The sequence below is a fragment of the Nocardiopsis sp. NRRL B-16309 genome, assembly GCF_001279585.1.
Lineage (GTDB): Bacteria > Actinomycetota > Actinomycetes > Streptosporangiales > Streptosporangiaceae > Nocardiopsis.
On the sequence record NZ_LGEC01000074.1, the window covers coordinates 57,214 to 110,639 of the forward strand.

Here is a 53,426-nt window from a genome sequence, read left to right on the forward strand (position 1 = left end):
GGCCGCGGCGGCGATGGATCCGGCGTGGGCGATCTCCACCAGCACGCGCAACCTGTTGGCGTCCAGCATGCCGTCCCCCCTGCTCAACAAAATCTGACACAAACATCTGCTTAAGGATATTTAGCAAGCCCAACTTTAAGTTAATGCCCGGTAGCGGCAGAGTGGTCCCTATGAGCCCCAGAACCGCGCAGGCAGTCCCCACGGCCACCGACGTCCGAGCCGCCGCGGAGCGCATCGCGCCCTACGCCCGGCGCACCCCCGTGCTGCACACCGAGATCGACGGCCGCCCGGTCTCGCTGAAGCTGGAGTACCTGCAGCGCACGGGCGCGTTCAAGCTGCGCGGAGCACTCAACGCCCTGCTCGGCGGCCCGCCGACCGACCGGGTCATCACCGCCTCGGGCGGCAACCACGGGCTCGGGGTGGCGACGGCGGCCCGGCTGCTCGGTGTGCGCGCCACGGTCTACGTCCCGGAGACGATCCCCGAGGCCAAGGCCGCTCCCCTGGCGGCCACCGGCGCGGAGATCGTCCGGGTGGGCGAGGAGTACGCGCAGGCGGCGGCCGAGGCGCGCTCGCGCGCCCACGCCGAGGACGTGCGCTACCTGCACGCCTACGACGACGCGCTCGTGGTCGCCGGACAGGGCACCATCGGCCTGGAGATCGCCGCCGACGCGCCCGAGTGCGACACCGTCGCGGTCGCCGTCGGCGGAGGCGGACTGGTGGCCGGGGTGCGCCTCGGCTCGGGCGACCGGCGCGTGGTCGGGGTGGAGCCGCGCGGGTGCCAGAGCCTGCACGCCGCGCTGGCCGCGGGCCACCCCGTCCAGGGCCCCGTCGACTCCGTCGCCTCCTCCGCCCTGGGCGCGGCCACCCTGGGCGAGGTGCCCTTCGAGGTGCTGCGCGCGCACCCGGTGACGACCGCGCTGGTCGGGGACGACGAGATCCTGGCCGCCCAGGACCGGTTGTGGGAGGAGTTCCGCATCGCCACCGAACCGGCCGCCGCCGTACCCTTCGCCGCCTGGCTGGCGGGCCTGGTGCCCGGCGAGCGCCCCTGCCTGGTGGTGTGCGGCGCCAACGCAGAGTGGCGCCGCGCGGGCTGAGCCCCGCGCCGGGCACGCTGGCCCGTGGCCAGGAGGGCTGGACCCCCCACCGCGCGCTGAACCGTGGCCGGGCGGGCTGGATCCGCGCCGGACGGCCGAACCGCGCTCCGACCCGCGCCGCGGCAGGCAGCACCGGCTCCCACCTGGCCCGATACCCTCCACCGGGCCCGGTGGGTGACACACGGCACTCCGCCTACCCCGACGCCGTGGTTACCGGCCGGTCGCCCTTACATTGGTGTGCGTCATCCACCGACCGAGTGAGGGAGAACACGTGCTCTACGGTGCGTTGCGGCAGACCGCGGCGATGCTCGCCCGGACCCTGTGCCGCCCGACCATCGAGGGCCGTGAGAACGTCCCTGCCCGCGGCGCCGTCCTGCTGGCCAGCAACCACCTGTCGTTCGTCGACAGCGTGGTCATCCCGCTCTCGGTCACGCACCGGCGGGTGCGCTTCCTGGCCAAGAGCGACTACTTCGAGGGCACCGGCCTCAAGGGTCGGGCCACCAGGACCGTGTTCAGTTCCCTGGGGGCGATGCCGGTGCAGCGCGGCAACGCCCGCGACGCGCTGCTGTCGCTGGAGATGATGCTCGACCGGCTCCGCGAGGGCGAGGCGTGCGTGGTCTACCCCGAGGGCACCCGCTCCCGGGACGGACGCCTGTACCGGGGGCGCACCGGAGTGGCGCACCTGGCCATGGAGTCCAAGGCGCCGGTCGTCCCGGTGGCGGTCTCGGGCACGCAGCGGGTCCAGCCGATCGGCGCGTCGATGCCTCGGCCGCACCCGTTCACGGTGCGCTTCGGGGAGCCGTTGGACTTCTCCACCGGCTACGACCACCTGGCTCCGGGCAAGGCGCGCCGGGTGATCACCGACCGCGTCATGGACGCCATCCACGAGCTGTCCGGCCAGGAGCGCGCGCACGAGTACAACACCTACAGCACCGAGGAGTGAGACCCCGGCGCAGATGTCCGGATGGTCGACGGCCGCGCTCGTGCGCGACCGCCGCCACGCGGTGAGCGTGGAGCCGCACGGCCCCGCGTGACAGCGCCGTCGTCCGCGCCCGTGGTCGAACCGTTCCGCCAGTGCCATAGGTCCCGGAACCGATGGGCGCTCGCGTGCTCGGAAGGTGCGTCGTACCCGGGCGCCCGCCCGCGGTGGCGCCTAGCGTGAGGATCAGGACGCGATCGGCGACGAGGGGGACTCCGTGGGCGAGGGAGCGGCGCGGCCGGTGGTGGCCGCGGTGGACGGGAGCGAACAGAGCTTGCGGGCCCTGGACTGGGCCGCCGACGAGGCCCGGATCCGGGACCGCGGACTGCGCGTCGTCCACGCCTTCGAGTGGCCGATGCGCCGCGTCGCGGCCAGGGGAGCACCGGGGTTCGACCCCGACGACTTCGCACGACGCATTCTGGACGACGCACGGGAGCGGGCCGGTGCGCGCACACCCGAGGTGGCCATCGAACCGGTCTACGTCGACGGCGACACCGTACCGGTGCTGCTGACGCAGGCCAGGGACGCGGAGGTCCTGGTCATGGGGTCGCGGGGTCTGGGAACCCTGGGGTCGGCGGTGCTCGGTTCCACCGGGACGCGGCTCGCGGCGGAGGCCGCCTGCCCCGTCGTGGTGGTCCCGTCCAACGCGGACGGACCCCGGTCCGGCCGGATCGTGGTGGCCGTCGACGGCTCGCCCGCCTCGATGGCGGCACTGGACTGGGCGTTCACCGTCGCCGAGGACCACGAAGCGACCCTGGCCGTCACCATGGTCTGCGACGACCCGCCGAGCCTGTTCGCCGGACCGCTGGCGAAGGCGGCCTACCGCGGCCCGTCCGAGTCCGAGCGCGCGGCCGCCCAGGAGATCGCCCGTGAGTTGCTCGTCGAGGCCACCGGGCCGGGCCGCGAACACCACCCGGGGGTGCGGGTGACGGAGGTCGTGGTCGCCGGGCACGCGGCCCGGCGGTTGATCCGCGAGGCCGAGGACGCCGACCTGCTCGTGGTGGGATCGCGCGGGCACGGCGGGTTCGCGGGGATGCTGCTGGGCTCGGTGAGCCAGTCCGTCCTCACGCACTCCACCCGGCCCGTGGCGGTCGTCCGCGCACCGCGGGACTGACGCCCGCGGGCGACGCTTCCGACGGGCCGGTCCCGGGACACGGCAGGATGCCCGGGACACTCCCAACCCGCCCCCGGACCGCGATGGACCGGGTCCGGCATCACGCGAGCTTCTTCCGGAACACGACAGGCCGTTGCCAGGACACGCCCGGCCCGGCCTCCCGGACGCCTGTGCCCGCGACACCCCCGGCCCGGCCGCGGGTCACAACGGGCCCGGTCCCCAGGCACGACGGATCCGGTTCCGAGACGCACGCGCCCTGAGCGGGATCGGCGCCGCCCGGTCCCGGCGCGCCATGGCGGCCCCAGGACACACGCCTCGCGGGCGGGGCTGGACTACCCTGCCCCCATGCGCGTGCTCCTGCTGTCCGACACCCACATCCCCCGCCGTGCCCGCGACCTGCCCGAACGCGTGTGGGACGAGGTCGACCGGGCCGACGTCGTCGTGCACGCGGGCGACTGGTGCGACGCGGAGAGCCTGGACCGCCTGGCGGCCCGCGCCCGCCGCCTGGTCGCCGTGTACGGCAACAACGACGGGCCGGACCTACGCGCCCGGCTGCCCGAGATCGCCCGCGCCACGCTCGGCGGGGTGCGCTTCGCCGTCGTGCACGAGACCGGGGCGGCCCGCGGCCGGGAGAAGCGGTGCGAGCGGCGCTTCAGCGACAGCGACGTGCTGGTGTTCGGGCACTCCCACATCCCCTGGGACACGCGCGCCCCCTCGGGCCTGCGGCTGCTCAATCCCGGTTCGCCCACCGACCGGCGCCGCCAGCCGCACCACACGTACATGACGCTGGAGGCCGCCGACGGCGACGTCCGCGGCGTCCGGCTGCACGAGCTGCCCTGACCGGCCCGCGCCGACACCGGCGCCCTGGACCGGACGAGGCGCCCAAGGGTTCCCCGGGCCCCACGCTCCCCCGGCGATCTGGAACCGCCGAGGCGCCAGAGGTTCTCACGTGGTGCCCCACTCCCCCCGGCGCCCTGGAGCGGCCGAGGTACGCCGAAGGTTCACCGAACCCCACGCTCCCCCGGCGTCACGTTCGCACCGATCACGGGTCGGGGACTTGCCTTGCGCCCCCAGATCGTGAAGGTTTTCTTCTAAGCTCATGCTGACAGTCGCATTCGGTGTCGGCCCGGTCACGGGACCGCGGCGCGGCCGGTGCGACGGAGGCCGGAAGGAGCCATCTTGGCGTACGCACGCCGGAGCAGCCCCGCGAGCCGCGGAGCCGTCCGGATCCCCCGCACCACCGCCTGCCGCGGCGCACTGGCCGCCGCGATCGCGCTGTGCCTGCTGCACACACCGCACGCCGCCGCCTCGACGGTGGCGGCGGCCCCCGAGGAACCCGCGCCCCGGCCCTGCCGGGTCGACGACCAGGCCCCGCCCAAACGGCAGCTGCGCGCGGAGTGGATCGCCGGGGTGTACAACATCGACTGGCCGAGCGCACCGGGACTCACCCCCGACGAACAGCGCGCGGAGCTCACCGAGCTCTACGACCGGGCCCGGGACGACGGCCTCAACGCGGTGTTCGTGCAGATCCGGCCCACCGCCGACGCGTTCTGGCCCTCGCCCCACGAACCGTGGTCGGAGTGGCTCAGCGGCGAACAGGGCCGCGACCCCGGCTACGACCCGCTGGAGTTCGCCGTGGCCGAGGCGCACGAGCGCAACCTGGAGTTCCACGGCTGGTTCAACCCCTACCGCGTGGCCATGCACGACGACCCCTCGCGGCTGGCCGAGGACCACCCCGCCCGGCTCCACCCGGACTGGGTCTTCGACTACGGCGGCCGGCTCTACTACGACCCCGGCGTGCCGGAGGTCCGCGCCTTCGTCATCGAGGCGATGATGGACGCGGTCGAGAACTACGACCTGGACGGCGTGCACTTCGACGACTACTTCTACCCCTATCCCGTGGCCGGGCAGGAGATCCCCGACCAGGACACCTTCGCCGAGTACGGCGGCGACTTCGACGACATCGGCGACTGGCGGCGCGAGAACGTCGACCGCCTGGTCCAGGAGATGGACGAGGCCGTACACGACGCGAAGCCGCACGTGCGGTTCGGGGTCAGCCCGTTCGGGATCTGGCGCAACGCCGGCAGCGACCCGGCGGGCTCGGACACCCGCGGGTTCGAGTCCTACGACGGCATCTACGCCGACAGCCGCCGGTGGGTGGACCAGGGCTGGGTGGACTACATCAACCCGCAGGTCTACTGGGAGATCGGGCTGCCCGTGGCCGACTACGCCGTGCTCGTGCCCTGGTGGGAGGACGTCGTGGCCGACACCGACGTGCAGCTCTACATCGGCCAGGCCGCCTACAAGGCGGGCAACGACGGCGCCTGGTCCGACCCGGCCGAACTCGCCCGGCACCTGGAGTTCAACCGGGACCACCCCGGGGTGGACGGCGACGTGTACTTCAGCGCGACGTCGCTGCGCACCAACGCCAGGCGGGCCATGGACGAGGTGGTCGCCGAGCACTACGCCCACCCCGCCCTGATCCCGGTCAAGGCGGACCTGGGCGGCGCCGCGCCCGCGGCGCCCGTGGTGGTACGGGCCCGGCGCGGCGAGGACGGCACCCGCGTGACGATCCGTCCCCGGCCCGGCGAGGAGCCCGCCTACTACGCGGTGTACGCGGTCGACGGGCGGCCGGACCCGGGCTCGGTGCCGTGCCGGATCGAGGACCCGCGCCACCTGCTCGGCACCGTGCGCGCCGACGGGAACCGGCCCACGGAGTTCACCGCCCCGGCCCACGAGGGCGAGCGGACCTACTACGCGACCGCCCTGGACCGGCTGCACCACGAGAGCCCGCCAGGGAACCCGCGCCACACGCCCTGACCCGCCCGCCCGCGTACGGCCGCCGCCGGGCCCGTGAGCGGCGTGCGGGTCCGGGGTCCGCGCCTGCCGCGCGCGGGCACGGGTTCCGTAGGCCCGGAGCCCGGTGGCGCCCCACGACGGCCTCTGCCGGGCCCGTGCGACCGCTGTGCCACGGGCCGGTTCGGGCGCGTACAGCGCCTCGGGAGGTCTCAGCACCACCGGGGGTCTCAGCGCCCCCGCCGGTCACAGCACGCCCGGGGGCCCAGCAGGCCCCCGTGGTCTCAGCGCGTCCTCGTGGCCTCAGCACGCCCCCGCGGTCTCAGCAGCGGCTGCGCAGTTCCTCGACGCCCTCGCCCGTGAGGTCGTCGCAGTAGGCCGCGCGCCCGGTCATCGCCATGATCAGCGCCAGCGTCGGACCCTCGACCTCAGGACCCGAACCGCTCTCGAAGGGGCCGTCGGTCGCGGTCAGGCGCAGACCGCCGATACGGCCCTTGGCCACGACCACCAGGTCGCTCCCCCGGTGGTACTCGGCCACCCGGGTCAGCACCCCGATCGGCACGTCCCGCTCGATCCCCAGCGGTCGACGGATGTCCTGGGCGTGCACGACGGTCTCGGCGAGCCACGTCACCACCGGCCCCATCGGCGAGGTCGTGCTGGTGACGACCCGCTCGAAGCCCTCCAGCGTCTCCTGTGGCGTCTCGCCCAGGTGCTCGGCCAGCCGCATCGCCACCTGGCGGTCGAAGTCGAACCGGCAGCGGATCACCCCGGCCATCCAGCGCCACCGGTTGAGGCTCGCGCCCGCGGTCATGTGCGCGAGGACCTCGCGCACGCTCAGCCCCTCGCACAGCGAGGGCGTCCGCCACCGCTCGTCGTCGAGTCCGGCAAGGTCGGCGGCCAGTGCCGCCCGTTCGGCGTGCACCGTCTCCCAGAGTGGATCCATGGGGTGAGCCTACGGAGCGGCACGGACACTTCCGCGGATCAGCCCGCGTACTCCCGCCGGATCCGGTCGGCGAAGCGGGCGAAGTCGGCGCCGTGCAGGAAGGCCGAGCGCATGGTGCCGTGGTCGGCCACCCCCTGGCCCGCGATGTCGAAGGCCGTGCCGTGGTCCACCGACGTCCGCAGGATCGGCAGGCCCACGGTCACCGAGATCGTTCCGTCGAAGTCGTAGGTCTTGGCCGCGATGTGGCCCTGGTCGTGGTACTGGGAGAGCACGCCGTCGTAGTGGCCGGTGAGCAGGCGGTGGAAGACCGAGTCGGCCGGGACCGGGCCCACCACGTCGGCGCCGGTGGCGCGCACACGTTCGACCGCCGGGGCCAGGTGGCGGATCTCCTCGTCGCCGAAGGCGCCGTTCTCACCCCCGTGCGGGTTGACCGCCGCGACCGCGAGCGTGGGTTCGTCGTGGCCGAAGACCCGCAGCGCCGTCAGTGCCTCGGTGATGGCCCCGACCTGCTGGTCGGCGTCGATCCGGTCCAGGGCCCCGCGCAGCGACACGTGCCGGGTCGCGAAGAAGATCTTCTTGCCGCGCACCACGAACATCGTGTTCTGTCGGGTGGCCCCGGTCAGGGCGCCCAGCATCTCGGTGTGTCCCAGGTGGGGGCTGCCCGCGGCCCAGATCGCCTCCTTGTTGACGGGTCCGGTGACGATCCCGGCGACCCGGCCGGCCATGGCGGCCTCCGTGGCGGTCTCGATCGCGCGGACCGCCGCGGCGCCCGCCCGCGCGTCCACCACGCCCCAGGGCAGCTCGGCCGCACCGGGCATGCGGATGTCCAGGCAGTCGACGACGCCCTCCTCCTCGGGCGGCAGGTCCCAGGAGTCCACCGCGCGCACGCGTGTGTCCAGGCCCAGAACGGCCACCGCGCGGCGCAGCACCCCGGGATCGGCCACCACGACACCGCGGGCCGGGGCGGTCGCGGCGACCTCCGCCAGCGTGCGCACGGTGATCTCCGGTCCGATGCCGACGGGGTCGCCGACGGTGATGGCCAGGATCGGGCGTTCGGTCATCGTTTCTCCCTTGTCGCGGGACGCGCCTGGTGACCGCGCGTCCGCCGTCGTGGACCGCCTCGCGCGACCGCGAGCCAGGTGGGCGAGCGTACCGCCGTCACCGGCCGGTCCACGTGATGTTCGGAGCACCGTCCGGGCACGGTGGCGCGGTTCACCCCGGGGACGTGTGCTGTGCACCGACCGCGGTTAGGGTGGGGCCGCCGGACAAGACAGTGGTCAGACAACGGGAGCCGCCCATGCGTCGTCAGTTCGTCAACGACCCCGAGGACGTGGTGCCCGAGGCCCTGGAGGGCTTCGCGGCGGCATGGCCCCGCCACGTCCGCTGGAACCGCGAGCCGAGCTACGTGCTCCGCGCCGAACCCGCCTCCGACAAGGTGGCGGTGCTCTCCGGCGGCGGTTCCGGGCACGAGCCGCTGCACGTGGGCTTCGTGGGCCGCGGCATGCTCGACGCCGCGGTGCCGGGCGCCGTCTTCGCCTCCCCCACCGCGATGCAGATCCGCGCCGCCTCGCTGGCCGCCGACACCGGCCGCGGCGTCCTGCACGTGGTCAAGAACTACACCGGCGACGTGCTCAACTTCCGCATCGCCGGGGAACTGCTCTCCGACGAGGGCGTGCGCAGCGACATCGTCCTGGTCGACGACGACCTGGCCACCGACACCGACGACCCCGACGGGCCCGGACGGCGCGGGACGGCGGCGGTCGTGGCCGTGGAGAAGGTCTGCGGCGCCGCCGCCGAGCGCGGCGCGGACCTGTCGGAGCTGGTCGAGCTCGGGCGCCGGGTGGTCTCGGGCAGCCGCACGCTGAGCGTCGCCCTGGCGGCCGGAGCGCACCCCGGGCAGTCCCGGCCCTCCTTCGAGCTGCCCGACGACCGGATCGAGTTCGGCGTCGGGATCCACGGCGAGCGGGCCCGTGAGCGGCGCGCCTTCGGGCCGCGGCGCGCGCTCGTCCCCGACATGGCCGCCCCGCTCCTGCGGGACCTGGACCTGGGCCGCGGCGACCGGCTGGCCGTGATCGTCAACGGCTTGGGCGCCACGCACGACCTGGAGCTGTACGGCCTGTTCGGCGAGGTCAAGGCGCTGCTGGAGGACGTCGGGATCAGCGTCGCCCGGTCCCTGGTGGGCTCCTACGTCACCTCCCTGGACATGGCCGGGTGCTCGGTGACGCTCGTGCGCGCCGACGACGAGTTCCTGGACCTGTGGGACGCCCCCGTGTCCACCCCCGCACTCACCTGGTGAACCACCACGACCACGGGAGAGCCGCCATGGCCGACCAGATCAGCCCCGCCCACGCCGACCTGTGGGTCCGCGGCTTCGCCGCCGCGATCAACGACGCCGACGACCACCTGACCGACCTCGACCGCCGCAGCGGCGACGGCGACTTCGGCACGAACATGGTCACGGGCCTGCGCCGCGCCCTGGCCGCCCTGCCCGAGCACCCCGACTCCCCCGGCGCGCCCTTCCAGGCGCTCAGCGACACCTTCCTCTCGCACAGCGGCGGGACGAGCGGGCCGCTGTTCGGCATGTGGTTCCGCGACTTCGCCAAGGCTGGCCACGGCACACCGGCCCTGACCCTGGCCGGGGTGGCCGAGGCCGCGGACCGCGGATGGGCCACGGTGACGCGGCTGGGCTCGGCGAAGGTCGGCGACCGCACGATGGTCGACGCGATCGCCCCGGCCGCGGAGTCCCTGGGGCGGTCAACGGCCGAGGGGCTCAGCCTGGAGGAGGGGCTGAGGGCGGCCGCAGAGGCGGCCGAGGCCGGCGCCCAGGGCACCAGCGAACTCCTGGGACGCAAGGGGCGCACCAGCTACGTGGGCGACGCCGCCCTGGGGGCACCCGACCCCGGTGCGGTCGCGATCGGGCTGTTCTTCCGGGCCGCGCACGCCAGTGTGACCGACGGGGCCGACGGCACCCGGTAGCGAGGTCCTCCGCCGGGGACAGCACGCGGCGGCGTAGCGGCGGCGGTCACTGGCGGCCGCCGGTGCTCGGCGGCCGGGGGACGAACACGGCCGCGGCCAGCGGCACGGCGGCCATGACCAGCCATGCCGCCGGCCCGCCCCGGTCCACGAGCGCCCCGGCGGGCATGCTCCCCAGGAGCACCGCCAGGCCCGACGCGGACGAGAGCGCGCCCGTGAACAGGCCCAGCCGGGCGCCGTCGACGAGGTCGGGGACCCACGCCCTGACCGTGGGCACAATGAGCACCTGGCCGAGGGTGAGGGCGGTGACGAACACCGCGGAGGGCAGCAGCCCGCCGACCGCGGTGGCGGGCATCAGCGCGGCGGCGGCCGCGAAGCCCAGGGCCAGGAGCAGCAGGCCGGAGCGCAGGACGGCCCGTCGCGACAGGCGGTCGCCGATCCAGCGCAGCACAGGCATCTGCACGAGGACGTAGAGCAGCGAGCCCCACGCCAGCAGCCAGCCCAGCGCGGTCTGGGAGCCGGTCGCGCGCTCCACCTCCTCGGGCAGGGCCAGGTAGAGCTGGTTGTAGGCCAGCAGGTATCCGCTGTAGGCCAGGCACAGCAGCAGGAAGGGGCGGTGGGAGAGCAGCGCGCGGACGCCCTCCCCCATGCGGGGACGCCCCCGCGCGGTCGTCCCGCCGGGCGTGCCGTGCGCACGGTCGTCGGTCGCGCCACGCGAAGCGTCGCCGTACGAACCATCGCCGTACGAACCGTCGCCGTGCGAACCATCGCCGTACGAACGGTCGCCGTCCCCAGTGTGCACACCGCCGTCGGTCTCGCCGAGCGGGCCATCGCCGTGCGAACCGTGGCCGGCCCCGGTGTTCGCGCCGGCGCCGTTCGCGCCGTGCGAACCTTCATCAGGCGCGCCGCGCGGCATCCACCGCAGGTGGGCGGCCAGCACGACGGTGAAGACCGCGGCGCCCGCCAGGCACGCGGCCGGGAACCCGCCGAGCAGCAGGAGCGCGCCCAGGGGCGGGCCGACCAGCGTGCCCGCCTGTCCGGCGACCGAGAACAGCGCGAGCACGCGCGTGCGCGGGGTGCCCGTGGCCTGTTCGTGCCGCACGGCCTGGCGCGCGATCTCCGTCTCCACCGCAGGAGAGAACAGGGCGGCGGCGAACCCGATCAGCAGCACCGCGGCGATGATCGGCCCCGTGCCCTGGGCCGCGGCCAGCCACACGAACCCGGCCACGCGCAGCACGCAGCCGATCAGGACGACCGGGCGCGGCCCGAACCGGTCGGTGAGCACGCCGCCGACGACGAACAGTCCCTGCTGGCTGAAGGTGCGCAGGCCCAGCACCAGGCCGACCAGCCACCCGGCGAGCCCGATCGTGCCCGACAGGTGGGCGGCCAGGTAGGGCAGGACCACGAAGAAGCCGACGTTGAAGGCCGCCTGCGATCCCACCAGGAGCCAGGTGAGGCGGCCGAGGCCGCGCAGGTCGCGCCGCGTCCCGCGCTCGCGCACGGCGGGCGCGGTCACGACGCGCTCGCGACCGGCCCGAGGCCGGCGCCCGGCGCCTGGACGGGTGCGGCCGCCACCAGCGCACGCGTGTAGGCGTGCTCCGGCGCGGTGCACACCCGGCGCGCGGGCCCCGACTCCACGATCCGCCCCTCGCGCAGGACGAGGGCGTCGTGGGCCACGTGCCGGACCAGGGCGAGGTCGTGGCAGATGAACAGGTAGCCCAGCCCGAGGTCGTCCTGGAGTTCGGTCAGCAGGTTGAGCACGCCGGCGCGTACCGAGGCGTCCAGGGCCGAGACGGGTTCGTCCAGGACCAGGACCTCGGGCTCGCAGGCCAGCGCGCGGGCGATGCCCACGCGCTGGCACTGGCCGCCGGAGAGCTCGTGCGGTAGCCGCGCCCCCAGGCCGGGATCCAGGCCCACGCGTTCGAGCAGGGCGTCGACCCGGGCGGGCCCGGTGGCGCGGTCCCAGCGCCGTTGGACGCGTAGCGGTTCGGCGACCGCGTCGCGCACGCGCAGGCGCGGGCTGAGGGAGCCGTAGGGGTCCTGGAAGACGGGTTGGAGGGCGGGGCGCAGCGCGCGCAGCTCCCGTTCGGGCAGGGTGGTCAGCTCCCGTCCCCGGAAGCGGACCGAGCCGGACTCGGGGCGGAGCAGGCCGGTGACGGCGGCGGCCGTACTGGACTTGCCGGACCCGGACTCCCCCACCAGGGCCAGGGTCTGTCCGGCGCGCAGGTCGAAGGAGACGCCGTCCACGGCCGGGGCGACGGGGACCGGGTTCCGGCCGGTTCCGGGGTAGCGCACGACCAGGTCGCGGACCCGCAGCAGCGGCTGGTCGTCGTCCATGGCGGTTCCCTCCGTGTGCGGTCGAGGGCGGTGCGGGTCGGCGCTCATGTCGCGACCCGGGAGAACAGGGTGTGCGCGGGGACCGGGACATCCTGCCACCGGTGGCAGGAGACCAGGTGGCCGAACGCGCCGGTGGCGACGGGATCGGGTGCGGCGACCCGGCAGTGCGCGTCGGCCAGCGGGCAGCGCGGGGCGAACGCGCAGCCCTCGGGCAGGTCGGAGGGGGAGGGCGGCGATCCGCCGATGGCCGGCAGGCGGCGGTCGGGGGCCTCCTCGGGTGGCACGGCGGCGACGAGTCCGGCGGTGTAGGGCGCCCTGGGCTCGGCCAGGACGCGGCCCGCGGGGCCGGACTCGACATGGCGTCCGGCGTAGGCGACCACGATCCGGTCGGCGTGTCCGCGCACGACCGCGAGGTCGTGGGTGATCAGGACCAGTGCCGCGCCGGTGTCGCGGCGCAGGTCCGCCAGCAGGTCCAGGACGAGCCGCGCGTTGCGGGGGTCCAGGGCGGTGGTGGGTTCGTCGGCAAAGACGACCTCGGGCTCGTTGACCATGGCCATGGCGATGACCGCGCGCTGGCGCATACCGCCGGAGAACTCGTGCGGGTAGGCGCGGGCGCGCCGGGCGGCGTCGGGGATGCCGACCCGGTCCAGGGCGGCCACCGCGAGCTCGTGCGCCCGGGCCCGGCTCAGGCGCTGGTTCGAGCGCAGGGCCCGGACGAGTTGTCCGCCCACCGTGTGCATGGGGCTCAGGACCGAGAGCGCGTCCTGGGGGATGAGCGCGACGCGGCGCCCGCGTACGGCGCGCAGCTCGCGGGTCCGGGCTCCGACGAGTTCCCGCTCGCCCAGGCGGACGCTGCCGGTCACGGTGGCGCCGTAGGGCGCGGTGCCCAGGACGGCGCGGGCGACCATCGACTTGCCGGCGCCGGACTCGCCGATGAGGGCGAGCGCCTCGCCGGGGCGCACGTCGAAGGACAGTCCGCGCACGACGTGCAGGGCGGCCCCGCGGTGGACCGGCAGGGTGACGCGCAGGTCGCGGACCGAGAGCAGGGGGCGGTCGGTCACGGTGTCCGTCCTCGGGTCAGCGCCCGTGCGGGCAGGGTCGACAGGGAGACCGCGAACGCGGCCAGGAGCAGGAGCATGGCGGTCGGGGCCAGCGCGGCCAGGGGAGCGCGTTCGACGTAGACCAGGGACTCCGACAGGCTCAGACCCCACTCGGCCGAGGGCGGCTGGGCGCCCAGGCCGAGGAAGCCCAGGGAGGCCAGGGCCAGGGCGGTGCCCGGCAGGCGCAGGACGGCGTGGCGGGCGACGGGCCCCGTGACCGAGGGCAGCACGTGGTGCCACAGGATCCAGCGGCGGCCGGCTCCGATGGCGCGCTGGCCGCTGAGGTAACCGGCGGCACGGGTCTGCTGGACCAGGGAGGCGGCGTGCGCGGCCAGCGGGGGCCAGGAGACCAGGGCGATGGCGACGGACGCGCCGAGGGTTCCCGGGCCCATGACGGCGACCACGAGGATCCCGGCGATCACCGGCGGCAGTGCGCTGGCGGCCTCGGAGGCTCCGGTGGCCAGGGCGGGCCAAAAACCCACCACGAGCGCGATCACGAGGCTGGCGACGCACACCAGGGCGGCGACTCCGACGGTGGAGAGGGCGCCGTGGCCCAGGCGGGCCAGGATGTCGCGGCCCACGGCGTCGGTGCCCAGCGGGTGCGCCCAGGAGGGCGGTTGGAGGCGGTCGGCCACGGTCACGGTCAGGGCGTCGCGGGTCAGGCCCCACGCGGTGACGGTGAGCAGCACGGCCGCGCACACCGCGGGCACGGCCCGGCGCAGGGGTCCGGCGGGCGCGGTGGGCGGCGGGGCCAGCGACAGGGCGGCGTCGCGCAGCCCGGGTCCGAGCAGGCGGCGGTGCGCGGCCTGGGCCAGCATCCCGCCCAGGGCGGCCAGCAGGACCAGGGTCAGGACCGAGCTCTGGAGCAGGGGCAGGTCCTGGGACTCGGCGGCGCCCAGGGCGGTGCGGCCGATACCGGGCACGGTGAAGATGGTCTCCACCGCGACCGCTCCCCCTGTCAGGCCGACGGCGACCAGTCCGAGCTGGGGCACGAGGGCGGGGGTGGCGCGGCGCAGCGCGGCGGCGGCGATCCGGCCCGGTGTGCACCCGGAGGCGGTCCACAGTCCGACCCAGCGCTCGGCGAAGACGGCGGGCAGGGCGTCGTCGACCAGTCGGCCGAGGAGGCCGCCCGTGGGCACGCCCAGGGCGATGGCGGGCAGGACGAGATTGTCGGGTCCGTTCCAGCCGTAGGGCGGCAGCCAGCCCAGCCACACCGAGAGCGCGAGCATGAGCAGGATGGCGGTGAGGAACTCGGGCAGGGCGGTGAGCGCCGCGGCGGCGGCGCCGGAGCCCGAGCCGCCCGGGCGCAGGGTGCCGCGCGCGCCGTGGACCAGGGTGGGCGCGCACAGGAGGGCGGCCAGGGGCAGGGCGACGCACAGCGCCGCGCCCATGACGAACAGGGACACGCCGGCGGCCGAGAGCACCGAGGGCAGGACGGGGGTGTTCGAGACCCACGAGGTGCCCAGGTCGCCGCGGAGCAGGCCGCCGAACCATGAGCCGAGCAGGACCAGCGGCCCGTCGGAGAGCCCGAGTTCGTCGCGGATGGCGTCGAGCGCCTCGGGGGTGGGTTCCTGTTCGGCCGAGCGGGCGCGCAGCAGGGACAGTGCGGGGTCGCGGCCCGAGAGCCAGGGCAGCAGGCCGACGACGACCGTGATGAGGGCGAGCGCGCCCAGGCGGGAGAGCAGGGGTGCGGCCCGGCGGGCCCTCGGAGGGCGCCGCCGGGGCGGTGCGGTGGGCCTCATCGGTCCAGGTGGGTCTGCGGCGTGATGAGCAGGCGCTCGCGCGGGTCCTTGGCGGAGCCCACGACGTCGGTCGCGTCGCCCTGGATCACGCGCTCGTGCAGCATCGGCAGGGCGGCGTCGGTGGCCAGGATCGCGGCCTCGGCGGCCAGGATCGCCTCGCGCCGCTCGTCCCCCACGGGGGTGCTCTCGGCCTCGGCGACGGCGGCGTCGACGTGCTCGTCGCACAGTTGCGCGATGTTGAAGGAGCCGTCGCAGGTGAAGTCGCTGGTCATGTAGGCGGCGGGGTCGCCGGAGTCCAGGACGGTGGCGCGGGAGAGGATGAAGGCGTCGAACTCCCCGGCCAGGGCGTCCTCCTCGATGTTGGTGTACTCGCGCACGACCTGCTCGACCTCGAACCCGGCGTCCTCCAGTTGCTGTTCGAGGACGGTCGCGACCTCGGGCAGCTCGGCGCGGTCGGTGAAGGTGGCCAGGGTGATCTCCGCGCCGTCGGGGTCCTCGGCCTCGGTCGGCTCCTCGCGCTCGGGGCGGTCGGCGGCCCAGGGGATGGCCGGGCCCAGCAGTCCCTCGGCGACGTCGGCGCGTCCCTCGTAGATGCCGTCCACCAGGGCCTGGGGGTCGATGGCCTCGCGGACCGCGGCGCGCAGCGCGGGGTCGGTGAAGGGGCCCTGGTCGGCGTTGAGGTAGAGCGTGTTGGTCCGCGGCATGGGGACCTCGGTGATGGTCTCCTCGTCCAGGAGGGCGGCCTGCGAGGTGGGCACGGCCTCGACGACGTCGGCCTCGCCGGTGCGCAGGGCGGCGGCCCGCGCGGTGCCGTCGGGCACGAAGCTGGCGTCGATGCCGGCGGCCTGGGCGGGCTCGCCCCAGTAGCCGTCGAACCGGTCCAGGTGGGCGGAGGTGGTGCCGTTGACCTCGACGAGCTCGAAGGGGCCGGTGCCGGTGCCGACCGGGTCGACGGTGTCGCCGTCGTAGGCGCTCTCGGCGAGGATCGACAGCTGGGGCGAGGAGAGCCGCTGCGGGACCAGGGGGTCCTCGTCGGCGGTGGTGACGGTGAGGGTGTCGCCCTCGGTGCTGATCTCCAGCTCCACCCCGTCGAGGATGCGCGGCTTGGGCGCGGCCTGTGCGGCGTAGGTCAGCGCGTGTGCGGCGACGTCGGGGGTCAGCTCGGTGCCGTCGTGGAAGGTGACGCCCTCGCGCACGGTGAAGGTCCAGGTGGTGGGGTCCTCCTGGGTCCAGTCGGTGGCCAGGCCGGGCTGGGGGTCGCCGGCCTCGTCGAGGACGACGAGGGTCTCGGCGGTGCTCCAGCGGGAGAGCTTGAAGGCGTCGTCGCTGAGCGGGGTGAGCCCGGACCTGGGCGGCTGCATGTGGGCCACGGAGATCCGGCCGTCATCGGCGGCCGCCTCCTCGGACGCGGGGAAGCAGGCGGTCATCAGTAGGACGGCGGCCGAGGCCAGAGCGGCGCCGGGCAGGGCCTTGCGGTGGTGCACGGGACATCTTCCAAGGGGTGCGGAGGAGGAGAGGGCGGCGCGGACCGGCCGCCGCCTCGAAGAAGCCTCAAATTAGCACATGAAAACCGTTTTCATTCACATTCCGGACCTGGGGTGACAGACCTCACCGCCCGCGTGGGACCGCCGGTCGCCGCCCCTCCCCCGCTAGCATCGTTCTCGCCCACAGTGACCGAGCGCTCACCCAGGAGCCGACATGAAGCTGCCCCTGAAACCGCACCACCTGCCCGTCCGACTCGCGACCGGAGCGTTCATCCTCAACTCGGGCTGGGACAAGCGCGACGCCGACCAGGACACCGCGCAGGGCCTGCACGGCATGGCCGTCGGGGCCTACCCCTTCCTCGACAAGATCGAGCCGGCCGACTTCGTCAAGCTGGTCTCGGCCGGGGAGATGGCCCTGGGCGCCGCCCTGCTGCTGCCGATCGTGCCCAGCCGCCTGGCGGGAGCGGGGCTGACCGCGTTCGCCGCGGGCCTGCTGGGCGTGTACCTGCGCACCCCGGGCCTGCGCCACGAGGGCAGCGTCCGCCCCACCCCGGACGGCATCGGCATGGCCAAGGACGTGTTCATGCTCGGCGCGGGGCTCACCCTGCTGATGAACCGCCCGCACCGCGACTGACCGGCCCCGCACACCGCGCCCTGCTCCCGACCGGCCGCCGTTCACCAGGTCACGGGCAGGGCGGTCAGCCCTCCGGTGAGGACGTCCCGGCGGGTGGAGAGCTCGTCGGCGGCCACGGCCAGGCGCAGCTCGGGCAGGCGCCGCATGAGCCCCTCCAGCACCGCGCGCAGTTCGATCCGGGCCAGCGGCGCGCCGATGCAGTAGCGCATCCCGTGCCCGAAGCCCAGGTGCGCGCCCGCGCTGCGGGTGACGTCCAGACGCTCGGGGTCGGTGAAGGCGCCCGGGTCGTGGTTGGCCGATCCGAGGTCGCAGAGCACCAGGTCACCGGCGGCGATGGCGGCCCCGGCGATCTCGAAGTCCACGCGGGCGTAGCGCGGGACCCCGTCGCCGCCCTTGCGGGGTGCGCGCAGGACCTCCTCCACCGCCCCGGGCACCAGGCCGGGGTCGGCGACCAGCGCCCGGTACTGCTCGCGGTCGGCGAGCAGCCCCAGGACGCCCAGGCCGATCTGCACGACGGTGGTCTCGTGCCCGGCGAAGAGCAGTGCCATCGCGAGTCCGGCGGCCTCGGTGTCCTCGACGTCGGGATCGGCGGCCAGGTGCGAGATGACGTCGTCGGCGGGCTCACGGCGTTTGGCGGCGACCAGGGTGAGCCCGTAGTCGAACAGCTCCCCCAGGCCCTGTTCGGAGCGGGCGCGGTCGGTGACGTCCCCGGCGACCAGGCTCCATGCGCGGAAGCGCTCGCGGTCGGCGTAGGGCACGCCGAGGAGTTCGCAGATGACCTGGATGGGCAGCGGTACGGCGAGCGCCTCGTGCAGGTCGGCGGGGCGCGGACCGTGTTCCATGGTCCCGATGAGCTCGGCGGTGAGCCGCTCCACGCGCGGAGCCAGGAGCCGCATCCGCTTCGGGGTGAAGTGGGGCCGCAGCAGGGAGCGCATGCGGGTGTGGTCGGCCTTCTCCGTGTCGAAGTCGCCCATCGGCCCGCCGAAGAGCGCGGACTCCCCCGAGCGGGCGGCGCGGTCCGGATCGCGGTGGGCGCGGCCGAGGCGGTCGTCGTCGAGCAGGGCGCGGACCTCGCCGTGGCCGGTGACGAGCCAGGCGTCGTGGCCGACGCGGGTGCGGACGCGGTGGACGGGGCCCTGGGCGCACAGGCGCTCCAGCTCGGGCGGCGCGGCCAGCGGGCCCGGCCGGTCGAAGGGAAGTTGCGGGATCATGGGGACCTCCACTCGTTGACTCTCGTTTGTACACTCTCCTTTAAACAAAACAATATGTAGACTCCCAAGTCAACAAGAGGGAGGTGGCCGATGTCCGGTGAACCAGCGACCGGGACCGGACCCGTGCGCCGACTGCCCCGGGCGCAGCGGCGGGCGCAGATCCTGGACGCGGCCACGCGTGCCTTCGCCCGCACCGGCTACGCCGACACGAGTCTGGACGACGTGGCCCTGGAGGCAGGGATCAGCCGGGTCCTGCTCTACCGGCACTTCGAGTCCAAGAACGAGATGTACCGGGCGGCCCTGGACCACGCCCGCGCCCGCCTGGACGAGCGCGTGGGCACCCAGCACTTCACCGACCACAGCATCCCCGCCTTCCTCGACGCGGCCTCCGACGACCCCGACGGCTTCCGGCTGCTGTTCCAGCACGCCGCGCGCGAACCGGAGTTCCGCGACCTCACCGACCGCCTGACCCGGGCCTCCACCGAGCTGGCCCTGCGCCAACTGCGCGAGATCATCCCCGACCCGGCCTGGGCCCGCTGGGCCGCGCGCATGGTCTTCACCGTGGCCATCGAGGGCGCCATCGCGTGGCTGGACGCCGGCCGCCCCGACCCCGACCAGGCCGCCGCCCGCATCGAAGCGGCGGTCCACGGCGTCATCGAGGCCGCCCGCGCCTCCTAGGGCGTGCGGGGCCCGTTCCCGACGAGGCCCTTCGAAGGGGCCGTGTCCGCCCTCACAGGTGCCGGTGCTCACCCCGGACTGTGGCGTAAAACGCCTGTACAGGCGCCCCTTGTGCCCCTCGTCACCGCCATTCCCGGCGCCGCAGCGGTTAGGCTGTGACGGCAGGAATGACAGGAAGTCGCCGCCGCGCTGACCACAGCGGGATCGGGGACCTTCTCCCTCGTTCCCTCCCGCCGTCTCCGACGGCGGCACCGGCGGGGTCCGCCTCTGAGCGTTCCCGCCGCATTCCATGCTCTCCTGCTCTGCTGTCAGCCGCCCCGCGGACATCCGTCCCGTCGGCCGCCACGCACACACGGCGCATGGATGTCCCGATGCTGACCGGCGCGTCCCGGTCGGTGCCTCCATACGAGGAGCACCTTCTTCTCCATGTTCTCCACCCTGCGCTCCCGCGTGCCCACGCGAGGCAGACGCATCGACCCCTGGGTCCTCGGTGTCAGCGGCCTGCTCATGGCCGTGTTCGTCCTGGCCGCGCTGGCCGCCCCGAAGGCGGTGGGCGCCGCGGTCGACGTGGCCTTCACCTGGTCGGCGCGCTGGTTCGGCGCCTACTGGCAGGTCCTGATGCTGGCCACGTTCGTCGTGGTCACGGTCCTCGCCTTCTCCCGGTACGGCCGGGTCCGCATGGGTGGCGACGACGCTCCGGCGTTCGGCCGCTTCACCTGGATCGCGATGATCACCACGACGCTGCTGGCCGCGGGCGGGGTGTTCTGGGCCGCGGCGGAACCGATCGCGCACTACGCCTCCCCTCCGCCCCAGTACGCCGACCAGGTCAGCGGCGGCGCCGAGGGCGCGGCGCTGGCCATGGCGCAGAGCTTCGTGCACTGGGGCTTCATCGGCTGGGCCATCGGCGGTTCGCTGGCCACGCTGGTGATGATGCGCGGTGTCGAGAAGGGCATGCCCCTGCGTCCGCGCACGCTGCTGTGGCCGGTGATGGGCGAGCGGGTGCGCACGCACTGGATCGGCACGGTCGTCGACGTCAGCTGCGTACTCGCGGTCGTCGCCGGAACCGTGGGCCCGATCGGCTTCCTGGGCCTGCAGATCTCCTACATCGCCAGTGAGCTGTTCGGCCTGCCCGACACCTACGCCACACAGGCGGCGATCATCGTCGGCCTGACCATCGTGGCGGCCGTGTCGGTGCTGAGCGGCATCCACCGCGGCATCCAACTGCTGAGCCGCGCCAACGTGTGGGTGGCCCTGGCGCTCATCGCGGCGATCGTGGGCATGGCGTCGCTGCCCTTCGTCGCCGACCTCTACCTCCAGGCCTCGGTCGTGCAGGTGCAGGAGTTCCTGCCCATGGCGCTGTACCAGGAGGACAAGACGTGGGTCGGCTACTGGACCCTGTTCTTCTTCGGCTGGTTCCTGGGCTTCGGCCCGATGATGGCGATCTTCTTCGCCCGCATCTCGCGCGGGCGCACCGTGCGCGACATCTACGTGGGAGCGACCGTGATGCCCACGGTCGTGACCACGGTGTGGTTCACCGCGCTGGGCGGCACCGGCATCTGGCTGGAGCAGCAGGACCCGGGGACGATCACGGGCCCCTACGAGCAGGACGGCCTCCCGGCGGCGGCGCTCTCGATCATCCAGGCGCTGCCGATGACGGGGCTGCTGGGAGCGCTCATGATCCTCGTGGCCCTGATCTTCCTGGCGTCCACGCTCGACTCGATGTCCTACGCGATCTCGGTGTCGAGCATGCACGAGGGCGAGCCCTCGGGGCTGGTCCGCGCGTTCTGGTGCGTGGGCATGGGCCTGGCGGCCGTGGCGCTGCTACTGGTGGGCGACGGCGGCATCCAGGCCCTGCAGTCGTTCATCGTCGTCACCGCGGTCCCGGTCGGCCTCATCATGCTGCCGACCCTGTGGACCACGCCGCGCCTGCTGCGGGAGATGGCCGTCGAGCAGGGCATCGTCGTCCCGCCGACGCCTGCGGCCCCCGCGGCCCCGGCCGCTCTGGTGGCCGACGAGTCCGCGACGGACGGGTCCGAGGAACCGCGGGTGAGCGCGTCGAAGGCGTGACCACCGAGTGATCTGAGGGCCCGTCCGCTTCCGCGGCGGGCCCTCTCGCTTGTCAGCGGAGTGCGAAGACGCCCTCAGCGGTGGTGAACACCATGGTCCGGTCGGGCAGGGCCACCGCGTCGATGAGCTGCCCCGGCACACGCCATGACTCCTCCGCCCCGGTGTCGAGCCGGTGCCACACGAGCTCGTCACGGCGTTCCCCCATCGGGACGTGGCCGGATTCCGCACGCCCGAGGACCACCACGGCTCTGCCGTCCCCATCGGTCAGGTCGTACACGGTGGATGACCACCGACCAAGGTCGGCAACCACTTCCAGGCCGGGCAACGTGTACACCTTCGCTGACGCGGCCACCAGGGGACAGCGCAGGACGATCCGAGATCCGGCCGAGCGCGGTGGCGCAGACCAGGTGCACTGAATCCAGCGCCGGAGCGTCGATCCGGTGCAGCACGGCGGCCAGGAGTCCTCGCATTGCCGGACGGGAATCTGTTGCGTGCCGCTCCCCGGCTCGTCCGTGGCACCGGGATCGAACGTACAGCAACGAGCCATCACCTTTACGGCGTAGATCTTCGCTACGTCCACACGGATTTCCGGGATCACCGGCTCGTCACGGTCGAGGGTGTGGCCATGGCCTGGACCCGCCTGGCGAGCGCATCGTGGGCCTGGCGCCGGGCGGGTCCGCGATCACGGCCGATGGCGGAAGCTGATGCGCATCAGCCGGCTGTCGGCCCAGTCTTCGAGCCGAGTCGGCCGGATGGTCCCTGGATCGTGGGGCTGGTTGAGATCCGCGACGATCTCCGCCAGCACGGCCCGGCGTTCGGCTGGGGCGGTGACCGGCGTGGCCCGTGCAGGCAGATCCGCACGGATCCCGTTCTTCAGGTGGAAGGTGAAGGCGGGATCGGCGAGAAGGTTCGCATGCCAGTCGGTAGCGGCCCCGCCGGCGCCGCTGCACAGGTAGGTGCTGCCCGCGGCTCGGTAGAAGAAGATTTCAATGCGGCGTGGTCGGCCGGTGCGGCGCCCCAGTGTCGTGATGTCGATGATCCGTTCACTGGTGCCTGCGGCGGGTGTGATCTCGATGGCTCGTCGGATGTCCTCGGGCAGGTGTGACAAGGACGCGTCCCGCACGGAGCCGTCCCCTCCGGTCGTGTCCGGACTGCTCATGCGGTCTCGGCCTGAAGCGCGGGGCCGAGGAGGAGCCCACCGTCGATGACGTACTCCGACCCCGTGATGAACGACGCGTCCGATGACGTGAGGAACAGGAGAAGCCGGGTGACGTCGGTCGGCTCTCCAAGTCGGGGGATGGCGAACGGCTCGGGTGAGTAGAAGTCGGCGATCGCCGCGGTGGCGCCGGCTGCCGGTTCCTGGATGAAGGGGGTTGCGATCACGCCGGGGTGGATGGTGTTCACGCGGATGTGGTCCCGACCGAGCTCGAGCGCCGCCGTCTGCGTGAGACCTCGCACGGCCCACTTACTGGCCACGTACGGCGCGTAGTGCGCCGTGCCGCCCAGGCCCATGGTCGAGGCGATGTTGACGATGGCTCCCCCTGTTGCGCGGCGCAGAGCGGGGGCGGCGGCCCTCATGCCGAGGAAGGTCCCGGTGAGGTTGATGTCGAGGATGCGCGACCAGGTGGCCTGGTCGGTCTTCTCGATCAGCGCGGGCGGGTTCTGGACGCCCGCGTTGTTGACGAGCACTGTCAGGGCACCGAAGGCGCTCTCGGCGGCCAGCACAGCGGCGGACCACGAGCTCTCGTCGGTGACGTCGAGGTGGATGAAGCGAGCGCGGGCCCCGAGCTCGTCGGCGAGAGCGGCGCCGCGTTCGGCGTCGATGTCGCCGATCACCACGTTGGCTCCCTCCGCGTGAAAGGCGCGTACGTGGCTCGATCCCTGGCCACCGGTCCCACCGGTCACGAGCACGGTCTGGTCGTCGAAGCGGCGCATCGGATGTTCCTTCAGGACGTGGGTGACTGACCGGGATCATCGATCATGAGCGGCGGCCAGTGGTGAGCCAAGCGACTCACCACTGCCTGACACTAGGTCGTCGGCAGAGGTGAGTCAAGCCACTCACCTCGTATGCTCGGCCCATGAGCAGAGCCGTGACGACGTACCACCAGCGCATCGCCCAGGAGAAGCGCGCGCTGATCCTGGCGGCCGCGACCGCACTCTTCCTCGAGTTGGGCTACGACCGGACGTCGCTGGCGCGAATCGCGGAGCGCTCGGGCGTTTCGCGGGCCACCTTGTTCAAGCAGTTTCCGAGCAAGGCCGCCCTGTTCGACGCCATGGTCACCGAGTCCTGGTCGACCGCTGACGAAGAGGATCCTCCGCCGGCGGGCAACGTCGTCGACGGGCTCAGCACCATCGGCCGCCGCTATGCCGAGCTGTTGAGCCGTCCCCAGATGACCGACCTGTTCCGAATCGTCATCGCCGAGCTGCCGCGATTCCCCGAACTCGCCAACGCGCAGTTCTCGCAGGGGAAAATGCCCTACTTCGAGTCCGTACGCGGCTACCTGCTGGCCGAGCACGAGGCGGGAACGGTGCGGATCGAAGACGTGGACCTCGCGGCCACCCAGTTCCTGGGCATGATCTCCAACTACGTCTTCTGGCCGACACTCCTGGTGCCGGGCTGGGAGGTGAGCGCCGAACGCGTCGCCCAGGTGGTCGACGAGGCCGTCCGCACCATGGCCGCCCGGTACGCCGTGACCAGACCAGGGACGTCGACCGACGACTGAGTCCCGCCGGCCACGAATGAGCCCCACAGCCACAAGGAACTGCTGCCTGAGCGATCGAGGCTGTCGGTCCCGAGGACGTTCGCGAGGCACCACGGGACGGACACCGGAGGAGGGCCGTGCCGATGCGCCGGCGGCACTGCCCCATTGTCCCCCGGCGTGGATAGCATCACCTTGCCAGTGCACGACGTCCCCGACTGCGCCAGGCGTCCCGGCCCGGCAAGGAGGCCACATGAGCGAGGCGTTCTCGCCGATCCCGGAGCTGAACCTGCTCAAGGAGTTCTCGGACCGGATCGGCCCGGTCTACTACTCGAAGGGTTTCGAGCTGCGCGAGTACGACTCAGACGCCGGCCTCCACACCTGGTCGGAGCATCCGGAGTTCCCGAGCCGGTTCATCCCCTTCGCGCAGGCCAACGGCTCCGGCTCCGCCTACGCGCTGTGGCGGTGCGACGACCGGACCGACCTTGCCACCCTGCCCGTCGCCCTGGTCGGCGATGAAGGGGATCTCTATGTGATCGCGCGGAACCTGGTGGAGCTGTTCCAGCTTCTGGCCCTCGACAGCGACCCTTTCGCCGACTTCGGGTTTCTTGCCGCTGGAGACGATGAGGAACACAGCGACGGCCACCACGAGTTCCTCACCTGGTTGCACCAGAATTTCCGCCTTGAGCCACCGGAGGACCCGCACGCGCTCTGGGCCGGACGAAAGAAGGACGACGATCGGTTCAGGGCATGGGCGAGCCGGTTCGTCGAGCTGGACGATCGCTGACAGCCCATCGCGGTTCGTGGTCAAACCAACTGCCACTCCGCGGCCGTCCAGGGTGTGAAGAAGGACGGCAAGGTGACGGCGGGAGACCGTGCCCCGCGAGGCGGCAAAGTGTAGGCCAAGGCTGACCTGTACAACAGCGGCTCCACCTCGGGAGTTCCCTGGGTCCCTTCCGGGGTCTCAGCCGATCGGATGATCCGTTTGAGGCGGCCTCTCTTGTCCCGAGCCGTCACCTTGACGACGTAGATCTCAACTACGTCCACACGGATTTTCCGGAAAACCATCCGAACCCGCGTTCGAACTCGCTAGATTACGCCCTGAAAGCAAACGAACCCGGACGGTGTTAGCGCACCGGTCCGGGTTCTGACCACCTGTCCTGTCTACCCAGGAAGGCGGCTGGTGATGGAGTCTATCCTCCCCTGCCCACGGACATCCGGCGAAACGGCGAATCGGTCCGAGTGTTCCGGCCCGCGCAAGCGGCCGCTGGGCGCGATGGACGGTATCGGGTTCGTCCTCCCCCTGTGGATCGGCCAGGCACGCCGGTCCGGTCTGTTCCCCACGATCCGCGCGCACCTGCTGTTCAGCGTCCTGGCCGAGGCCGCCGACGTGGACGGGCGCTGGTGCTTCCTCTACCAGCGGACCGTGAGCGCGCGCTCGGGCGGCCTGCTCAGCGAGTCCACCGTCCTGCGCGCCCTCCAGGACCTCAAGACGGCCCGCCTCGTCCACGTTCTGAGCCGGGAGGAGACCCGGGCCTTCTTCGCCGCCGACCTGGCCTCCGGTGCCAGGCACGCCGACCGGCTGCCGCTCGTGATCGACCTGCTGATCCCGGCCGGGGCCTACCCCGCGCAGACCCTGGCCGAGATCAATCGCGCCCGCGCCCGCCTCGGCGAGGAGCTCCTGGACGAGGCCACGCGTCCCTACCCCGCGGTAGGGACGACCCGTCAGCCTGACACCCGCGAGGCGTCAGAGCGACGGACAGACCTTTCTCCGAAGCACCCTTCCCACCACCGCGCCGACGCTTCCGTCCGTAGGCGCGTCAGTACAGGTGGGGACGAACACGCCCGAACCACGGCGCATAACGACATTCCCGAAAGCTCCACCTACGCAGCAGCACCGGCTCCGGCGCTGCCACCGCGTCCCGCGACGCCCTCGCCCCCGCTTCCCACACCACTCCCCCGCCTGTCGGAACGGCTCGCCGCCGCCGTTCCGACCCACCGGCTCACGCGCCCCCACCACGATCGGCGCGCCCTGGCCGAGGCGGCCGGGCTCCTGCTGGACCAGGGCCTGTCCGAGCACGACGTCAGCACCCTCTTCACCGGCACCGACGCCCTGGACCGCCCCTTCCCCGCACTGATGCGCCGCCTGCGCACCCTCCGCGACGCCCGCGCCTTCCTGACCGGACGCCTCAGCCGGTCATCAGCAACCGAACCCGGCACGGATCGAGCACACCCAGGCACGGTTCCGGACCTCGCCGAAGCGGACCCGTTCTCCCGCCATCCCAGCTTCGACGTGGACGACCGTGGTGCCGCCGCCCGCACCTGCCCGCGCCACCCGGGCGTGCGCAACGCACCGGGCGCAGCTTGTCGAGTCTGCGGCGACCCCTGCCGTGCCGTCCCCGGAGAGCTCCTGCACCCGCCCGCCCAGGACTCCACCGACCCCGCGCTGTGGAAACGGGTCCTGGACTCCTACGCCCGCGCTGGGCGACCACGCAGGGAGGAACCCGCCGGGCCCGCACATCCGCCCGGCCGCCAGCGCATCATCACCCAACTCCGGCAACAGCTCACCGCCTCACCCGCGACGCCGCCTGACAGCCGGGCACGGCCCGCACGATCGGCACCGCAGCGGCAGCGGCAGTCGATGCGTCCGGCCACGCTCCGGTGAGCGGGCCCAACGCCCGGACGGGCTTCGGTACGGGGCATGCCCACCGGCGTATGCGCTGGCGCCCTCCGCCCGAACGCGCTTCGATGCGGAGCCCCGCGCGCCCGGCCTGCAGGCACCGGATGACCGCACCGACCGATAGGTCAACCGCCGCAGGAGCACCTCCGCCGGGCCCCTACGCCCCGCCCGCTCCAGCGGGCCGCACCGACCACCGTCAGCGCCCAGGTGAGCACCGCCAGCACCGAGGCCGACCAGCTCGACATGGACGCGCCCAAGCCCAAGCCCCAGACGGCCAGGACCGGCCCCCACACCAGCGACTGCGCCAGGTACCCGCTCATCGACCGCCGTCCGAGCGCGCCCAGCCATCGCACCGGCCACGCCATGGCCGCGGCGCGCCCGCCCAACCAGTGCGCCACCAGGCCGAACAGTGCCGCGTACCCGACACCGGTGAAGATCCCGGCGCACACGAAGCGGGCCCGCTCCCCTCCAAAGGGAAGCGGGCCCGCGTCGAAATCGACGGGTCAGCGGGGCAGGCGCTCGGCCAGCCAGGACTCCACCTCGGCCGACGAGCGCGGCAGGCCGGCCGACATCACCGTGCGGCCCTCCTCGGTGACCAGCACGTCGTCCTCGATACGCACGCCGATGCCGCGCAGCTCCTCGGGGACGGTGAGGTCGTCGGGCTGGAAGTACAGGCCCGGCTCGACCGTGAGCACCATGCCGGGCTCCAGGTCGCCGTACAGGTGCAGCTCCTGGCGCGAGACGGCGCAGTCGTGCACGTCCATCCCCAGCATGTGGCCGGTGCCGTGCAGGGTGTACCGGCGCTGCAGGCCCAGCTCCAGGACGCGGTCCACCGGGCCCTCCAGCAGGCCCCACTCGACCAGGCCCTCGGCCAGCACCCGCTGGGAGGCCTCGTGGAAGGCCGTGAACGGGCGCCCGGGGGCCACCGCGGCGATACCCGCCTCCTGGGCGGCGTGGACCAGGTCGTACACCTTGCGCTGCACGTCGGTGAAGGTGCCCGACACCGGCATCGTGCGCGTGACGTCGGCGGTGTACAGGGTCGTGGTCTCCACGCCCGCGTCCAGCAGCAGCAGATCGCCCTCGCGTACGGGGCCGTCGTTGCGGGTCCAGTGCAGGGTGGTGGCGTTGGGGCCGGAGGCGGCGATGGTGCCGTAGCCGACGTCGTTGCCCTCCACCCGGGCACGCAGGAAGAACGTGCCCTCGATGAACCGCTCGGAGGTGTCCTTGGCCTGCGGCAGGGCGGTGACGACGTCGTTGAAGCCGCGCACGGTCGCGTCGACCGCCAGCTGCAGCTGGGCGACCTCCCAGGCGTCCTTGACCAGCCGGTGGTCGGCCAGGGTCACGCCCAGGTCGGCGTCCAGCTGGGCGGACTTGGCGCGCGACTCCTCGTCGGCGTCCCCGCGCAGCTCGTCGACGATCGCGTCGAGTTCGGCGTCGTGGCCGCGCACGATGCGCACGGCGGTGTCGCCCGAGCGCAGCGCCTCGGGCAGGGTGCGCACGTCGGCGGTGGGCACGCCCAGCAGCTCGGCGGCCTCGGGCAGGCTGTTGCGGCGGCCGGTCCACAGCTCGCCGTAGCCGCCCAGCCAGAACTCGCCGTTGTCGCGGTTGGAGCGGGGCTTGAGGTAGAGCACGACGTCGTGGCCGCCGTCGGCGTCGGGCGTGAAGACCAGGCAGCCGCCGTCGGAGGTGTCGCCGGTGAGGTAGGCGTAGTTCGTCGCGGCGCGGAAGGGGTACTCGGTGTCGTTGGACCGGGTGAGCAGCTGGCCGGCGGGCACGACCAGGCGCTCGCCGGGGAAGGCGGCGCTGATCCGGGCGCGGCGCCGTGCGGTGTGCTCGGACTGCTCGATCGGCTCCAGGTCGCGCCGCTCGGTGTCGGCCCATCCGGTGCGCATCCACGCGGCGAGCTCGTCGGAGACCGACTGCGCCTGCCCGTTCTTACGTGGACTGAACACGGGCGCGTCCGTCTCTGTCTCCGGGCGCTGCTGCTCGCTCACCTGGGCACACTCCTCATCGGGTCGATCACGGATGACCGCTGGTCACGGCCTGTGCCACCATCGTACGGAAACAGCGGCCCCCGTGGCCTGGGCGCGGACATAGCGGTCCCCATAACCCCCGTCCCGACCGGCCCGGCCCGGTCGGCTCTCACCCTGTTCTCGTCCGAAACCAAGACCGCGTTGACCCGCAGCCGCCAGAGTGGTGGCCATGGTCGGCACACGGGCCGACGGAACAGCGAACACGGACGGGCGGAACTCATGGCGGACACGAGGTTCCAGGGCGCACCGGTCACCCGGCGGCACGCCCTCGCGGGCGGCGGAGCCCTGGTGGCGGGCACGGCCCTGGCGGGATGCTCCTCCTCCGACACCGGGAGCGGGGCGAGCGGCACCGACGCGGCACCGACCACGGGCGCCACCGACGAGGTGTGCGTCCTGTCCCCGGAGGTGACCGAGGGCCCCTACTACCTCGACGGACAGCTCATCCGCGAGGACATCACCGAGGGCAAGCAGGGCTTCCCGCTGGCGATGGCGATCACGGTCGTCGACTACTCCGACGGGTGCGCGCCGATGACCGAGGACGCGGTGGCGGTGGAGATCTGGCACTGCGACGCCTGGGGGTACTACTCCGGCTACACCGACGCGAGCCCCGGCGGCCGGGTCCCCGAGGAGGACGGCGAGGGCGACGACATGTCCTTCCTGCGCGGCATCCGGCTCGTGGACGGCGACGGCACCGCCCACTTCAGCACCATCGTCCCGGGCTGGTACAGCCCCCGGGTGACGCACGTCCACCTCAAGGTGCACGTCGGAGGCGAGGCCGACACCACCTACGAGGGCGGCACCACCGTGCACACCGGCCAGCTGCTGTTCGCCGACGACTTCTGCGCCGAGGTCGCCGAGCGCGAACCCTACTCCGAGCACGTCCTGGAGCTGACCCCCGTCGAGGAGGACCAGGTGTACCAGGAGGCGCAGCAGTCCGAGGGGAACGCCGCCGCCATGGTCGTCTCCCCCGTCGCGGTCACCGAGGGCACACCGGAGAACGGCTACACCCTGTCCGTGACCGTGGGCATCACCCCGGAGGAGACCACGACCGGCGGGGGCGCGCCCGGCGGTGGTGCGCCGGGTGAGGGCGGCACCCCGCCCGGGGGCGGTCCCGGCGGCGAGGGCGGAGAGGGGTCGGCCCCGCCCGACGGCGAGTGACGTGCCCGGCCGGTGAGGTGCCCGGCCAGGACGGCGCCCGTTCCCGGGGTCGGCCCCGGGGGCCGGAACCCGCGCACTCCCAGGGCCACCCCACAGGTCGTGCGGGTTCCCAGCGCCGCTCCCCGGCCAGAACGGCACGACCGGGACGGCCCTCGCGGATCGAGTGCCCGCCTCAGGCCCGCAGGTCGCGTGCGAACGGCAGGGACGAGCGGTGCGGCAGCTCGTCGAGCTCGGCCGGGTCGAGCGCGGTGTAGCCGATCCGCTCGTACAGGGCCACCGCCTCCGGCTGGGCCGGACCGGTGAACAGCAGTGCGCGCGTGTAGCCGAGGTCGCGCGCGGCCTCCTCCAGGGCGGCCATCACCCGGCGCGCGAGCCCGCGCCGCCGGTGGTCGGCGCTGGTCCACACCCGCTTGAACTCCGCGGTGTCGGCCATGGCCGTGCGTCCCCGCTTGTAGGGGCGCACGGCGCCACCGGCCACGATCCGCCCGTCGAGTTCGGCCAGCACCACCCGGCCGTGCGGGGCCGCGAACTCCGACACCGGGTACCTCGCCAGCTCGCGCGCGGCGCCCTCGGCGCCGTAGCGCTCCGTGTACTCCGCCAGGAGTCCGTCGAGCAGCCCCTGGACGCGGGGGTCGTCGTGGTGCACCCGCAGCACGCGGATCCCGTCCGCGCGTGCGGTCCCCGTCGCCTCGGCCCCTCCGGCGCTGGTGTGTGCCACTGTCTCTCCTCCGTGCGCTCCCCGGTCTCGCCCGGAATCCTATGTCCGAACGTCCGAACGTCCGGATGCGGGCGGCCGCGGCGCGGGAGAGGTCGGTCCCACGCCGGGGCGGACTCACGCGTCGACGGGGTCGCGCGGGGGCGGAACGTGCGGCGGGGCACTCGGCGGACGGAACAGGGTCCGGGCGCGCAGGGCGCGGAACCCGTTGGCCACCTCGTAACCGGCCGCCAGCAGGCGCTCCCTGGCCTCGTCCGCGCTGCGGACGGTCGCCTCGTCGAAGAGCAGGTTGTAGTAGCGCTCCGGGACCCGGTTCAGGGCCGACCGCAGGGCGCGCAGCGACGCGGTGGCGGCCGCGTCGCCGCCCGGCGGCTCGGGCAGCACGCCGTAGGCCCGGCGCGCCCAGCCGGGCAGGGTGGCGTAGGAGAGCGCGCCGATGGGGAACCACAGCGGCTTGAACGGGGCCAGCCAGGCGAGGCGGTCGGGCACCCGGGGCCACAGCAGGAAGCGCACGGCCTGGCGCGCCTCGGGAGTGACGCGCAGCCTCGGCCGCGTCCGGGTGAGATAGCGGCGCAGGTCGGGCACGCTGCGCGGCACGTCGGCCGGGTCCAGGCCGACGTAGCCGGCGGTACGCGCCTGCTCGTCGACGTAGCGGTCCCGTTCGCGGGAGGTGAGCGGCACCCCCGCCCGGTAGGTGGTCTCCAGGTAGGAGGAGACCTCCGCGCAGTGCACCCACACCAGCAGTTCCCGCTCGTCGACGCGGTGGCGACGTCCGGTGGCCAGATCGGTGAAGGCCAGCGCTCGGTGCACGCGCCGCACGCGCTCGCCCAGGGCGTCGGCCTCGACGGGGCTGCCGTAGGTCGTCACGGCCACGAAGTGGGCGGTGCGCAGCAGGCGGCCCGTGGGATCGGAGCGAAAGTCCGACAGCTGCCACACGCCCTGCATCGCGACGGGATGCAGGGCCTGGAGCATGAGGGCCCGCACTCCGGCGACCCACATCGACCGGTCCAGGTGGATCTTCCAGGTGACGCTCTCCGGGGCGGCGACGGTCGGCTGCATCCGGTCTCCATCCTGGGCTGCGCGGGGGCGCGCGTACGAGGGGACTCCGGTTCCCACGATACGACCGTGCGCGCCGACGCCCGCTCGGGGTGCCCGTGGCGGAGCCCGGCCAAGTGATCACCCTTTCTTGGCCGAACGCTGGCCTGCGGCGGGAGCACCCTGGGAAGGAGACCGCCGGTCGAGGGGCGGCCTCCCCCTGGAAGGAGCCCACCATGACCACCCGTTCCGAGAGCGCAGGCCCGTTCGACCTGAACCGCTACACCCACGCCGTGGAGAACAGGGACGCCGACACCATGGTCTCGATGATGGCCGACGACGCCGACTTCGAGATGATCGACCGCCGCACCCCGCCGAGCCGCCCGTCCGTCCTGCACGGGCGCGACGCGATCGCACCGGTCATGCGCGACATCTCCGCTCGCGAGATGACCCACGAGGTCGTCAACGTCATCTCGGACGGTCAGCACGTGGCCTACACCGAGCGCTGTACCTACCCCGACGACACCAGGGTCATGAGCATGACGATGCTCGACCTGAGCGACGGGCGCATCAAGCACCAGTCCACCATCCAGGCCTGGGACGAGGACTCGGGCCGGTCCATGCAGGTCGGTGACTTCGGCATGCCCGACGACACCGACGACTACGAGAAGGCGCACGCCGACCTGGTGGAGATCGGTGGGCGCATGGTCGCCCGGATGACCCTGCAGCCCGGCTGGCGGTGGTCCGAGCACGCCCGCCCGATCCAGGGCACGGACCTGTGCATGAAGACCCACCGCGCCTTCATCGTCTCCGGGACCATCTGCGGCCACATGTCCGACGGTTCCGAGTTGGAGGCCACGGCCGGCCAGACCGCGTTCGTCCCGCCCGGGCACGACGCGTGGGTGGTCGGCGACGAGCCCTGCGTCCTGTTGGACTGGGGTGTCGGCGAGTAGCGCCGCCCCACAGCCGCGACCGATCCGCAGACCCCCGACGCGTGGGCGTTCGGGGGTCCTGTCAGGGCCTCCACCCCTGTGCGGCCGTGCACCGAACACCGCGGTGAACACCCTGACCACCCATGGACGCTGCGCCAGGTGAGCGGGCACAGGATGCGCCCCGTCCCACGGGCGGGCCGACCACCGTCCCACAGGCGGGCCGACCACGGCACGCCGTCAACGTGCTCCTGCCGCCGCGCCCGCACCGGGATCCCCTGGCGTGCGCCGCCCCGCCACAGCCCGGCGGAGAGGCGCACGCGCCTCCCTACTTCACAGCGATGCCTCGACGTCGTGCAGCGCGTCCAGCACCGGCCGGAGCACGGTGAGGTTCTCGCGCGGCAGTCGGATGGACGTCTCCATGGGTACGTCCGCCGCCTCGCCGGGCAGGTCGGCGGCGGACTGCTCCGTGTCCGCGGCCGGGACGGTGACCCAGCGGACCGCCGCACCGTCACGTACGGTGACGACCGCGACCAGGGAGTCCGGCGGCAGGTCCCCGGCGGAGTGCTCGGGCGGCTCGTCGTCGAGCAGTCCCACCCGCTCGGCGGCGGCGAACACCCGGGCGGCCGTGTCCTGGTCGACCCGTCCGGTGGCCTCGGATTCGGGTTCGTCGCTGAAGTCGTCGAGCAGATGGCGGTGGACCGCACCGGAACCGGTGACCGCGACCCGGTACACGTAGCGTTCGCCGGGAGCGCCACCGCTCACCTCGAAGGAGACCTCGTTCCGGTCGGGGTCGGCGACCCCTGCCCGAGCGCCGATCCCCCGCAGGCGCCCCAGGGACTCGGCCCGCTCTGACGGTTCCAGCCGGTCGATCGAGCGCACCTCGCCCCCCTCGCCTTCCCCTGCCCCGGGGCCCTCCCCCGGTGCCGCGGCCGGCGTGTGGCCGCAGTGCAGGGCGGTGATCCTGTCGTAGAGCCGGGCGACCGTCTCGGAGTTGTCGTCCATCACCGTCCCGGTGTTGACCGGAGTGCGCGACGGGCACGCCGCGGTCACGTACTCGTCCGGGTGGCCGAGCATGTGCCCGAACTCGTGGGAGGCGACGTCGCCTGTGTCACTCGTGTCCCACGTGGTCACGTTGGACCGCTCAGGACCGGTCCGCACCCGGACCACGTGATGGGCGCCGCTGTTCACCCACTGCACGTCGAAAGTGATGCGCTTGCGCTGTCCGTTTCCGGTGCAGTCGAAGCGGTCCGACCACTTGCCGATGATTCCGTCGCGCCAGGCCGTCCGCAGGTTGTCCATCGTGCTCGCGGCGATTCCCGCGTCCGGAGCGAGCTGGATCCGCACGACGACGTGCGTGTCGGCCTGGTCATAGGCCGCGCGCCAGCCGAACCCGCACTCCCGCACGTCGAAAGCGACCTCCGAACCGATCCGGAAGGGACCGGACCAGGTCCAGGGAGGACCATCCATACGCCAGAAGAAATCGAGATTCCCCGCCTCATCGACCGCCAGGACCTCCAGATTTCCCGCACTACCGTAATTCGACTGGATCAGACTGGCCGCGGCGTAGCGCGCACCGCCAACGAAGCGACCAGGCGCACTCCAGGCCATACCCGCGTCGTTGTCCCGCCACAGATGCACCAAACCGCCATCCCGATGCGGCACGACGACCTCGAAGTTCCCCTTGTCCCCATGACTCCCCTGAACCAGCGACGGACCACCGCGCACCCCGCCGGCGACATGAAAAGGACCCGACCAGGTCCAGGGAGGACCATCCATACGCCAGAAGAAATCGAGATTCCCCGCCTCATCGACCGCCAGGACCTCCAGATTTCCCGCACTACCATAATTCGACTGGATCAGCGTCGAGGCCGTGTACCGACTCCGCCCACCGAAACACGTGGGCCCGTGCCAGGTCATGCCCGCGTCGTTGTCGCGCCACAGGTGGACCAGGCCGCCGCCATGCGAGGACGGGATCACCGCCTCGAAGTTGCCCCTGGTTCCGTGTCGTCCCTGTATGAGGAAATCGCTCATCGTCGCCGCACCCCCGCCTCTCGTCGCCGCATCGAACCGGTCAGCTCCACTGGATCTCGGACAGGCTCCCCAACGCCTCCCGCTCCCCCAACGCCTCGGACACCACCAGCGTCTCCGCCCCGCGCAGCACGGCCGGGAATCGCAGATGCGTGCGCTCCTCGATCTCGCCCAGCATCACCTGGAACACGTGGAACTCCTCGAGCTCCAAAGCCTCGATCTGGTCGAGGTTCTGGGTCAGCAGGAACGCCGTGCTCCTGAGTTCGCCCTGGTCGGCGAAGACGATGACCTTCCAGTACTCGCGCGGGATCCGCACGCCCCGGTACGGGCGGTCGTCGTCCTGGAAGACCGGCCCGCCGAAGACGCTCACCCGCAGGTCGTCGACGTCCACGTCGGCGAACACCGCGTCCTCCAGCCGTCCCCACAGCCCTCCCTTGGCGCTCTGGTTGAAGTCCTCGACCTGCGGCACGATGTTCGTGTAGGAGAACGAGTCCACGTTCGCCTTCTCGGCCTCGGCCGGACCGTCCCAGAGCAGGTCGGCACGGCGGGCGATGTGCCCCCGGTCCAGCCGGTTGGCCTTGTACACCTCGTTGCCGACCTGGACGCCGTCCGGGAGCCGCACGTCCTTGACGAAGGGGATACCTCTACGGCTGAGCCGCTTGAGCGAGCCGCCGTCGATGTTCCAGGCCACCCACCGGGCGAAGCGACGCGAGGTGCTCAACGCCAGCGAGAAGTGGGTGTAGGGGATGACCTCCGACCCGTCCAGCCGGACCGCGTCGCCCGCGATGACCGGAGTCAGCACCGGGGTGTCCACCCGCCGACTCAGGAAGCGGGGGTCGTAGCCCGCCAGGACCTGTGCCTCTTCGGGTGCGGGCGGTCGCAGGTCGATCTGCAGCTTCTCGAAGACCGAGCTCGACAGGCAGGCCAACGCGTGCTCGTCCGGGTTGCCCGTGCCCTCGCCGCCGAAGTGCAGGCCCGCCAGGACCGTGCCCGGCCGGCCGTCGGATGCCGTGAACATCCACACAGCGCCGGAGTCGCCGCCGCGACTGACTTCGCCGTCCTGGGGCGGGTGCTCCGGGTCCACGCCGATCTCGAAGCAGCCGATGATCTGCTCCCCCGCGCTCCCGCCGTAGTCGAGCTTGACGAGGGTGTCGATCCGCCGGACCACGCCGTGCGTGACGGCGGTGGTGCGGCCGCTCTTGACGACCTTGTCCCCGAGCTCGGGTTCGCCCAGCTCCTGGGGGGCGACGTCGAGCTCGGTGATCTGCGGCGAGAACCGGCGGTCCTCGATCGTGGCCACCGCGCAGTCGCCCGCCACTCCCAGGTGGGAGCGCTTCAGTGCGCCCAGGCGGTTGTGGCCGGTGCGGTTGTCATCGTGGGGGCCAGGCTGGACGACGTCCTCGCCCAGGTCGCCATCGGACCCGTGCAGGACGTGCCAGTTGCTCAGGATGTAGGGCGTGGCGTCGTGCCGGTCGAAGACGATACAGCCGATCGTGCCCGCCGAGACGCTGACGTGCCCGACGCTCACACCCGGCACGATGGGGTCGAGCCGGTTCTTGCGGACCGGGCTGCGCGCCTCGGCCACGATCCGGAACTGCGGTGCGTAGCTGCGTTCGATCACGTCTGTGGGCACCTCGACGCCGTCCACCACGACCGACTCGGGCAGCATCGTTGTTCCCAGAGCCTCCAGCGCTTCGGGTTGGACCTTGGTGTCGACGGTGAACTGGAGTGCGATCTCCCCCTCCTGCCGGCCGTCCTTCTCCTTGTAGCCGATGCCGACCGAGGAGACGTTGGGGTCCCTCAGAAAGTCCGCCCCGCGGGTGCGGACGAACGTCCGCAAGGAGGCGATGAGGTCGCTCTGCTCCGGTTCCCCGGGCCGGTTCGGGTTCTCGGTGGCCATGGAGATCTTCCCCTCGCGGAACCGGTGTCGCAGGATGGGCGGTCACGGAAAGCGGAAGGGGCGGGCTCGGACGCGCTTGTGACGGGCCGTCGGCCTGCCCGCTTTCTTCGTTCTGGACGCGCGGTGACCTGCGCCGAGACGTTCCCGTCGGTCCCACTGGATAACCACCCCCCACTGTGAAGATGTCGGCAATGATCGCCGCCATGGCGTCCCGCTCCCAGCGCGCACGAAATCGCCTGAGTCCGCCCTCCCATTCATCGTGTTCGTCAAGAACGCATATGATGCGGCAAACCGCTTGAGTGTTTCTGCGGTGGTCACTACGCTGGAATACGTGACGGGTGCGGCCCGCCCGCTTCTCATGATCTGAGGGTCAGCATCGGTTTTGCGCTTCCATGGTCCTGGGATCCACAGGCGGCCTGGGGGGACATATGGAAACCGTCCTTATCGTCGCCGCTCTGCTCAGTATTCTGATTCCGCTCGTCTCCTGGGCTGTTATTCCGGAGATCTTCCACGACACCGACGGGAAGAGTGTCCTCACCCTGGCCATCGCGTCGGTGTGGGCAGTGGCGTGTGTCCTCGTGTTACTGACGGCTTCCGCGACCGGTGTATGGGCCGGCCGTTTTCTCGTCGGCGGGCTACTCGTGGCGGCGTTTCTCCTCCTGTGGGCGGTGGCACGGATCTTCGGTCGGCGCTGGCTGCGGATCTGCGCTCTCTTCATGGCCGCCGTGGGTGGCGCGTGGGCGTTGTGGCCGTCCTGGCCCAGAGGTGAGCCCACATGGCTCGATGGAGCACCCGAGGGGGGTTGGGCCGCCGCCGCGCTGATCGCTCTCGCGGTGGGCTACCTGTGGCTGGAGCGCATCACGGTGAAAGAGCCGCAGGTCCATGTCGCCGAACCGGCCGCCGAGGACAACGAAGCGACCACGTCGGTACTCAACGAACTGCGACTGCGGCTTCCGGCGATCGAGGTGGTCGCGCCCGCGTGGAAGCCGGGAGGAGAGCCGGGCGAGGCCGTCGCGAGCATCGTCGAGAGCAGTGACATCACGGGCAACAAGCTGGTCTCGGCCCTGACCAGACTGTTCTCCCGGCTCGTGCGGATACCGTCCTACACGGTGCGTGTCCGGGCGCACGAGAACGCCGCGTCCGCCCCGGACGGGGGCGCACCGGCACCGGGCGGCGATCGTCTGGTGTCGGTCACCGTCGACGTGTACGAGAACATCACCGGGAAGAGCGAGCACCAGATCACGCTGCCGCCCCTTCGACTGGACTCGGCCGCCACGCGGGCAGCGGGTTTCGTCGCCTCCCGGATCTTCCTGAGCGATCCGTCGACCCGCGAGTGGGCCAGGGCGAGGTTCGACGGCGAGGATCTGTCCGCCTACCTCACCGTGAAGTCGCCCTTCACGTGCTGGGGGAGCTGGGGTAGCGGAGACCGCGACTACGCCCACGACTACGATCCCAACCGCGAGGAACGCCGCAGGTGTATCGAGCGCCTGGAGAGAGTCGCCGATTCCCGGCGCATCGCGGGTGTGGTCCGCTACGAACTGGCGTCCAGGTACGAGCTCGAGGGAGAACACGTCAAGGCGTTGCGCATGCACGTCCTCAACCGCGCCCAGTTCCGGCTGGATCCGTTCGAACGGAGCCGGTACCGGATGGTGGTCCTCCTCAAGATGATCGCGAACCACGATTTCGCGAACGTGTGGGCGAGGTCGACCGAGGCGGATCGCCACGACATCTTCCGCGCCCTCAGACGAGCCGGGATCTATCCGCGTGCGGAGACCTTCCCCGCGCTCATGTCGGACTCCGCTCTCACGCCCCTCACCGAAGAGGAGTTCGTCGCCGACCCCGAGCGGTCCGGAGACGCCGTGCGTCGGGTGCGGCTGGTCCTGCTGCACGTCGCGAGGACGGAGGCCCATGAGATCGGGAAACGCCACTCCTGGCCACGACTGGCGTACGAGGACCTGCTCAACAAGGGGAGGAGCCGGCATCGGACACTCAATGTCAGGAATGACCATGACGAAAAGCTCATGGCGAGATACCGGATCGGGAAACGAAGCATCGAGACGCTGAAGGAGAGCATAGACGCGAGCATCAGCATGGCGGTCGGCCGTGTTCCGGACGCGCGCCGATCCGCGTCCACGAAACTCTGGAAGAAACTGCCGCCGCGGGGAAACGAGCTGTACAACCAAGCGTGCCTGTGCGCCGTACGGGAAGTCGAGCCGTTCCACGACAGCGGTGTCACCATCGCCGGGGACAGGCGGGCCGCGGTCTCCAGGGCGGTGGACGTCATGCGCGAGGCCCTGCATCCCTCAGTGTGCGAACACTATCGCCCTTCCGAGCTCCTGATAGTCGACCCTGATCTGCGTTGCCTCCGTGGCAGTTCCGCGTTCGACGAGCTCGTCGAGGAACAGCTCCGCCGGGACTGGGGACCCGCCAAACCGGACACCTGCCCCGAGCCCGGCGACCGGCTCCTGGACGACTGGGTGCTCCAGCGCATACACCGCGCGTGGTCCGACGACGGTGGACGGCCGGGGTCCCCGCCGTGGAGTAGTCCGCGCTGATCGCCGCCGACCTCCGAGGCCCCGGCAGCACCCTCAACGGGCCCGGCTTCCCCGCAGGTAGGCGAGCACCGCCTGCACCCGGCGGTGCACGCCGTCGTCGGGCGGCAGGTCCAGCTTGGCCAGGATGTTGCCCACGTGCTTGCCCACGGCGGCGTCGCTGACCACCAGCTGCCGGGCGATCGCGCCGTTGGAGTGGCCCTCGGCCATCAGCCCCAGCACCTCGCGCTCGCGCGGGGTGAGCCGCTCCAGCGGGTCGGCGCTGCGGCGCAACAGCTGGCGGACCACCTCGGGATCCACGATCGTGGCGCCCTCCACCACCTGGCGCAGTGTGGAGGCGAACTCGCGCACGTCGCCGACCCGCTGCTTGAGCAGGTAGCCCACGCCGCGCCCGTCCCCCGTGTCGAGGAGGTCGGACGCGTAGCTGAGCTCCACGTACTGGCTCAGGGCCACCACCGCCAGGCCGGGACGGTCCCGCCGGAGCCGCACGGCGGCGCGCAGTCCCTCGTCGGTGAAGCCGGGAGGCATCCGGATGTCGGTGACCACCAGCCCGGGGTCGTGCTCGGCGACCGCCCCGACCAGCGCCTCGCCGTCACCGACCGAGGCGACGACGGGGAAGCCGAACCGTTCGAGCACCCCGATCAGACCCTCCCGGAGCAGCACACCGTCCTCCGCGAGCACGGTCGGCACGGGGGTCAGCCCTGCATCGGCGGGATCGGTCCACACGGCAGCTCCACTCGGATTCGGGTCGGCCCGCCCTCGGGGCTGGACAGCTCCATTGTGCCGCCCATGACGGCGACCCTGTCCTTCAGACCGGTGAGCCCGGACCCCTTGGCGGGGTCGGCGCCGCCCGCACCGTAGTCGGTGACCTCCACGTGCAGGGTCTCCCCCGACTCCGACCGGACCGTGTCGGCGTGCACGGTCACGGCGTTGGCCTCGGTGTGCTTGTAGACGTTGGTGAGCGCCTCGGCGACGACGAAGTAGGCCGTCCCCTCCACGTGGGCGGGCAACCGGCCCGCGATCTCCGTGTCCACCCGGGTGGGCACCGGGCAGTGGTCGGCGAGTTCGGCCAGCGCGGCGGGCAGGCCCCGGTCCGTGAGCACCCGGGGGTGGATCCCGCGCACGAGTTGGCGCAGCTCCTCGATGAGGTCGTTGGCCTTGGCCTGGGCGGCGGCCACCCGCCGGTCCGCCTCGCCGTCCTCCTCCAGTTCCAGCCGGGCCAGGCCCAGGTCCATCGACAGCGCGACCAGCCGTTGCTGCGCGCCGTCGTGCAGGTCGCGTTCGATGCGGCCGCGCTCGTACTCGAAGGCGCTGACCAGGCGGGCGCGCGACTCGGTGACCTCGCTGAGCTCGGCGCGCAGCTCCTCCTTGGGCGGGCCGACCAGCAGGGCTCTGGCGACCAGCGCGTGCCCCTGCGCGAGGATCCCGGCGGCGTAGAGCAGCACGACCAGGACCAGCGGGCTGAGCAGCGCCAGGGGAAGGGCCTGCTCCACCGTGGTGGCGGTGTAGAACCCGAAGGAGACGGCCGCCTCGGAGGTGTCCTCGACCAGCAGCGGCGCCAGCGCCATCACCGCTCCCAGGACGGCGGTCCCGGTCAGGACGTTCACCATGAGGAGGCCGATCGGCATGAGCAGGAAGAGGTAGGCGACCTCGCGCCAGGTGGCGCTCTCGGTGTAGCGGGTGCGGACCCACCCCCACAGGCCGGGCGGCGGCGTCCGGTGGCCGCTGGTGAACGGTCCCACGGAGACCAGGGAGAGGCGGCGGCGTTCCAGCGCGCCCAGGGGCAGGGCGATCAGCGGGGAGACGCCCGCGACCATGGCCAGCCCGACGAGGAAGCCCGCGGTGGCCGGGGCGCCGATCTCCACGGTGTCCCACGGGGCACTGGCCAGCTTGCCCAGGACCAGCGCCCAGGGCAGGTACACGGGTGCGGCCACCATGATGACGGCCAGGCTGATGGCGCCGGTGGCGACGCAGTGCGACAGGGCCCGCCAGGGCCAGGGGGTGAGGAGGAAGCGCGGTCGCGCCAGGGCCTGGGCGAGGGTCGCCGGCCGAACCGGGGCGGCGTCGGTGGTGGTCATGCTCCAACGCTAGGCAGGGCGGGCGGCGCGCGGAATCGGCCGTACCCGAGGATCCGGGGTGGGGAGGGCCCTACCCCGGCGGCTCCGCAACTCCTCCACACGCGTCCCCGGACGACGACGGGAGTCCTCAGGGGGCCCGCCGCCGACGCCGGGGCCCCGGGGCTCCGCCCGCCCCTCGCACGGGCCCCGGGCGCCCCCCTGGGACCAAGCTCCCGGGCGGCTCCTCCGCTCACCGGGTCCGCGCGCGGATGTTCCTGCTCACCGCTATAGGGTGGTGCGACGTGAGTGCGAAACCGCTGATCCCCGATGTCCTGGCAGCCCGCTACGCGTCCGCGGAGCTGACCCGCCTGTGGTCCCCCGAGTACAAGGTGGTCGCCGAGCGGCGGCTGTGGCTGGCCGTACTGCGTGCCCAGGCGCGTCTGGGCGTGGACGTGCCCGCCGGTGTGCTGGAGGACTACGAGAAGGTCCTGGACCAGGTCGACCTGGCCTCCATCGCCGAGCGCGAGAAGGTCACCCGCCACGACGTCAAGGCCCGTATCGAGGAGTTCAACGCCCTCGCCGGGCACGAGCACGTCCACAAGGGCATGACCTCGCGCGACCTGACGGAGAACGTCGAACAGCTCCAGGTGCGCGACAGCCTGCTGCTGGTGCGCGACCGCGTGACCGCTCTGCTGGCCCGTCTGGGCCGGCTCTCCGCCGAGTACGGCGAGACGGTCATGGCGGGGCGCTCGCACAACGTGGCCGCGCAGGCCACCACGCTCGGCAAGCGGTTCGCCTCGATCGCCGACGAGGTGCTGGTCGCCCACGGCCGGCTGGAGGAGCTCATCGCCCGGTACCCGCTGCGCGGGATCAAGGGCCCGGTGGGCACCGCCCAGGACATGCTGGACCTGCTGGGCGGCGACCGCGACGCGCTGGCGTCGCTGGAGGACGAGGTCGCCGCGCACCTCGGGTTCGAGCACCGCTTCACCAGCGTGGGGCAGGTGTACCCGCGCTCGCTGGACTTCGAGGTGCTCACCGCGCTCGTGCAGCTGGCGGCGGGGCCGTCGTCGCTGGCCAAGACCATCCGTCTGATGGCCGGGCACGAGCTGGTGACCGAGGGGTTCGCGGAGGGCCAGGTCGGTTCGTCGGCGATGCCGCACAAGATGAACACGCGCTCGTGCGAGCGGGTGAACGGGCTGACCGTGATCCTGCGCGGGTACGCCTCGATGACCGGTGAGCTGGCGGGCGACCAGTGGAACGAGGGCGACGTGTCGTGCTCGGTCGTGCGCCGGGTGGCTCTGCCCGACGCGTTCTTCGCCTTCGACGGCCTCGTGGAGACGATGCTGACGGTGCTGGACGAGTTCGGCGCCTTCCCGGCGGTGATCTCGGCCGAGCTGGACCGCTACCTGCCGTTCCTGGCCACCACGAAGATGCTGATGGCGGCCGTGCGGGCGGGTGTGGGCCGCGAGACGGCGCACGAGCTGATCAAGGAGCACGCGGTGGGCTCGGCCCTGGCGATGCGCCAGGAGGGCACGGGCAACCGGCTGCTCGACCGGCTGGCCGAGGACGAGCGCTTCCCGCTGGACCGGACCGCGCTGGACGCCCTGCTGGCCGACCGGATCACCTTCACGGGCGCGGCCGCCGACCAGGTCGGGACGGTGGTGTCGCGGATCGAGGCGATCACCGCCCTGCGCCCGGAGGCCGCCGCCTACACCCCGGGTTCGATCCTGTAGCCCCGGGTCCCCGTTCGGTGCCGCATCCGCGGGACGCGGGGCCCGGGAGCGCGTCGTACGCGTTCCCGGGCCCCTTCCTGCGGACGGACGCCCGTCCTCCGCCAGGGCCCGACGCGAAGACCCGCGCCCTCGTCACGCGCGGGGCGGTCAGGGCGCGCGCACCACGCCCACTCCCCTGTCCGCGGTGTCCACGTCCGGGGCGATACCGCCGGTGTCGGCGTTGGCGATCAGCCGCGCGGTCACGGTGTCGGCCGTGTGCGGCACGGGCTCGGCCAGAACCCGCTCCCACCACAGCGCCGCCACGCCCGCCACGTGCGGGCAGGCCATGCTGGTCCCGTTCAGACTGACCAGTCCGCCACCGGTCCGCGCGGACAGGGTCCCCACGCCCGGCGCGCTGATCTGCGGGAACGTGTTGGAAAACGGGGCGATGACCAGCCCTTCGTCCCCCCGGGCCAGCGCCCCGACCGACACCACTCCCTCGGCGGCGGCCGGAAGGGAGACCGCGATCTCGTAGTCGGGGCTGACGTCCCGGCGGCTCTCGTTGCCCGCGGCCGCCACGACGATCGTGTCCCGGCCGAAGGCGGCGCGCGCCCGGAGCAGGTCCATGAGGGCGTCGAACAGCCGCAGGTTGGCGCGGTAGGCCTCCAGGGCGGAGGAGGTGGCCAGGTCGACGGGCCAGCCCTGCGCCACCAGGCGTTCCACCAGGCCGGGGAAGTCGTAGCCCAGCGACATCGACACCACGTGCGCGCCCTCGTCGGCCGCCCACTGGACACCCCTGACCAGCATGTCGGAGTCGCCGGAGCCCTGGTCGTCGAGGACCTTGGCGATGAGCCCGCGCGTGACACCCGGCGCGACGCCGATCCTGGTGCCCTCCACGTCGCGGCCGAAGACGGTCCCCGCGGTGTGGGTGCCGTGCCCCTGCCGGTCACCGTCGCCGTCGCCGGTGAAGTCGCGCTGGACGAGGTCCATGCCGGTGAAGGCGGGGTGGTCGGCGTCCACGCCGGTGTCCAGCACGGCCACGCTCACCCCCGCACCGGTGAACCGGGAGTCCAGGGCGCCCACCGCGGCGACGCCCCAGGTGTGGCCGTCCTCGGCGGCGGGGCCGGTCTCCCCGGCGAAGGCGACGGGGGCGATGAGACGCGTGGGCATGACGGGAGCCACCGCGCGGACCCGGGGGTCGTGCACGGCCTCCTCCAGGTCGTGCTTGTCCATGTCCACGACCTCGATGTGCGGCTCGGCGGCCAGGTCGGCGACCGGGGAGCGGCGCCGGACACCGCCCGGCAGGCGGGCGAGGTCGAAGGGACCCGTGGTGCTAGGGGCACCCAGGTCGCGCAGGACGGAGCACTTCTGTCGCATGGCGACTCCTGATCATCGGACGGGACGAACCGGCACCGGCGCCGATCCGTTCCCCTGGAGTACACCTGCCCACGACCCGGCACCAGTAGCCCCAGCGCCACAGCTTGATAACCGTGCGTGTCTATGACGCAGCTCACGAGCACGAACAGTCGTAGCGAAAGTGAACACCGATTACGGTGGTGGGGACCGGAGCATCCACCCCGACCCCCGGAGCCACCATGGTCGACCCCTCCGCCTTCGGCACCGCCCTGTGGACGGTCGCCATCATCGCCGCGTTCACCGTCGCCCTCGGCCTGGCCGCGCTCTCCGACATGGCCATGCGCCGCCGCGAGGACCGCGCGGCACGCGGCGACCGGCCCGCCGCGGACCCCCACGGCCCCCGCCACCCGCACGGCACGTCCTAGGAACCCGCTCCAGGAGACCCTCCGGGACCGTCCGGGGCGCGGCCCCATGAGTCGCCCTGGGAATCCGATCGTGGGGCTGCCCTGGGAGTCCGATCCTGAGACCTCCCTGGGCATCCGCTCCAGCGCCCTCCACGGACCTCCCTGGGACCGTCCGGGGCGCGGCCCCGGATCCCCGTTCCATGGGCCGCCGCGGGGGCTCCGCCCCAGGAGCCGCCTGGGGAACCGCTCTAGGGACCCGCCACCAGGCGGGCGAACCGTTCCGGGTCGAGGTTGCCGCCCGAGACCACCGCGACCGTCGCCTCCGCTCGGCCGGGGACGGTCGGCACCCGGCCCGCGAGCAGGGCGGCGGTGGCCAGGGCCCCGCTGGGCTCGGCCACGAGCCGTGCGCCGTGGGCGAGCGCGGCCAAGGCGTGCGCGATCTCCTCCTCGGTCACGGTCACGATGTCGTCCAGGCGTGCCGACAGGTGCGCGAACGTGCGCGGCGACAGACACACCCGCACCCCGTCGGCCATGGTGCGGTAGGTCCGTTCGGGCGGCCAGGACACCAGCCGCCCGGATCGCAGGCTCTCCGCCGCGTCGGCGGCCAGTTCGGGCTCGACCCCCACCACGCGCACGCCACCGGAGTGGACGGCCGAGACCGCCGTGGCCACGCCGGAGGCCAGCCCTCCCCCGCCCACCGGCACGACGACCGTGGTGACCTCGGGCGACTGCTCCAGGATCTCCAGCCCGACCGTCCCCTGCCCGGCGATCACGCGGTCGTCGTCGAAGGGCGGCACCAGCGCCAGGCCCTCGTCCCGTTCCAGCGCCCCGGCCACGGCCTCGCGTTCGGCGGGCGGCGCCATGACCACGCGGGCGTCCCAGGCCCGCATCCGGTCCACCTTCACCTTGGGCGCGCCCTCGGGGACCACGACGGTGCACGGCACGCCCTGGGCGCGCGCGGCGTAGGCCAGGGCCTGGCCGTGGTTGCCGGAGGAGTGGGTGACCACTCCCCTGCGCCGCTGTTCGGGGTCGAGCAGCGCCACCGCGTTGGCGGCGCCGCGCAGTTTGAACGCGCCGGTGGGCTGCAGGCTCTCGGGCTTGAGCAGGAAGGGCGGGCCTCCGGCCGGTCCCGCGGTGAGGGGGGTGCGCACGACCGTCCCCTCGATCCGGGCGGCGGCGGAGCGGACGTCGTCGACAGTGACCAGTTCCATGGCGCGAGTATGCCCCCGGCCCGGGACCGCACACGGGACAATGGAACCGATGCGTACTGAACGGACTCCCGACGACCTGCCCGGCCGCGCCTTCTACCGGCTGCTGACGGCCGTGGTGGTGCCGCGCCCGATCGCGTGGGTCTCCACCACCTCCGCCGCGGGCGTGGACAACCTCGCACCGCACTCCTTCTTCACCATCGCCTGCACCGAGCCGCCGATCGTGCAGTTCACCTCGGTCGGGCGCAAGGACTCCCTGCGCAACGCCGAGGAGACCGGTGAGTTCGTGGTGAACCTGGCGTCCGAACCGCTCCAGGAGCAGATCAACGCGACCGGAACGCCCTTCCCGCCGGAGGTCGGCGAGTTCGACCGGGTCGGCGTCGGGCGCGAGCCCAGCGCGGTCGTCAAGCCGCCGCGTGTGGCCGCCTCCCCGGTGGCGCTGGAGTGCGTCCTGCACTCGACGCTGTGCCTGGGCGACTCCACGGTCGTGTTCGGCCGGGTCGTGCACGTGGCCCTGGACGAGGACGTGCTGGTGGACGGGCATCCCGAGGTGACCCGGCTGCGCCCGCTGGCGCGGCTGGGCCGCAACGAGTGGTCGACCCTGGGCGAGGTCCGGGCCGTCGACCGTCTTCCGTACACCCCGTAGCCGCCGGAGCCGAGGGGCCCTGCCCCGAGCGGCCGCGAGGACACGGGACGGCGATCGCGCGGAGCCGGTCGGCCGACCGGCTCCGCGCGTCAACGCGGACCCTCGCGGGTCAGTCCTCCTGGCAGGCCACCCTGGGCAGGGTGTTCACGCCGTCGTGGGAGGCCACGAACCCGAAGGTGGTGGACTCCCCGGCGTCCAGCGCCGCGTTGTGGGACACGCTTCTCGCCTCGTGGTGCGCGCCGTGGTTGACGACGTCGGTGTTCCAGGCGCTCTGGATCTCCTGGCCGTTGGCGAACACCCAGTCGACCATCCAGCCGTCGATGTCCTCCTCGCCGGCGGTCACCTCGACCTCCGCCTGGAAGCCGTTCGACCACTCGCCGACCACGGAGTACTCCGCCCGGCAGTAGTCCTCGGGCGGTGCCGTGGGGTCGGGGCTCGGGGTCGGGTCCGGGCTGGGCGTGGGGTCGGGGCTCGGTGTGGGGTCCGGGGTCGGGTCGGGGTCGCCCGGGTCGTCGCCGAAGACCACGTCCGAGCAGTTGTAGAACGCCTCGGGGCTGTCCGAGCGCTCCCAGACGACGTAGACCACGTGCCGTCCCTCGCGGTCGGGCAGGCTGACGTCCCAGTAGTACTCGGCTCCCGCGTCGCCCTCGCTGCGCAGCGGCGGGTTGGTCGTCTCGTCGATGAGCTCCAGGTCGTCCCAGGCCAGGGGCGAGGTCGGGTCCCAGCCGTCCTCGGTGACGTAGGTGAAGAACGTCCCCGGGTGCGGCGCCCAGGCGTTGTGGCGGAACTCCGTGGTGGTGCCCGGCTCCAGCTGCGTGCTCGGCCAGTCGGTCCGTGCCGCGTTGAAGGCCGCGAAGTCCTCCGTGGGACCGCACAGCTCGCCGTCGGCCACCCGCTCGCGGTGGGCATCGCCGACGTCGCCGATGAGGTTGCCGAACCAGTTCCAGAACGCGTAGTCGCCGCCCTCGGCCAGGGCGTCGGCGCAGGCGTCGTTGGTGGGCTGCAGGGCACCGCCGCTGCTGCCGCCGGTCGCGTCCTGGAAGCAGGCGTAGGTGCGGCTGGCCGGGTAGGTGTAGGCGCCGTGGGCCTCGGCGGGCTCGGGGGCGACGGCGACGCCGTAGCCGATCGCCAGGCCGCCCAGGGCCACGGTCGTGACCAGTGCGTGGCTCTTCCTCGTTCTCATCGTCGTTCACTGCTCCATTCGGTGGGGGGTGGGTGGTCGCGCGGGGCACACGCCCCCGCGCGACCGGTGTGTCAGGCGGTGCAGTCGAGTTCGGGGACCCCGACCGCCCCCTCGTGGGATCCGGTGAAGCCGAAGCTGGTCGACTGCCCGGCCGCGAGGGTGCCGTTGTAGTCGACGTTGTCCGCGCTCACCCGGTCGCCGTCACCGGTGACCGAGGCGTTCCAGGCCTGGGTGACGCGCTCGCCGTCGGCGAAGGTCCAGGTGACCGTCCACGCGGTGATCGGGGCGGTCGCGGTGACGGTGACCTGTGCCTGGAAGCCGCCGGACCACTCGTGCTGGACCGCGTACTCGGCCTCGCAGTCGCCGTCCCCGGGCGGGTCGGTCGGGTCGGGGCTGGGCGTGGGGTCGGGGCTCGGCGACGGGTCCGGGTCGGTGCCGCCGTAGACGGGGGCCTCCTCGGCCGTCTCCGCGATCCCGTTCGGGCCGTGGAAGATCCGCTCGCCCCAGGGGGTGAGCCGGTCGGCGTCGAAGTCCTCCACCATGTCCAGGTACTCGACGCCGCCGCTGTTGCCGCTCCAGGACCAGCCGATGTAGCCCAGGCCCAGGCGCTCGGTGTGCGCCATGATGGCGTCCTCGTCGGGGTTGCCGTCACTGTGGTCGATGCCGAACTCGCCGACGATCAGGGGCAGGCCCGCGTCGGTGAAGGCCTCCAGGTAGTCGACGATCGTCGACTCCTGCTCGTAGACGCCGTACATGTGGATCGAGAACATCGTGTTGGCGTCGGGGTCGGCGTCGAACACCTGCTGGGCGTCGGCGCGCATGGTGTGCGACCAGTCCTGGCCCCAGTTGGGCGCGTCCGCGACCAGGGTGTGGTCGAAGCCCTCGTCGCGCAGGCGCTGGATCGCCGCGGAGGTGTCGGCGGCCCAGTCCTGGACGGTCGCCGCGTCGTTGCCGTAGGGCTCGTTGCCGATGTTGACGAGGACGTGGTCCTCCTCGCCCTCGACGGCGTCGCGCACCCGCAGCCAGTAGTCGACGGCCTGGTCGAGTGTGGCGGCCTCGGCCTCCTCTCCGTACCCAGTGGTGTCGTGCACCTCCAGGACGCAGATCAGGCGGTGGTCCTTGCAGTCGGCCACCACCGCGGCCACGTCGTCCACGCCGTTCTCGTTCCAGCGGTCGCCGCTGCTGAGCACCACCCGCACGGTGTTGGCGCCCAGGGACTTGATGTCGCCCAGCGACTGGGTCTCCTGCGGGTACCAGGTGTGGGCGTGGCTGACTCCGCGCATGACGAAGTCGTTTCCGGCCGCGTCGACCAGTCGGCCCTCACTGATCCGGAAGCCGGTGTCGGCCTGCGCGGGCAGCGCGTACGCCACGACGCCGGCCATGAGGGCCAGGACGGCCCCGAGGGCGACCAGCAGGCGCCGGGGGACGGATGTTCTCATCGGGTGATTCCTCCATGTGTCGGAGACAACGTTGTCGAAGGTGGTCCGGGGTGGCGCCGGGGACAGTGGCGGGAAGCTGTCCCCGGCGCCGGTCGGGAAGCCCGACCGACGGGTCCGGGGCGCTCGGTCGGGGCGGTGGTCAGAGGTGGCCGGGCGGAAGCGGTCGGTCCCGCGTCCGGGTCGACAGCGGTCGGTCTCGGTCAGTGGGTCCAGGGGCGGCAGCGGCGGGGTGGAAAGCGGGGTGGATCCAGGGCGGTGGGTCGGTAGCTATGGGTCGGGGCGGTGAGGTGGTCGGGGCGGGCCGGGCGCCGGGGGGTGGGACGCCCGGCCCGCGGAGGGCGCGGAGCGCGTCCTCACCCGGTCCGGCAGGCCTGGCCCTCCAGCTCGAACGCCTCGGGTGCTCCGGCCTGGCCGGTGTGCGTGATCTGCATCCCGAAGGACACCGATCCGCCCGGCGCGATGGTGTCGTTCCAGGCGGCGGGCGTGGCGGTGACCTCGCTGCCGTTCTGGTCGACCTGGGCGCTCCAGGCGCCGGTGACGCGCTCACCGGCGGGCTGGGTCCACGTCAGCGACCAGTCCGGGACGGGGGAGTCCCCGTCGTTGCGGACCGTGACGTCGATCACCGCGCCCTGGCCCCAGTGGGAGGTGACGGTGTAGGAGACCAGGCAGTCCTGCTCGCCCGGTTCCCCCGGATCGCCTGTGCCGGGTCCGGTGTCGCCGCCCAGGGCCTCGCTCACCGCCCAGTAGGCGGGCTTGGGTTCGTAGGCGTCGTCGATCGGCAGCGCGGCGCCCTGTCCCTCGAAGACGTCGGGCACCCAGGAGTGGGCGTCGGTGACACCCCACACGGACACGCCGGAGCAGCCGGGCACCGACAGACAGGCGTCCATGACCCGGGCGTAGTCGTCGGCCTGCCGGTCGAGCTTGTCCTGGGTGACGGGCAGGTCCATCCGGATGTCCAGCTCGGTGATGACCACCTCCAGCCCCAGGTCCGTGAAGCGCTCGATGTTCTCGCGCACGTCGCCGGGAACTTGGCCGACGATCAGGTGGCCCTGGATGCCGATGCCGTCCAGCGGGACGCCCTGGTCGAGGAGGGACTCGGCCAGGGCGTACATGCCGTCGCTCTTGGCGTTGATCCCCTCGATGTTGTAGTCGTTGACGAACAGCCGGGCGTCCGGGTCGACCTCCTCGGCAGTGGTGAGGGCCTGGGCGATGTAGTCCTCGCCCAGCGTCCGGTGGAAGACCGAGTCGCGGAAGGTGCCGTCCTCGTTGAAGGGCTCGTTGACCACGTCCCAGGTGGCGATCTCCCCGGCGTAGCGGCCCATGGTGGTCTCGATGTGGTCGGTGGTGATGTCGGTGAGCTCCGCCGCGGAGAAGCCGCCGTCCTCCACCCAGGAGGGCAGCTGGCTGTGCCAGACCAGGGTGTGGCCGTGCACCTCCTGGTCGTTGGACTGGGCGAACTCCATCACGCGGTCGGCGGCGGCGAAGGAGTACTGCCCCCGCTGGGGCTGGACCGACTCCCACTTGAGGGAGTTCTCGTGGGTGATGGTGTTGAACTCGGTGGCGGCGGTGTCGCGGTAGACCTGTTGGTCGAGCAGGTGCGCGGAGACGGCGGTGCCCATCCGCAGGCCGAGTCGGTCGGCCGGCTCGCGTAACCCGCTCTGCTGTGCCGTGGTGTCGGCGGCCTCCGCGGCCGGTGCCGCGTGGGCGGCCGTGACCGTCCCGGCCGCGAGCGCGCAGCCGAGTGCGACGGCCGCCAGCGCCCTGGCGCGTGTGCGTGTCCTGCCTGGCATGGGGGGTCCTCGTGGTGGTCGTGGTCGGCGTGGTCGGTGGGGGTGGGGCCGGACGCCGGGTGGGGTCGGCGTCCGGCCCCTTGGAGGCGGTTCGCGGTGTCGCGGGTCAGCCGGTAGAGCAGGCCCCGCCGTCCAGCTCGAACGCCTCCGGTGTGGCGGCCTGGCCTCCGTGGGTCAGCTGGAAGCCGAAGGAGGTCTGGCCCCCGGCGGCGATGGTGCTGTTCCAGCCGACGGGTGTGGCCGTGACCGTCCCGCCCGACTGCTCGACCTCGGCGTTCCAGGCTCCGGTGATCTCCTCACCCGAGGGCCGGGACCAGGTCAGGGCCCAGTCCTCGGCGTCGGCGTCGCCGGTGTTGCGCACGGTGACGTCCACGGTCGCGCCCTGGTTCCACTCGGAGGTGACGTCGTAGACGACCTCGCAGGAACCGTCCGGCTCGGGGTCCGGGCTGGGTGTGGGGTCCGGGCTGGGGCTGGGCGTGGGGTCGGGGCTGGGACTCGGGCTCGGGTCGGGGTCCGGGTCGGAGCCGCCGAAGAGCTCGCCGTGCGTGGCCAGGGCCGTGGCCACGTCGACCTGGGCCCAGAACCGGTGGTAGGTGAACTCCGGGGCCGGGCCGCCGTCCAGGTACTCCTGGACACGGGGCCAGTCGGAGTCGTCCTCGACGAAGGAGCGGATGGAGGCGAACGTGGAGTCGGAGTCGACCACGTCGCCGTTGGGCATCTGCCCGGTCCAGCCCTCGGGCACGTAGAGTCCGCCGTCGGGCGCGTCGAAGGGGTCGTCGAACCGCTCGTAGTCGGCCCGCACCTCCGGCACGGCCACGCCCAGGTCGTCCTGGTGCTCCAGCAGCGCGTCCAGCAGGCCCTCGGCGGTCTCCAGCGACGCCTCGTCGCCGGTGGCGTCCGCGTAGTGCATGAGGGTCTTGGCCAGGCCGGCGGCGATACCGACGTCCTGGTTGTGCGAGACGACATCGACGCTCAGGTCCGGGTTGCCGGTGGGCGTGCCGTCCCAGTCGTCGGGCGCGCCGCTCCACTCCATCTCGGCCGGGACGGCGAACTCCCCGTCGGGGCCGACCGTGGTGTTCTCGATCGCCCAGGGCACCCACGCGTCGAGGATGTCGCCGGCGCGCTCGTCGCCGGTGATGCGGTGGTACTCGGCCACGCGCTCGATGTCCCAGACCTGGAAGCCGAACCACTGGTTGGACGGCGGGTCGTGCCACACGGGCTTCTCGTCGTAGAACATGCCGTAGAAGGTCGGGGTGCCCGCGGGCGGCTCGGAGTAGTCGCCCTCCCAGCTGTTGGTCGCGCCGCCGGCGATACCGCCGTCGGAGGACTGCAGCCACTGCAGGAACTCCAGCTGCCGGTCGAGGCTGATGCCCCAGTCCTCGGCGCCGGTCGCCGACTCCGGCCGCAGGGCGTCGACCTCCGAGAGCGCGTAGGCGGCCATCACGTTCTGGTAGCCCTGGTGGGCGGCCGAGCCGCCGATCCGCCAGGCCCAGGGGTACTCGGCGCTCTCCAGAGCGCCGCCCCAGGAGTAGTACCAGGCCATGAGGTAGTGCGCCGACTCCTTGCCCGATCCGGGAGAGCAGGAGGCGGGGTCGACGCAGTCGCCGATCTCCTTGAAGTACTTGTCGAACATCGCGTAGCGCAGGTAGTCGCCCATCATCGAGGCGTCGGAGACGCTGTCGGCGATGGCGGAGGCGTTGCCCTGCTCGGCGGCCCACTCGTGCGCGAGGTAGGCGACCTGGACGGCGCGGGCGTCGGCGTCGGGCGCGTTGGTGTAGCGCCACTGCTCGGAGTAGGACTGGTCCTCCACGAACAGGTCGAGGAACCCGTTCTCGCCGCCGTGCTCGAAGGTCTCGCAGGAGGGGTGGGGGACGGTCTCCCAGACCGACTCGTTGGAGCCGCGCTGGAAGGTGTTGATGTAGGCGGGGGCGTCGTCGCTGCCGTCGCCGCAGAAGCCGTAGCCGTAGATGTTGTCCACGTCCAGCAGCCAGTGCATCCCGTAGATCTCGTCGGTGCCGTAGGTGCTGCTCAGCTCGTCGGCGAGGGGGTCCTGGCCGGGCTGCACCTCGGGGGTGATCGGCATCGGGTAGTCGGCGGGCGAGAGCGACTCGGGGATGTAGGAGGCCGGGGCGGAGGGGTCGTAGGAGCCGTTGGTGGGCTGGTCGGCGGTGGCCGGGATGATGAAGGCCTCCATCGACGCCCACGCGTCGTTGAAGGGCTGCCAGTCGCCGGAGACGCGGCCGTAGGTGGCCTCCAGCCAGAGGTAGTAGCTGTAGGCCTCGGAGGTCGTGGCGTGCCCGGTGTCGGGCGCCTCCACGATGAGCTTCTCCACCGAGTGGTAGGGGACGAGGAGCCCGTCGAACTCGCGGAAGTAGCCGCTGGCGGGGTCCTTGATGGTGTCGTACTGCTCCAGGAAGGCCGACTCGTACTGCGTGAGCTCGGGATTCTCGCTCTGGACCCTCTCGGCGACCGGTGTGTACTCGTAGTCCGACGTGGGGGCCGGTTCGGCCTGGACCGACACGGCGGTGAGCAGGGCGGCCACGAGGGCGGTGCCCAGGGCTGCTGGGATGGGCCATCGCCGTCGGGGGCGGGGCCGGGGTACGTGTGTGGTCACTGCGCATCCTCCTCGGAGGGTGCTCGTCCCCCGGATGCCGCGGGGCGGGGCGCGGGCCCCGGCCGCGGTGCGGCCGGGGTGGAGGGCGCCTCGGCGTGGGCAGCGGGGCCGAGACCTTGGGGGGTGTGGGGGG

45 protein-coding genes (1 of these 45 running past the window's edge) are annotated in these 53,426 nt (G+C 72.6%); 19 read left to right on the top strand and 26 right to left on the bottom strand.

What is annotated here, in order from left to right:
• A protein-coding gene (locus ADL05_RS14915; RefSeq protein WP_053617565.1) for a LysR family transcriptional regulator crosses the window boundary here: on the bottom strand, positions 1-69 show its beginning. 876 nt of this gene lie to the left of the window's left edge; 69 of the gene's 945 nt are visible here — the first part of the coding sequence; the start codon lies at positions 67-69; its stop codon lies off the left edge, out of view.
• A 101-nt stretch (positions 70-170) separates the two neighbouring features.
• Here ADL05_RS14915 and ADL05_RS14920 point away from each other — a divergent pair, with 101 nt between their 5' ends.
• From ADL05_RS14920 to ADL05_RS14940, 5 genes are all read left to right on the top strand, one after another.
• Positions 171-1,094, top strand: coding sequence for a serine/threonine dehydratase (locus tag ADL05_RS14920; protein ID WP_053617566.1), 924 nt, complete (start codon positions 171-173; stop codon positions 1,092-1,094).
• A gap of 271 nt (positions 1,095-1,365) precedes the next feature.
• On the top strand, positions 1,366-2,037 hold the full coding sequence (locus ADL05_RS14925) for a 1-acyl-sn-glycerol-3-phosphate acyltransferase (protein WP_053617567.1): 672 nt from the start codon (positions 1,366-1,368) through the stop codon (positions 2,035-2,037).
• Between the two features lie 253 nt (positions 2,038-2,290).
• Positions 2,291-3,187, top strand: a complete 897-nt coding sequence (locus tag ADL05_RS14930; protein WP_231640758.1) for a universal stress protein — start codon at positions 2,291-2,293, stop codon at positions 3,185-3,187.
• 345 nt (positions 3,188-3,532) lie between these two features.
• Positions 3,533-4,027 carry a metallophosphoesterase gene (locus tag ADL05_RS14935; RefSeq protein WP_053617568.1) on the top strand — a complete coding sequence of 165 codons (495 nt, stop codon included), beginning with the start codon at positions 3,533-3,535 and terminating at the stop codon, positions 4,025-4,027.
• Positions 4,028-4,366: 339 nt separating this feature from the next.
• A complete protein-coding gene (locus tag ADL05_RS14940; RefSeq protein ID WP_053617569.1) occupies positions 4,367-6,007 on the top strand; it encodes a glycoside hydrolase family 10 protein in 1,641 nt (546 codons plus the stop codon).
• A gap of 298 nt (positions 6,008-6,305) precedes the next feature.
• Here the strand turns inward: ADL05_RS14940 and ADL05_RS14945 are convergent, their stop codons facing one another.
• Together ADL05_RS14945 and pdxA are read right to left on the bottom strand one after the other, a co-directional pair.
• Entirely contained in the window at positions 6,306-6,926 is a 621-nt protein-coding gene (locus ADL05_RS14945) for a maleylpyruvate isomerase family mycothiol-dependent enzyme (RefSeq protein ID WP_053617570.1), read from the bottom strand.
• 38 nt (positions 6,927-6,964) lie between these two features.
• Entirely contained in the window at positions 6,965-7,987 is a 1,023-nt protein-coding gene (gene pdxA / locus ADL05_RS14950; protein WP_053617571.1) for a 4-hydroxythreonine-4-phosphate dehydrogenase PdxA, read from the bottom strand.
• A gap of 236 nt (positions 7,988-8,223) precedes the next feature.
• On the opposite strand from pdxA, the gene ADL05_RS14955 reads away from it, so the two are divergent.
• Complete coding sequence (locus ADL05_RS14955; RefSeq protein ID WP_053617572.1) at positions 8,224-9,222, top strand: dihydroxyacetone kinase subunit DhaK; 999 nt, start codon at positions 8,224-8,226, stop codon at positions 9,220-9,222.
• A gap of 26 nt (positions 9,223-9,248) precedes the next feature.
• Entirely contained in the window at positions 9,249-9,902 is a 654-nt protein-coding gene (locus ADL05_RS14960) for a DAK2 domain-containing protein (protein ID WP_053617613.1), read from the top strand.
• A 46-nt stretch (positions 9,903-9,948) separates the two neighbouring features.
• Here ADL05_RS14960 and ADL05_RS31800 read toward each other — a convergent pair whose 3' ends face one another.
• The 5 genes from ADL05_RS31800 to ADL05_RS14985 are packed head-to-tail and all read right to left on the bottom strand — an operon-like array spanning position 9,949 to position 16,562.
• A complete protein-coding gene (locus ADL05_RS31800; RefSeq protein WP_231640759.1) occupies positions 9,949-11,415 on the bottom strand; it encodes an MFS transporter in 1,467 nt (488 codons plus the stop codon).
• Positions 11,412-12,236, bottom strand: a complete 825-nt coding sequence (locus tag ADL05_RS14970; RefSeq protein ID WP_053617573.1) for an ABC transporter ATP-binding protein — start codon at positions 12,234-12,236, stop codon at positions 11,412-11,414. Before ADL05_RS14970 ends, ADL05_RS31800 begins: the two co-directional genes overlap by 4 nt.
• Positions 12,237-12,280: 44 nt before the next feature.
• A complete protein-coding gene (locus ADL05_RS14975) occupies positions 12,281-13,297 on the bottom strand; it encodes an ABC transporter ATP-binding protein (RefSeq protein ID WP_053617574.1) in 1,017 nt (338 codons plus the stop codon).
• On the bottom strand, positions 13,294-15,078 hold the full coding sequence (locus ADL05_RS14980; protein ID WP_053617575.1) for an ABC transporter permease subunit: 1,785 nt from the start codon (positions 15,076-15,078) through the stop codon (positions 13,294-13,296). The genes ADL05_RS14975 and ADL05_RS14980 overlap by 4 nt, the downstream gene beginning before the upstream one ends.
• Positions 15,075-16,562 (bottom strand): ABC transporter substrate-binding protein, encoded by a 1,488-nt coding sequence (locus tag ADL05_RS14985; RefSeq protein ID WP_053617576.1) that lies wholly within the window; start codon positions 16,560-16,562, stop codon positions 15,075-15,077. Before ADL05_RS14985 ends, ADL05_RS14980 begins: the two co-directional genes overlap by 4 nt.
• A gap of 214 nt (positions 16,563-16,776) precedes the next feature.
• On the opposite strand from ADL05_RS14985, the gene ADL05_RS14990 reads away from it, so the two are divergent.
• Positions 16,777-17,196: a hypothetical protein gene (locus tag ADL05_RS14990; protein ID WP_053617577.1), complete on the top strand. Its 420-nt coding sequence runs from the start codon at positions 16,777-16,779 to the stop codon at positions 17,194-17,196.
• 41 nt (positions 17,197-17,237) lie between these two features.
• On the opposite strand, the gene ADL05_RS14995 is transcribed toward ADL05_RS14990, so the two are convergent.
• The gene (locus ADL05_RS14995; protein ID WP_053617615.1) at positions 17,238-18,407 is read right to left on the bottom strand and encodes a cytochrome P450; all 1,170 of its coding nucleotides are present in this window, start codon (positions 18,405-18,407) and stop codon (positions 17,238-17,240) included.
• Between the two features lie 90 nt (positions 18,408-18,497).
• On the opposite strand from ADL05_RS14995, the gene ADL05_RS15000 reads away from it, so the two are divergent.
• The gene (locus ADL05_RS15000; protein WP_053617578.1) at positions 18,498-19,085 is read left to right on the top strand and encodes a TetR/AcrR family transcriptional regulator; all 588 of its coding nucleotides are present in this window, start codon (positions 18,498-18,500) and stop codon (positions 19,083-19,085) included.
• Positions 19,086-19,511: 426 nt separating this feature from the next.
• Positions 19,512-21,152, top strand: coding sequence for a BCCT family transporter (locus ADL05_RS15005; RefSeq protein ID WP_053617579.1), 1,641 nt, complete (start codon positions 19,512-19,514; stop codon positions 21,150-21,152).
• 52 nt (positions 21,153-21,204) lie between these two features.
• On the opposite strand, the gene ADL05_RS15010 is transcribed toward ADL05_RS15005, so the two are convergent.
• The 3 genes from ADL05_RS15010 to ADL05_RS15020 all read right to left on the bottom strand — a co-directional run bounded on the left by ADL05_RS15010 (position 21,205) and on the right by ADL05_RS15020 (position 23,087).
• Positions 21,205-21,429, bottom strand: a complete 225-nt coding sequence (locus ADL05_RS15010) for a hypothetical protein (protein ID WP_053617580.1) — start codon at positions 21,427-21,429, stop codon at positions 21,205-21,207.
• A 405-nt stretch (positions 21,430-21,834) separates the two neighbouring features.
• Positions 21,835-22,311, bottom strand: a complete 477-nt coding sequence (locus ADL05_RS15015; RefSeq protein WP_053617581.1) for a nitroreductase/quinone reductase family protein — start codon at positions 22,309-22,311, stop codon at positions 21,835-21,837.
• Positions 22,308-23,087 carry a glucose 1-dehydrogenase gene (locus ADL05_RS15020; protein WP_053617582.1) on the bottom strand — a complete coding sequence of 260 codons (780 nt, stop codon included), beginning with the start codon at positions 23,085-23,087 and terminating at the stop codon, positions 22,308-22,310. Before ADL05_RS15020 ends, ADL05_RS15015 begins: the two co-directional genes overlap by 4 nt.
• 143 nt (positions 23,088-23,230) lie before the next feature.
• Here ADL05_RS15020 and ADL05_RS15025 point away from each other — a divergent pair, with 143 nt between their 5' ends.
• The 3 genes from ADL05_RS15025 to ADL05_RS15040 all read left to right on the top strand — a co-directional run bounded on the left by ADL05_RS15025 (position 23,231) and on the right by ADL05_RS15040 (position 26,516).
• Positions 23,231-23,875, top strand: a complete 645-nt coding sequence (locus ADL05_RS15025; RefSeq protein ID WP_053617583.1) for a TetR/AcrR family transcriptional regulator — start codon at positions 23,231-23,233, stop codon at positions 23,873-23,875.
• Between the two features lie 229 nt (positions 23,876-24,104).
• Complete coding sequence (locus ADL05_RS15030) at positions 24,105-24,638, top strand: hypothetical protein (protein WP_053617584.1); 534 nt, start codon at positions 24,105-24,107, stop codon at positions 24,636-24,638.
• Positions 24,639-25,127: 489 nt separating this feature from the next.
• Complete coding sequence (locus ADL05_RS15040; RefSeq protein WP_053617586.1) at positions 25,128-26,516, top strand: hypothetical protein; 1,389 nt, start codon at positions 25,128-25,130, stop codon at positions 26,514-26,516.
• Between the two features lie 140 nt (positions 26,517-26,656).
• Here ADL05_RS15040 and ADL05_RS15045 read toward each other — a convergent pair whose 3' ends face one another.
• Together ADL05_RS15045 and ADL05_RS15050 are read right to left on the bottom strand one after the other, a co-directional pair.
• Positions 26,657-26,980: a DUF418 domain-containing protein gene (locus ADL05_RS15045; RefSeq protein ID WP_053617587.1), complete on the bottom strand. Its 324-nt coding sequence runs from the start codon at positions 26,978-26,980 to the stop codon at positions 26,657-26,659.
• Between the two features lie 54 nt (positions 26,981-27,034).
• A complete protein-coding gene (locus ADL05_RS15050; RefSeq protein WP_053617588.1) occupies positions 27,035-28,525 on the bottom strand; it encodes an aminopeptidase P family protein in 1,491 nt (496 codons plus the stop codon).
• A gap of 258 nt (positions 28,526-28,783) precedes the next feature.
• Here ADL05_RS15050 and ADL05_RS15055 point away from each other — a divergent pair, with 258 nt between their 5' ends.
• Positions 28,784-29,722, top strand: a complete 939-nt coding sequence (locus tag ADL05_RS15055) for an intradiol ring-cleavage dioxygenase (RefSeq protein ID WP_053617589.1) — start codon at positions 28,784-28,786, stop codon at positions 29,720-29,722.
• Positions 29,723-29,894: 172 nt separating this feature from the next.
• Here the strand turns inward: ADL05_RS15055 and ADL05_RS15060 are convergent, their stop codons facing one another.
• Both ADL05_RS15060 and ADL05_RS15065 read right to left on the bottom strand, forming a co-directional pair.
• Complete coding sequence (locus ADL05_RS15060) at positions 29,895-30,440, bottom strand: GNAT family N-acetyltransferase (RefSeq protein ID WP_053617590.1); 546 nt, start codon at positions 30,438-30,440, stop codon at positions 29,895-29,897.
• A gap of 114 nt (positions 30,441-30,554) precedes the next feature.
• Positions 30,555-31,496, bottom strand: coding sequence for an oxygenase MpaB family protein (locus ADL05_RS15065; protein WP_053617591.1), 942 nt, complete (start codon positions 31,494-31,496; stop codon positions 30,555-30,557).
• A 212-nt stretch (positions 31,497-31,708) separates the two neighbouring features.
• Here ADL05_RS15065 and ADL05_RS15070 point away from each other — a divergent pair, with 212 nt between their 5' ends.
• Positions 31,709-32,425, top strand: coding sequence for a nuclear transport factor 2 family protein (locus tag ADL05_RS15070; RefSeq protein WP_053617592.1), 717 nt, complete (start codon positions 31,709-31,711; stop codon positions 32,423-32,425).
• A 309-nt stretch (positions 32,426-32,734) separates the two neighbouring features.
• Here the strand turns inward: ADL05_RS15070 and ADL05_RS15075 are convergent, their stop codons facing one another.
• Entirely contained in the window at positions 32,735-33,871 is a 1,137-nt protein-coding gene (locus tag ADL05_RS15075; protein ID WP_053617593.1) for a hypothetical protein, read from the bottom strand.
• A gap of 604 nt (positions 33,872-34,475) precedes the next feature.
• Positions 34,476-36,332 (bottom strand): DNA/RNA non-specific endonuclease, encoded by a 1,857-nt coding sequence (locus tag ADL05_RS15080; RefSeq protein ID WP_053617594.1) that lies wholly within the window; start codon positions 36,330-36,332, stop codon positions 34,476-34,478.
• 428 nt (positions 36,333-36,760) lie between these two features.
• On the opposite strand from ADL05_RS15080, the gene ADL05_RS15085 reads away from it, so the two are divergent.
• Complete coding sequence (locus ADL05_RS15085) at positions 36,761-38,887, top strand: hypothetical protein (RefSeq protein WP_053617595.1); 2,127 nt, start codon at positions 36,761-36,763, stop codon at positions 38,885-38,887.
• Between the two features lie 33 nt (positions 38,888-38,920).
• On the opposite strand, the gene ADL05_RS15090 is transcribed toward ADL05_RS15085, so the two are convergent.
• Positions 38,921-39,610, bottom strand: a complete 690-nt coding sequence (locus ADL05_RS15090) for a response regulator transcription factor (RefSeq protein ID WP_053617596.1) — start codon at positions 39,608-39,610, stop codon at positions 38,921-38,923.
• Positions 39,580-40,962 (bottom strand): sensor histidine kinase, encoded by a 1,383-nt coding sequence (locus tag ADL05_RS15095; protein ID WP_053617597.1) that lies wholly within the window; start codon positions 40,960-40,962, stop codon positions 39,580-39,582. Before ADL05_RS15095 ends, ADL05_RS15090 begins: the two co-directional genes overlap by 31 nt.
• Before the next feature lie 281 nt (positions 40,963-41,243).
• On the opposite strand from ADL05_RS15095, the gene purB reads away from it, so the two are divergent.
• The gene (gene purB, locus ADL05_RS15100) at positions 41,244-42,674 is read left to right on the top strand and encodes an adenylosuccinate lyase (RefSeq protein WP_053617598.1); all 1,431 of its coding nucleotides are present in this window, start codon (positions 41,244-41,246) and stop codon (positions 42,672-42,674) included.
• A 147-nt stretch (positions 42,675-42,821) separates the two neighbouring features.
• On the opposite strand, the gene ADL05_RS15105 is transcribed toward purB, so the two are convergent.
• The gene (locus tag ADL05_RS15105; protein WP_053617599.1) at positions 42,822-44,030 is read right to left on the bottom strand and encodes a S8 family serine peptidase; all 1,209 of its coding nucleotides are present in this window, start codon (positions 44,028-44,030) and stop codon (positions 42,822-42,824) included.
• A 218-nt stretch (positions 44,031-44,248) separates the two neighbouring features.
• Between ADL05_RS15105 and ADL05_RS15110 the strand changes: the two genes are divergently transcribed.
• Entirely contained in the window at positions 44,249-44,434 is a 186-nt protein-coding gene (locus ADL05_RS15110) for a hypothetical protein (protein ID WP_053617600.1), read from the top strand.
• Positions 44,435-44,661: 227 nt separating this feature from the next.
• Here ADL05_RS15110 and ADL05_RS15115 read toward each other — a convergent pair whose 3' ends face one another.
• Complete coding sequence (locus ADL05_RS15115; RefSeq protein ID WP_053617601.1) at positions 44,662-45,624, bottom strand: threonine/serine dehydratase; 963 nt, start codon at positions 45,622-45,624, stop codon at positions 44,662-44,664.
• Between the two features lie 49 nt (positions 45,625-45,673).
• On the opposite strand from ADL05_RS15115, the gene ADL05_RS15120 reads away from it, so the two are divergent.
• Positions 45,674-46,267 carry a flavin reductase family protein gene (locus ADL05_RS15120; RefSeq protein WP_053617602.1) on the top strand — a complete coding sequence of 198 codons (594 nt, stop codon included), beginning with the start codon at positions 45,674-45,676 and terminating at the stop codon, positions 46,265-46,267.
• A 109-nt stretch (positions 46,268-46,376) separates the two neighbouring features.
• Here ADL05_RS15120 and ADL05_RS15125 read toward each other — a convergent pair whose 3' ends face one another.
• From ADL05_RS15125 to ADL05_RS15140, 4 genes are all read right to left on the bottom strand, one after another.
• Positions 46,377-47,450, bottom strand: a complete 1,074-nt coding sequence (locus ADL05_RS15125) for a lytic polysaccharide monooxygenase (protein WP_053617603.1) — start codon at positions 47,448-47,450, stop codon at positions 46,377-46,379.
• Positions 47,451-47,521: 71 nt separating this feature from the next.
• The gene (locus tag ADL05_RS15130) at positions 47,522-48,889 is read right to left on the bottom strand and encodes a cellulase family glycosylhydrolase (RefSeq protein WP_053617604.1); all 1,368 of its coding nucleotides are present in this window, start codon (positions 48,887-48,889) and stop codon (positions 47,522-47,524) included.
• Positions 48,890-49,242: 353 nt separating this feature from the next.
• The gene (locus ADL05_RS15135; protein WP_053617605.1) at positions 49,243-50,679 is read right to left on the bottom strand and encodes an endo-1,4-beta-xylanase; all 1,437 of its coding nucleotides are present in this window, start codon (positions 50,677-50,679) and stop codon (positions 49,243-49,245) included.
• Positions 50,680-50,785: 106 nt separating this feature from the next.
• Complete coding sequence (locus tag ADL05_RS15140; RefSeq protein ID WP_156365854.1) at positions 50,786-53,293, bottom strand: glycoside hydrolase family 48 protein; 2,508 nt, start codon at positions 53,291-53,293, stop codon at positions 50,786-50,788.
• Between the last annotated feature and the right edge of the window lie 133 nt (positions 53,294-53,426).

Bases quoted from the DNA above. Each gene is read 5' to 3' on its own strand.
- ADL05_RS14920 (WP_053617566.1), top strand. From the start codon at position 171: ATGAGCCCCAGAACCGCGCAGGCAGTCCCCACGGCCACCGACGTCCGA.
- ADL05_RS15080 (WP_053617594.1), bottom strand. From the start codon at position 36,332: ATGGCCACCGAGAACCCGAACCGGCCCGGGGAACCGGAGCAGAGCGAC.
- ADL05_RS15065 (WP_053617591.1), bottom strand. From the start codon at position 31,496: ATGCAGCCGACCGTCGCCGCCCCGGAGAGCGTCACCTGGAAGATCCAC.
- ADL05_RS14955 (WP_053617572.1), top strand. From the start codon at position 8,224: ATGCGTCGTCAGTTCGTCAACGACCCCGAGGACGTGGTGCCCGAGGCC.
- ADL05_RS15000 (WP_053617578.1), top strand. From the start codon at position 18,498: ATGTCCGGTGAACCAGCGACCGGGACCGGACCCGTGCGCCGACTGCCC.
- ADL05_RS15020 (WP_053617582.1), bottom strand. From the start codon at position 23,087: ATGCGCCGCTTCGACGACCAGACCGTGCTCGTGACCGGTGGGACCGGT.
- ADL05_RS14960 (WP_053617613.1), top strand. From the start codon at position 9,249: ATGGCCGACCAGATCAGCCCCGCCCACGCCGACCTGTGGGTCCGCGGC.
- ADL05_RS14935 (WP_053617568.1), top strand. From the start codon at position 3,533: ATGCGCGTGCTCCTGCTGTCCGACACCCACATCCCCCGCCGTGCCCGC.
- ADL05_RS15105 (WP_053617599.1), bottom strand. From the start codon at position 44,030: ATGCGACAGAAGTGCTCCGTCCTGCGCGACCTGGGTGCCCCTAGCACC.
- ADL05_RS15075 (WP_053617593.1), bottom strand. From the start codon at position 33,871: ATGGATGGTCCTCCCTGGACCTGGTCCGGTCCCTTCCGGATCGGTTCG.
- ADL05_RS15130 (WP_053617604.1), bottom strand. From the start codon at position 48,889: ATGAGAACATCCGTCCCCCGGCGCCTGCTGGTCGCCCTCGGGGCCGTC.
- ADL05_RS15095 (WP_053617597.1), bottom strand. From the start codon at position 40,962: ATGACCACCACCGACGCCGCCCCGGTTCGGCCGGCGACCCTCGCCCAG.
- ADL05_RS15005 (WP_053617579.1), top strand. From the start codon at position 19,512: ATGTTCTCCACCCTGCGCTCCCGCGTGCCCACGCGAGGCAGACGCATC.
- ADL05_RS15110 (WP_053617600.1), top strand. From the start codon at position 44,249: ATGGTCGACCCCTCCGCCTTCGGCACCGCCCTGTGGACGGTCGCCATC.
- ADL05_RS14970 (WP_053617573.1), bottom strand. From the start codon at position 12,236: ATGGACGACGACCAGCCGCTGCTGCGGGTCCGCGACCTGGTCGTGCGC.
- ADL05_RS15030 (WP_053617584.1), top strand. From the start codon at position 24,105: ATGAGCGAGGCGTTCTCGCCGATCCCGGAGCTGAACCTGCTCAAGGAG.
- ADL05_RS15115 (WP_053617601.1), bottom strand. From the start codon at position 45,624: ATGGAACTGGTCACTGTCGACGACGTCCGCTCCGCCGCCGCCCGGATC.
- ADL05_RS15015 (WP_053617581.1), bottom strand. From the start codon at position 22,311: ATGAGCAGTCCGGACACGACCGGAGGGGACGGCTCCGTGCGGGACGCG.
- ADL05_RS14995 (WP_053617615.1), bottom strand. From the start codon at position 18,407: ATGATCCCGCAACTTCCCTTCGACCGGCCGGGCCCGCTGGCCGCGCCG.
- ADL05_RS15125 (WP_053617603.1), bottom strand. From the start codon at position 47,450: ATGAGAACGAGGAAGAGCCACGCACTGGTCACGACCGTGGCCCTGGGC.
- ADL05_RS15085 (WP_053617595.1), top strand. From the start codon at position 36,761: ATGGAAACCGTCCTTATCGTCGCCGCTCTGCTCAGTATTCTGATTCCG.
- ADL05_RS14980 (WP_053617575.1), bottom strand. From the start codon at position 15,078: ATGAGGCCCACCGCACCGCCCCGGCGGCGCCCTCCGAGGGCCCGCCGG.
- ADL05_RS15025 (WP_053617583.1), top strand. From the start codon at position 23,231: ATGAGCAGAGCCGTGACGACGTACCACCAGCGCATCGCCCAGGAGAAG.
- ADL05_RS14990 (WP_053617577.1), top strand. From the start codon at position 16,777: ATGAAGCTGCCCCTGAAACCGCACCACCTGCCCGTCCGACTCGCGACC.
- pdxA (WP_053617571.1), bottom strand. From the start codon at position 7,987: ATGACCGAACGCCCGATCCTGGCCATCACCGTCGGCGACCCCGTCGGC.
- ADL05_RS15120 (WP_053617602.1), top strand. From the start codon at position 45,674: ATGCGTACTGAACGGACTCCCGACGACCTGCCCGGCCGCGCCTTCTAC.
- ADL05_RS15040 (WP_053617586.1), top strand. From the start codon at position 25,128: ATGGACGGTATCGGGTTCGTCCTCCCCCTGTGGATCGGCCAGGCACGC.
- ADL05_RS14945 (WP_053617570.1), bottom strand. From the start codon at position 6,926: ATGGATCCACTCTGGGAGACGGTGCACGCCGAACGGGCGGCACTGGCC.
- ADL05_RS15055 (WP_053617589.1), top strand. From the start codon at position 28,784: ATGGCGGACACGAGGTTCCAGGGCGCACCGGTCACCCGGCGGCACGCC.
- ADL05_RS15070 (WP_053617592.1), top strand. From the start codon at position 31,709: ATGACCACCCGTTCCGAGAGCGCAGGCCCGTTCGACCTGAACCGCTAC.
- ADL05_RS15135 (WP_053617605.1), bottom strand. From the start codon at position 50,679: ATGCCAGGCAGGACACGCACACGCGCCAGGGCGCTGGCGGCCGTCGCA.